Genomic DNA, 44,994 nt, shown 5'->3' with positions numbered 1-44,994 from the left:
AACAGTTATGCACCCAGCTGCTTAATCAGCTGAGCCGCCGTCGCCGCCGAGGACGTTGGGTTTTGCCCGGTGATCAGCAGGCCGTCGCTGACCACATAAGAACTCCAGTCCGCCCCTTTCGAGTAAATCCCGCCTTTGGCAATCAGCTCGTCTTCTACCAGAAAAGGCACAATCTGCGTCAGGCCCACGGCTTCCTCTTCGCTGTTGGTAAAACCTGTGACCTTACGGCCTTCTACCAGCGGTTTTCCCTCCGGGGTTTTGACGTGGCGCAGCACGCCGGGCGCATGGCAGACCAGCGCGACGTGCTTGTCTGCCGCCAGGAATGCTTCGATAAGGGCGATGGAGTTTTTATCTTCGGCCAGGTCCCACAGAGGTCCGTGACCACCCGGATAAAAAACGGCGTCGTAATCAGCTTGTGAAACGCTGTCGAGGCGAACCGTTGAAGCCAGGTGGGCTGTTGCTCCGGCGTCTGCCTCGAAGCGGTGGGTCTGCGCGGTCTGGAAGTCAGGCTCATTACTTTTTGGGTCTAACGGCGGGTTACCGCCTTTCGGTGAAGCCAGCGTAATTTCTGCGCCTGCATCTTTAAAGGCGTAGTAAGGTGCGGCCAGCTCTTCCAGCCAAAAGCCGGTCTGGCGGCCGGTGTCACCCAGTTTGTCGTGTGAGGTTAAGACCATAAGAATTTTCATCATTACTCTCCTGCATTTCAGATTGATAGTGGATTAGACCAGTCGTCTATTCATTGTGGACAATATTAGACCGGTCGTCTATAAAGTGGGTACAAAAAACGGCTCTATACTGATTACCCCCTTGCTAGGGGGTAATATGAATAATTTTTCTTGTCGTGATCAGCGCTGAATCAAACGGGCCAGTATTTCGAACAATCTTGACCATTACGCTTGCACCAACCCAAAGCTGGTAGAGGCTTTCTGCCACAGTACGAGGTGTATCTTCAATCGTGAGAGACCCCTCGGCTACGCCCGTTTCTAACGCTTCGGCCAGACGCGAGATTATCCCTGACGTGCCTGCCTCTAGCGTTAAGCGCATCGTGTCCGAAAGATCGGCAACTTCAGCACCTAGTTTCACGGCAAGACACTTACCCTGACACTCAGAGAACGACTGAGATTCTCGCCACTGCTGCCAGTAGTTCATCAGTCGCTGAGCCATATTGAGACCAGGCTGGCTCAGTGTCCTGTCGATATCGGCTAGATAATCATCAAAATAGTGTGCCAGCATATCTACACCAAAAGCTTCTTTCGAACTAAAGTAGTGATAGAAAGAGCCTTTAGGCACACCAGCATCTTTGAGTATTTCATTCAATCCGACCGCAGAAAATCCTTTACCAGCCATAATACGCTGACCTGTCGCAAGAATGTGCTCGCGGATTTCATTGTTATGTAGTTGAGATGTAGTATTCATATGTTTAATCTACCAAGAACTAGACCAGTCGTCTATAGGTAAGTTAAAAGCATTCCATTTTGCTAAAGCTTATTTGTAGATTTCAGCAGTACCGTACAGATGGTTATCGCCACCGGCTGAAATAATACGGTAAGACGTTGCACCATGTTCAGTCGCTTTCGCCGCCAGTTTGTCCTGCAGGTCGCTCAAATTAGTTCCGACAGCTGAAGCGTTGATCACCCCTATACTTTGCCCCTTCACAGGTACAGCGTTGACTTCGGTCGCGGCAACAGTGGCAAAAGAAGCGGCAGTTAGTACGATTACGGCAAAGGCTTTAGTTACGTTTTTCATGATTATATCCTCATTAAATTATTTTTAAGCACACTTTAAGTGTGGGTAAGTGGGTATATTTTTAGGTACTGAATTTTTTTTAAAAATTCGTTCAAGACCTGGAAAAACGGGTATAAATGGGGCCTTGTATGTCCCTTATCGCTTTACTCTTCAATGAATCGCAGCAGGTCTTCATTAATCGTCCCGGCTTGGGTGATTGTCATTCCGTGGCCAAATCCTGCATAGACCTTGAGCTGCGCATCTTTGACAAGTTGCGCGGACAGAATGGCCGAGTCGGCCAGCGGAACGATCTGATCGTCATCACCGTGCATGATCAGGGTTGGCACATCGATTTTCTTAAGGTCATCAGTGAAATCAACCTCAGAGAACTGTTTGATACAGTCATATTGACCTTTGATCCCACCCTGCATACCCTGGAGCCAGAAGCTTTCTCTCACACCATCAGAAGGCGTCTCTGACGAACGGTTATAGTTGAAAAACGGCGTGGTCAGATCCTTGTAGAACTGAGAACGGTCTTTTTCGACCGCAGCACGGATGCCATCAAACACTTCCATAGGCAGACCGCCAGGGTTTTTCTCACTCTGCAGCATAATCGGAGGTACTGCGCCGATAAGTACTGCTTTGCTGACGCGTGCCGAGCCATACGTACCGATATAGCGTGCGACTTCCCCACCGCCAGTAGAGTGTCCAATCAGAACAACATCGTTGAGATCTAACTGTTCGATGAGTGATGATAAATCTTCAGCGTAGGTATCCATATCATTGCCGTCCCACGTCTGACTCGAGTTGCCATGGCTGCGGCGATCGTGAGCTATTACACGGAACCCCTGCTGACCGAAGAACAACATTTGCGCATCCCATGCATCACTTGATAATGGCCAGCCGTGGGAGAAAATAATGGTTTGTCCCTTGCCAAAGTCTTTATATGCAATCTTAGAACCGTCTTTTACCTGAATAGTTTTCATCTCTTTATTCTCTTTTCTGTTGGCGACGCCTCATGGGCGGAGCATTTGATTTAGAAGTGTTTTTTTCTTATATTTGCTTTTACACTTGGCAATCATTCAAAGAATGACTGGCCAAGAAAGCATTTAACTGATGTTTACTGAGATAAACTTTGCGCCGCTTTTTCGATCAGGGTCGCAATTTTTTCCGGCTGCGATGCGTAGATGGCATGGTTGCCTTTCAATTCAGTGATGGTGCTGTGCGCGCGTTTAGCCATGAAGCGCTCTAATTCTGGATTAATAGCACGATCCTGCGTCGCCACTACGGCCCAGCTTGGCTTCGTTTTCCATGCCGGAACGCCTGCCGGGGCAGTGAATGCTGCTACTGCGGGCATGAGTTGAGATTGTGCCAACAGATTTGTTTCTTTGACTGGCAAGTCAGCTGCAAAGTCCGCGTGGAAATTTTCCGGTTTGATATAAAGGAAGTGATCTGGCGTTTCAGTAATTGACTGAGCAGCTGGCGGATATTTTTTGGCCAAACTTAGCAATGAGTCACCTTGCTCTGGCTGGAACGCTGCGATGTAAACCAGACCGGCAACAGAGGGATCATTTCCCGCGTCACTGATGATCATTCCGGCGTAGCTATGGCCAACCAGTAATGATTTACCACTTTGTAACGCGAGAGCGCGTCGAGTCGCAGCGACATCATCCGCCAGCGAGGTTTGAGGTTCCTGAACAATCGACACTTTGTAGCCTGCTTTATTCAGAATGCGAGCCACTGGATTCCAACCTGAGCCATCAACAAAAGCGCCATGTACCAGAACTATGTTTTTTACCGGCGCAGCCATTGAAGACTGAGCATAAACTGACAGAACCAGGCTTAAAGCCAGAGTAGTAAATGATTTTTTAAACATGATTAATTTCCTTCAGTTGTCATTTTTTTAAGTTAACACCCATGACATCTTGGCTCCCTGACTTACATGAAAGCGGACGGATATTCAGGTGTGTGATGTTGTCTAGATTTACTAAGTGGGAAGTGCTTAAAGAACTCCCTCCCCACGTGATTAACAGTTATGCACCCAGCTGCTTAATCAGCTGAGCCGCCGTCGCCGCCGAGGACGTTGGGTTTTGCCCGGTGATCAGCAGGCCGTCGCTGACCACATAAGAACTCCAGTCCGCCCCTTTCGAGTAAATCCCGCCTTTGGCAATCAGCTCGTCTTCTACCAGAAAAGGCACAATCTGCGTCAGGCCCACGGCTTCCTCTTCGCTGTTGGTAAAACCTGTGACCTTACGGCCTTCTACCAGCGGTTTTCCCTCCGGGGTTTTGACGTGGCGCAGCACGCCGGGCGCATGGCAGACCAGCGCGACGTGCTTGTCTGCCGCCAGGAATGCTTCGATAAGGGCGATGGAGTTTTTATCTTCGGCCAGGTCCCACAGAGGTCCGTGACCACCCGGATAAAAAACGGCGTCGTAATCAGCTTGTGAAACGCTGTCGAGGCGAACCGTTGAAGCCAGGTGGGCTGTTGCTCCGGCGTCTGCCTCGAAGCGGTGGGTCTGCGCGGTCTGGAAGTCAGGCTCATTACTTTTTGGGTCTAACGGCGGGTTACCGCCTTTCGGTGAAGCCAGCGTAATTTCTGCGCCTGCATCTTTAAAGGCGTAGTAAGGTGCGGCCAGCTCTTCCAGCCAAAAGCCGGTCTGGCGGCCGGTGTCACCCAGTTTGTCGTGTGAGGTTAAGACCATAAGAATTTTCATCATTACTCTCCTGCATTTCAGATTGATAGTGGATTAGACCGGTCGTCTACTAAGTTAGTAAATAAAAATGTTATTACCCGTGTCTCATATTCCGGCCAGCTCTGCGTGCTGTTTCGTTCTACCGGAACGGCTGTCGTGCTGTGTCACTCGGTCGCCGTTGGCATGTGTATAAGCTAGCAAATAATAGACCGGTCGTCTACAGATAATTAAAAAACTTTTTTCATCTTTTATGTGCCAAGCACCTTCTCATAGCGGGTGCCTGACACGATGAGATAACCCATTAATTTTAATGCTTATTCAACTGCGTTTTTTCATGTATCGATGATGCACTTAGTCAACTTTCTTTGCCCAAACTGCCTGAGCATTTGTGAATTCACGCAGGCCAAAGTGCGAGAGTTCGCGACCATATCCACTCTTTTTTACACCGCCAACCGGAATGCGTGCATTAGTGGCAGAAAATCCGTTGATGAATACGCCTCCTGTTTCTAAGCGCCGCGCGATTCGCTGGGCACGAGAAACATCGCTGGTCCAAAGGTTGCCCCCTAAGCCGTAATCGCTGGTATTTGCCAGCTCAATGGCATGCTCAACGTCATCTGCGATAGTGAGAGCGGCAACAGGGCCGAAGGTTTCCTCATCAAATGCAGCCATTCCCGGACCTACATCGCCCAATACGGTAGGCTCATAAAAGTTGCCACTGCCCGCGATTTTATTCCCCCCAAGAAGTAGTGTCACGCCTGCTGCGAGAGTTCGTTCCACTTGATTATGTAATTCATCACGCAAATCTTTTCGTGCCATTGGCCCGATTCTATTTTGCGGGTCCAGCGGATCGCCAACCTTCAACAGTCTGACGGCCGCGATGAATTTTTGTGTGAATTCCTCCGCGATGGGTTTTTCCAAAATAAACCGTTTCGCGGCTAAGCACACCTGGCCAGCATTTTGGAATCGCGCTTCAACAGCAGCTGTAACAGCCAAATCAATATTGGCATCAGCTAGCACAATAAATGCGTCTGAGCCACCTAGCTCAAGCAAGCTTTTTTTCAATGCTTTGCCTGCAATCGCCGATACGGCAGACCCCGCCCGCATACTCCCTGTCAATGTCACTGCTGCAATGCGATCATCCTCAATAACTTCTGCAACAGTTTCGTTATCAGCAATAAGATTGGCGAATAAACCTTTAGGGAAGCCTGCTCTCTCATAAGCATCCTGCAAAGCATAGGCAGAGCCCATAACATTGGGCGCGTGCTTGAGGATAAAACCGTTCCCCGACAGCATAATCGGGCCCGAAGCGCGAATGACCTGCCATAAAGGGAAGTTCCAGGGCATTACGGCCAAAATAGAGCCAATCGGCAGATATGAAACATGTACCTGATCGTCATTTTCGACAGAAACAGGTTCATCTGCGAGGATTGCTGGGCCATTGCTGGCAATCCAATCAATAGTAGCTGCACACTTCTCAACTTCTGCGCGGGCTGCTGCTAGTGTTTTCCCCATTTCAGCGGTGATGATCCCTGCCAAAATTTCTGAGCGCTCGCGCAGAATCGCTGATAAACGACGATAAGCTTCTACGCGTGTCGACATGGGAGTAGCACGCCACAGGCGAAAAGCCGCGTTATTATCTGCCAGCATGCCTTCTACTTGGTCTGCAGTTTGAAATTCATAAGTCGCGATCAACTCGTCCGTCGTAGGATTACGTGAAGTCGCGACATCAAGAGACAGCGTATTCTGTGTAACATGTTGAGATGACATAGTTTTTTCCTCATAAACGGTCTAAGAGAAGCTCGTTGTGTGCTTCGATAAAATCCAGTTTAGGCAGGTCTAATCATCCCTGGAAGGCATCTTGTTATCCTATGACTGGGAGTCATAGGTAACGTGTCGAGGAATATAAGTCACCAGAGAGAGGTCGGGTCTCCCCTCTGGCGTAAGTGCGACGTAGGTAAATTCAATATGTCCAGAAGTAGGATGCATAAGCCGCTTGCTCCCCTCTCCCATGCCTTTAACATCCGTATCCTGCCACCATGCTTTGAATTCCGGGCTTTTTTCAGAGAGTTCTTCAATGAGATAGTCAAAAGGCTTTTTGTCCTGAGCATGGGCGCGTGATGCACGGAAAACGGAGATCATCCCTCGTGCCATCTGCTCCCAATCCAGGATCTGCGTGCGATACGGACGATAAAGAAACAGCAGTCGCAACGTATTACGCTCATGAGGTTGCAGCGAACCATAATCGATAAACAAATCAGCAATAGCATCATTCCAGGCGAGAATATCAAGTCGGGCATTTCTCACATATGACGGAATGGGATCGATAGCGCGCACCAAACTTTTCAGGCCATCACTCACTCCTCCGCGAGGGGATGTGGTAACGGCTCTTCGCGCGGTGAAAGGGCAAAAAGATGGGATGATTCAATTCTGTTAAGTTTAAGAACTTTGGCTATACGTTGGAGCGCATCTGCCGAAGGTTTAATCTCTCTCCCCTGCTCAAGCCAGGTATACCAACTCACACTGACTCCAGCCAGCACAGCAACTTCCTCTCGACGTAAACCGGGTGTGCGGCGAGTGCCCTTATTCATGCCAAAGTCCTGAGGATTTAGCCGTGCGCGCCGGCTTACAAGGAAAGCACCGAGTTCACGACGCTGTTCTGAAGTGGTTTTTTTAACCATAATAGTTTGCCTATAAATGTGCCTGTTTGGCCAACGCTTCATCAAAATGCTGATGAATCTCTTCTTTTTTCATCTGAACCCTATGCTCAACAGCATAATTTATGCACAAAAATCCTTCACTTCCATGGCTAACGTTGATTGCCACGGGAGTAGAAAACTGTGTTCTACTGGAATTGCCTTTCTATCAACGAGGCAAGAATGCATCGGTTCTGCACCTTTATGTATTCATCTTTTTGAATCAACTTACTAAAGAACGTCCCAAAAGGGTCTCAACTCAGCAAATTATTTATATTTCATTGAGGAAGTAGCTGTTAATGCCGGTCGCCAGTGCGCGGGCCATATTCTTCTGAAAGACAGGTTCGCCAAGCATTTTCTCTTCGTGCTTGTTGGTAATAAACGATTTTTGCACCAGCACCGAGAGAACTCGCGGCGATTTCAACACCGCAAATCCCGCCTGCTCAGGAGTAGTAAGTGATAGCCTGCAGCATATCGATGTCCGCTATACCCGCTGCCTCGGCCAACGTATCAGAGATCCATTGATGCAGTAACAGCGCAGCGCCGTGGGCTTCGGCCTGTTCTGATTATTGGGATACCAATTCTCACCGCGATTGGCAGATGCCGGTGATGCTGTTTTCTGGCGAGCAGTGCGCTGCCGCCCTCTCCCCTACCTACCGCGCAAACCCCCACCATACCCTGCCAGACGCCGTTTAAGCAGCGGCCTGTCAGGCGCACAGAAACCTGACGGTCGCAGACGAAAGAAAGAACCCGCGACACCACTCACAGCAACACCGAAGCAATTAGTTACACCATTCATTAATCAGCAACTCCATTACCGGCCCTCCGGGCCGGGCGGCGGGGCTGTTTAGTGGGGGCAACCGGGCTGCAGGTCCGGCGCGGGTCTGGGTTGAGAGGGGAACGGTGTTTCAGAGACGTGTCAGGGAGGGGCTTTGAGGGTAAGGTGGAGTATTGGATGTTAGTCAGAGAGCTGCTGGATGATGTAACTACAGACGATAAGACAGCACTGCTGTGTTAAACGCTGACGTACAGTGGTATCTGTTGGGAAAGTGGCACTCGCTTTTTTTTGCCGGGCATTATTTCTGCCCAGTAAAGCGGCCTTTTATTTATAACAAAACGAGCATAAAGAGTATGGCAGATGTAAAGTTTAATTATGATGAACAGGCAATCATGGCTTCTGCCCGAAAGAAACGTTCAGTGTCCGTCCCGTAACCGCAATGGTCTGATAAATGGGGTCCGCTTGGAAAACGGAATCTATGGTCACTCCCGTTTTTGCAACACCGATTTTGACGATAAGTTGGCTTGCTTGAATCTATCCGGCGTCTGAATGGGACTTTATTCCCGCGCCTCGATGAGTTCCGCGCCTGATGAACCTTCAGAAAATATACGGCTTCAATGAGCCTTTCCGTTTTACAGGTTCCTCAACAGGCCGGTGGGCCGTTAATATCATCAATATCAGTATTCGCAAAACCAGATGAGTGATTCGTTAAACCGGTGTATTTCTGCCGTTATGCTTCATAAGTTTGCTGTCGTGCCGTCAGTACCCAGGCTATTCTGGCCAGCTTGTTTGCCAGAGCACAAGTGACGACAAAGTTGCTTTTCCTGCACAGTAAATCCCTGACCCAATCGGCCAATTTACCAGACTGGTGTTCCAGTTTTTGTATGAATACCCTGGCACATTGAACCAACAAAGTTCGGATCTTTTTGTTGCCTCGCTTACTAATTCCCAGCAATGTCGTCCGACCTCCCGTGCTGTACTGTCGAGGTACCAGCCCTGTTGCCGCCGCAAAGTCACGGCTGCTGGCGTACTGCTTCCCGTCGCCAATCTCAGTTGAAATAGTACTCGCTGTCAGTGTTCCGACGCAGGGGTTCCATGTCCGCTGCGGCAAAAGAGCTTCACGTCGACCATGCCACCGTAAGCCGGCGCATCGCCGCCCTCGAAATTTCGCCCGGTCTTCGTCTCACTGAACGTTTGCCCAGACGTACCGCTCTTACAGAACAGGGTAAAGTCATTGCCTCTGTGGCTGATGAAATGAACAGGATTGCAGACCGGGTTTATATACAGGCTAAGTCGCTGTCTGCTGCGCCAGCGGCTGCTGTCAGGATTAGCGCATCCCCGGCTGTCGCTGCGCTGTTGATTGCACCGGCCGTGGCTGACTTTACGCAAAGTCATCCGAACATCCCGCTCTCCTTATCAGGCGTATCCCATCATGTTCAACTGAACAAAGGCGAGGCTGATATTGCGGTCCGTCTGACAAGACCGGATGATCCCGATTTGCTGGTACGCCGGATCGGGACGATGCGTTTCGTCCTGTATGCTTCACCTTCCTGGCAGGATCGGCCGCCCGAAAGTTGGTCATTCATTGGCTACGAGAAGTCGCTGGATTATGTGACGCAGCAGAAATGGCTGGAATCCCTGCTGAACGGCAGGCGGATTATTTTCCGGGCAAGCGACCTGATGGCACAGCAGCAGGCCGCCAGGAGTGGGCTTGGCGTGGTTACGTTACCCTGTTTTATGGGGGACAATGACAGCTCTCTGATAAAACTGACTGTAAACTCTCCCCCTCCAGGCAGAAGTATGTGGCTGGTTGCCTATCCAGAGTACAGACGCGATCCCTCAGCTGTAATGGTCATGGAATTTCTGGCTGGCGTTGTTGGAAAGGCATGTCCGCCTGACAGTACCTCCTGAAACGTGAGGCCGGAGTAGGTTTGGTTATCAACATATCGTGATGTTGTCGATGTCTGCTGTTGACACAAAGCAGCCTTATGCGGGCGGTAAGTCCGCTATGAGCGATCAGCAGACGTTCGTAATTGAGTCGCCATAGTTCTTGCTAGCAATGCCGTGTGTCAATCAACCGGGAACAAGCCAGAGATCACTGTACACCTGACTACTCAATGACCGAGCTGATTTAGTCTTACCATAAAGTTATGTGAGCGTTAGAAACGCTTAAGGCGGTTAGAAACCGCATCAAACACTCGAACAAATTTGCTAAAAAAATATGGGATATCACTGGCGCCAAATGGCTAACCCAAAATGTGTTTTGCCTGCTGTGGGAGTAACCGATATATGGGAAACAAAACCTTAGTGATATTGAGTGTCATTCTCGTTTATCATTGCAGCGGCTGATATGATTCAACAAAACTGCAACAAGGGAGGCAGTCAGTGATACTTGCAATCAGGTACGTTTTTGCTTCATGTCCAATCCGCATCGTAGCACTCGTTGCAATTGTACTTCTTCAGGGCCTCATTCCAGCATTAAACGTCTTCATGACGGGACAAATAATTAACACCCTTCATATTCCGCAAATCAGTGACAATGCTCTAATTGTAAGCATTGCAATCTGGTGTATCTCACTGTTAGGCATTCAGTTGATGGAACCGCTGGTAAATCTTGTTCAGGGGGATGTAACGGAAATCTCAACACGATATTTCAGCACCAGTATTATGCGCCGGATGAATGAATCCTTTTCCCTGAGCCTGTTTGATAACAAGGACCGTTATGAACAACTGGAGTTTTTGAAAAAAGAGGCAGCCTACCGGCCTCTGAATTTTATCATCTGCATTATTTATTTGTTCAGGGCTGCTGTCATGGCCGGCAGTCTGCTGCTGGTACTTATTAGCTATTCCGGTGTTGGGGCGGCCATCTGTGCGTTATCGGCCATTCCTATGATCGTCACCAACATCCGTATCCAACAGAAATACGTGGAGGATCTGTTTAGAAACTCAAAAGATGCCATAGCCATGCGTTACGTCTATGGCGTGAGCATGGATAAGAGTTTTCTACAGGAAATCCGGCTTTATGGGTTGGGCGAATACCTTCTCAGCAAATATAACGAGTCGGCCCAAAACACGTATAACCGTATGCATAAGCAGCGTGTAAGGGCTATGGTTTCCCCCATCCCGGCAATGGTGATGAGTCTCCTCATACTCAGCCTTGGTATCTTTCTTTTCCTCGGCCATTTACGCACCAGCGAAATGGCAGTCGGTGCTCTGGTCATGGTTTTTCAGTCAATCGTCATGATGAAATCGCATCTGGATGAAATTGCGAATTACGGCGCGAATCTGACTATCATGAGCCGTTTTTTTGATAGCTACCATTCCTTTATGACCGACGAAATTGAGCCAGTGAAAAACGGTGACGGGGTCCTGCCAGATAACCAACCCTTTTCTCTGAGTATTAACAATCTCAGCTTCAACTATGAGGGGCGGGACGATAAGGCCCTTGACGGTGTAAACCTGGAAGTGTCGCCCGGTGAAAAGGTGGCTATCCTGGGCGATAACGGCAGTGGCAAAACTACCCTCATCAAGCTGATGTTACGGATGTACGCTTTCAACGAGGGAAATGTCTCCGTTTCAGGTATCCCTTTGCAAAATCTGGATATCGATGACTACCGCAATCAGATTGCGACTGTTTTTCAGGAATACGGTAAATATGAATTTTCAGTGGGTGAAAATATTGCACTCAGTAAATTTGAGCCAGAAGCAACATCTTCAGATATTGATGCATTGCTCAGGCAGGTGTCGTTTCCCTATGAGCAGCACAAGCGTCTAGGGAAACAGTTCGGTGGGGATGAACTTTCTGTCGGGCAGTGGCAGAGACTGGCTATAGCGAGGGCCCTGTTCAGAAAAGCAAACCTTTTCATATTTGATGAATTTTCATCTTCGCTGGATCCTGAAACCGAGCAACGACTTTTCAACGAGATCCTCTCACTCAACACGACTGTGATTGCTGTAACCCATCGACTGGGGAACATCAAAGAGTTCGACAGAATTGTCGTTATGGCGGATGGGAAAGTCATTGAAAATGGGAGTTTTGACTCCCTGCTTGTCCGACGAGGGAAGTTTTTCGATATGTGGCATGCGCAGTTTAAGTCGGTGATTGCTGAGTCTGCATAACATTCAGTATGAAATAATAGGTTGCACGAGCAGCCTTAACTTATATGGTCATTATGGAATTTTGTTGCTTGCTTGCGTAATGGTCTGAACTGCCCGCCAGTATTCGGAACAACGGTCAGCATTCAATATCATATAGCTGGACTTCATCCAGTTGACTAAGATAAGGCGCAGCATCAACATCCGCTTTAGTACTCAGGTGTCGCAGGCAAGGCAAAGAAGGCTGCTATGAGCGAAAAGCGGACAACGTTGTCATGTTATTTATGTTGGGCAGCTTTCAGAAATCATATTTTTAGCTATCGCCAGCAGGAAAGCGGTAACCGAAGTGGCGTCAGTGATTTCGCCGTCACGTATTAATTGAGCAAAGGCGCTTATTTTAATTTTTTTCACCGTCAGACCGTACTCTTCCTCCTCCAGTTGCTGGCCGGTAAATGTCAGCTGCGTAGCAAGGTAAATATGATAACCCTGGGCTGAATAGCCCTGCGCGAGCTTCTGATAACCGACATACAACATTTTTCCGGCGCTCAACCCGGTTTCTTCTTTAAGCTCGCCTCTGGCAACGTCTTCAGGTGTAGCATCGTGGGAACATTCCCAGCTTCCCTGTGGCAGTTCTGTGGTTCTCTGGCCCAGTGGGTAACGGTATTGCTCAACCAGGTAGACTTCATCATTCTCAACCGGAATGACCACCACAAAATCATCTTTTTCAATAACGGAATAGAGCCCCTCGCTGCCATCGGCTCTCAGAATCCGGTCCTCCTTAAGCGACATCCAGCGGTTACGGTAAATTTGTCTTGATTCCAGTGTTTCAATCTCTTTCTTCATGATAATTTCCTTATTTCTTTCCCTGTTGCTCTGCCACAATAACGTTAACGCCTTCGCCCATGAACAGCGCAATATAGTCAGCGGGCGCATCGTCGTCGGTGATGATGTCGCTGATTTCTCCTGGTGATGCATAAGAAAAGGGTGAATGTTTTCCCATTTTCTCTCCCGAAATAACGCACACGCTGCGCTCAGCAGCTTGTGCCAGGCCGCGCTTAACCTGCGTCTCTTCATAGTCGATACTGCTGAAGCCTGTTGTTATATTCGCCGCCGCCGCACCTATAAAGCAGATATCAAAAGCCATGGTGCGTAACTCTTCACACACTTTATGGCCCGTCATATCCATCGCGGGCTTAAATAATTTACCGCCCAGCACAATTACCTCCACATCCGGATGAACGGACAGCGCCATGGCGGCGGGCAGGTTGTTCGTTACGACGGTGCAACGCAATCCGGGTGGGATAGCCTGTGCGATGGCAAGCGTGGTGGTACCTCCGTCCAGTCCGACGACATCATCCTGCCGGATAAGCGAGACTGCCATCGAAGCGATAGCGTTTTTTGACGCGCCCGTTCTGCCCAGCCTTTCCTGATGATGAAGCGGTACTTGTGTGCGGGGAATCGCGCCGCCACGTACGCGACGAAGCATGCCTGTAGACTCAAGGCGTATCAAATCGCGGCGAACCGTGTCCTCTGATATACCCAGCTTTTCAGCCAGTATTGATGCCTGCAGTTCGCCATGATGGCTTAATAAATCGAGAATTTTCTGCCGCCTTGCATCAGGTAATTTCATCTTAGTGCGCCATTTTGCAATATATATTGCGTTAATATGCAGATATATGCAGAGTAATGCAATATTCTGACGGGATGCGAGGCGCAGAATGAGAGCAGAGTTATTACACCTGAAGCGAAGAACTGTTATCCCGGCATGCTGGCAACTTATGCCAGCCATAGCGTGGATAAAACGTATCTCTGATGAGACCGCAGACGGCGTACACAGGTACAACAGACAAGGGGCCAGAAAACATGATTAAGGCATTATCTGTCCTGGCCGCAGGCGCGTTTGTATCGCAGACAACTGAATATTTGCCCGTCGGGCTGTTAAATCAGATAGCAGAGCATCTGGGAATTAGCGGGGCAAAGGCCGGCATGCTGATTACCGTATATGCATGGGTAATAACCCTGTCCGTCATACCCGTCACGTTGCTCACGCAAACGATTGACAGAAAAAAGCTTTTCGTTTTTTTACTCGGCCTTATCGCACTATGTAACGGTTCAGTCATGCTGACAGACAATTTCGTTATGCTGCTATTGCTCCGGGTTATTGCAGCACTGGGACACGGTGTGTTCTGGGCAGGTATCGCATCTTATGCCATCAGCATGGCTGGCTCTATGCCTGCCAGCAGGGCGACAGCCATCGTCTTCTCAGGCATATCGCTGGCGATAGTTATAGGGGTGCCGCTGTCGACTGCAACGGGGAATTATTACGGATGGCAAAAGGGGTTTGGTCTGTTCGGCCTGTTTTCATTGATTATTATGTGCCTTGCTGTCAGATGGTTGCCTTGCGTTCATGGACCCACAGCAAAAGTGGGCCCATCTGGCCTGCCAAAACCTGCCTTCTCCGGATTGCTCTGTCTGCTGGCAGGCGTAACGCTTTTAATTATTACGGCACATTTCATGAGTTATACCTATGTCACTGTTTTCCTGAGGTCAATACCGGGGATTAATGCTGATGTTCTGACAATATTGCTTTTTGTTTTTGGCGTGGGAGGAGCCTGCGGTACGCTGCTGGTAAGTCGTTTTTCCCTCAAACCGTCGTTACTGACGCTGGCGGGCGGAGCAGGTATCGCGCTTGCACAGGCTCTTCTGCTGATAACGCTGCCGGGTCCTCTAAGTGCTGGCGGGGTGTTGTTTCTCTGGGGCTGCGCCATCTCAGTAGTTATCGTCGGTCTCCAGTCCTGGGTAATCGAAGCGTCACGGGATTATCCTGAATTCGCATCAGCGCTTTATGTTATGTCGTTCAATATTGGCATTGGGTCTGGAGCTGTTGCGGGAGGCTACTTTACCGGTACAAAAGACAGCAGTGATTTATTTCGGTGAAGTATCGTTCTGTGTATCACAGGATTATTACTGGCCGGGGTTATCGTTTTCAGAAAAGCAGGCAGATACCACCGGGAAGCGAGAGAGTGACAGGTCGAGGTTATCGTATCTGCGCCTGATAATGTCCGCTTCTGGCACAAAGCAGACATGCTTACGGGGCACAGTCCGCTGTAAGCGAGGAGCGGACTTTGACGGCTTCAAGATGAACATTGATGTCGTCAGAATTCAATGCTTCCCTTAGTGACATATGTGTAAAATAAGATTATTCTCATTGGGTTTTTTTACTTAACCCCATGAGAATTCAATGAATAAAATAATATTCTTAGCTATCCTTCTTTCCTCAATGCTTCTGGGTGGTTGTGCGTCGGTTCCTCTGGCCAGTAATGCTGAAACAACGGCGGCTAAGTCATTCCCGGTTCCGGAAAATGGCAAAGCCGGTCTTTATGTATACAGGGACAGCTTTGTGGGGAAAGCGTTAAAAAAGGATGTGTATCTTGACGGACGCTGCCTTGGTGAAACGGCCGACAGAGTCTTTTTCTATCAGCAAATATCAACCAGCCAACCACATACGCTGGGAACTGAATCCGAGTTTTCACCTAATAATCTGACACTCAGTTTAACATCCGGGAAAAACTACTTTGTTCGCCAGTACATCAAAATGGGCGTTTTTGTTGGTGGTGCTGGACTTGAGCAGGTTTCCGAAAATGAAGGGATGCGCGTCGTTTCTAAATCTGAAGTTAAGTTAGCAGTGCCAGGTCATTGCGATAACTGACCGGCGGAAAAGCTGATATCCAGCCCGCATCTGGGCTGAATATCATTCTCTGGCCGGTTTGACTATATGTTTAAGGCATTGCAGACACATCTTCTACTTTGTCCTTTTGGTTTTCGAAGTATCAGTGGCCTTCTATTTCTGATTGGATCAGGATGTTGGGGTCGTGCCCGATTCGCTCATAACGATCCGGTCCATTGCTGGCATTCCTCCCGCTACGTAATTCCCCCGTCACCCGGATACTCAGTTTTATTTATCCAAAACTAAGTTCGTCTCTTCCATCCGCAGTTTCAGTCAAACCTAGTCGCAGTTATGCTTACACAACTTACGCTTTTGGCACAAAGCGGATATTGAGTGAATGTCATCATTCGATTGTAACTGACTTAAAGGTCAACCTAAATATAAGGGGGTACTTTCAACAAGATGATATAGCCGGAATTTTATATGCATTACAGCGCTACTTTCTTATTGTCATCAGTTTAATAGCAGTTATGCGGCATAACCTAAAAGTCACTTTCAGCAAAACCAGTAATGGTCTAAAAGGCATAACATTAATGTCAGCGACAGTCGGGCATACCCTAATGTCACATGCGGGTGCGTAAAAAGAATGTTCTAACTTTCAGAATCCAAGGAAATTAAAATTTGCGGGTAAAATTCCTAATTTGAAGATATTCGCTACACGCCTGATTTTACTGAAGACCACTGCGGGAAAGCCTGAACGTTTTGCCCTGGTGTTGGCCGTCCGGCTTCCCCGCAACCGCTATACATAGTATCGGCAGCAGATGATAAAGCTATACCTGAAGCATCCTTTCTTTTGCTTTGTAAACAAAGTTGCTTATGCTAACTGGCGTCGGCGGCTGTGAGCGGAGAATTGGCCTGGCATTGTGAAATGTTAAGCAAACGACAGAACAACCGCGCAGTAAATTTTTCCGGTTATCCAAAAAAATTGCAGCTTCTAAATTACTGAAAGACTTTGCGTATCATTAAACTAAATATTCGATTTATATTATGCTGAGCGATCAAGGATATTAATGGATTTATCTTATTTTTACCGGAAACCAAATTAGTTAAATAATTCTTATCTTTCAGGCGGATGGGATCATTAATATATATAATACATCTGGGAGATCTGATGTAAAGTAAGATTTAAGCTTGTTATTCCATTAGTTAGCGGTAATCATTCCCTCAGGCATAGCAAACGGAATTGAAGAAAATGAAGACTGGCTTTAAAGCTGGCAATTATTAGCTGAATACCCTGGCATTTTAGGGATGCCTGAAATTTTATTAAAATAAAAAGTGCGTAAAAAATAACCATCTTTTCTGACGTACTGGAAAATGTAAAGTTGCAGTTATAACATTTGACAAGCATTTTCTACAAAGTGTGTTTCTGGTTTTTTAAATTCCTAAGGAACTATCGACTCACTTTAAAGGATTCGTAAGCCAGCAAGAAATTACAGCTCCTGAAATATTGTGTCTTTTACGATCACAGGGCGTGGCACTACTAATTTTAGTGGGTTGGTTAATTGCCTGACTATGTGTAGTATGGAATGCGTCAAAAAATAAGATTTTATTGCTGCACCAGGGAAATCAACGCACTACCAAATTAATCTTTTTATATTCAAGGTTACACACAGAACTTAAAGGAAATAACGGTGATAAAGTCGTATTATTACTATGCCTGTATTGATCCTTTTTTAGGGATAACCGTGCATTGCAAGGGTTGTAAAAAGCTGCGGCAAGAAGGACAAATATTCCTGGGCTCGTTTTATGAATATCATCAGGCTGCGGCCGCGGCTAAACGCCGTTACAGTGATATCAGCCAATGCCCTGACTGCTTAAAAGGGAAGCACAGCATCCCTGGACCGGTAGTTATGGTTGAAGCTGTTAAACCGAAAGCCAGACAGGAAGCCATTACCGTTAAGCCGCGTATCTGTGCTGCACCACCTTTAACGGTTAAACCTGAGAGCGAGCCTGTCAGGATGCGTCAAAAACCTGAGGCGCGTCTCTCCCCTGTGCCTGTTCCTGAGTTGAGGGCTAAAAGTAACGTTCACCGCGTACCCAGAAAGCACTCGCCGGGCAACTACTGACAACTTAACTCCTCTCAGGCTCTGCTCTCATATTAAAATTGCTCTTGCCGTTCTGCCAGGTGCAGATTCGCTGGCGTTTGAAGTTAAGCGCTTTCTTCGGCCTGACGCTAACACCAGGCTCTGCCGGCGTGATGAACCACGCCATGAGTGAACTGGTTCTGACCTGTTCCCGTGCGCTACGTACAGGCGAGGTGATAAGGATTGCCGATCATGAGGGTGTGGTCAGCGGGTGGGTATGCTGGCAACCAAAATCCTGCCCGAGAGAACTATGAGGTGACGGTTCCCAATGCCGTGGTGGTCAGTGGCCGAGTGGTAACGCACATGAAGAAACGGCCGTCAGCTTAACGGTAACATTGCGGCATTAGTCCCTTTCCCCGTTGTGACGCAAGCTGTTCGAACAGCAAATCAAAGAAAAACAGGTCAGCCTCCTGTTTAGCTTCTGACGGCAGGGGTGGTCAGCCGGCGAGCACAACCATTTCAAATATGCATTGTGGTGAAGTCCCGTTACCGGACACCTGCCGTGCTGCTCCAGACGACGCCTTTAAGCCCAGGAAGAACCTTCGCAGAAGTACAGAAAGTTTTGTATGTTCAGAAAGCAACGCTGCAAACGGGACTTCTGGCCTGAGTCCGGATGACGGAGGAGCAGCAAAGCCAGCAAAACAGCTGCTGGCTTCGGGTTCTGTACGTTTAACGAAAAGCTGTTACAGAAAGCTAAAGTAAATACGGAAAAGGACTTTAAATACCGTCATAAAGACGCACCTACAGATGCAGCCCGCCAGTCCCGAAAGCTTCACTGAATATCTTCTCCTCCGGCACGCCCAGACTGATTAAAGAGCGATATTGTTCCTGCATAAACGGAACCGGTCCGCATAAATAGTAATCAGCCTCTGCGGGCAGATATGCCGCCGGAAGAGCGTTTAAATCGAGCCTTCCCTTCACCTGATAATCTTTACCGGGGACCTCATCTTCTTTTACATTTTCATAGGCAATAAAAACGTGAAGGTTATCATTCTGGCTGGCTAAGTTTTTCAGCTCCTTACGCAATGCATGCACTTCAGAACTGCGCGCCGCATGAATAAAGTATATTTCTTTTTTCAGCGCCCGGTATTCTCTGGTTCCGGCATTTATGCCGTCACGTAATGCCGGTTTAAAGTTTGGATCGGCATGCTCTGCAAGCAAATGATTAACCATAGAAATCATCGGCGTCAGCCCGACGCCTGCGCTGATGAGTACGTTGTTCGTATCCGGGTTCAGCAGATAAAAATTTCCTGCCGGGGCGCTGAGTTCAACAACGCTGCCCTTATCAACGCTATTATGCAACGTGGAGGAGACATAGCCCGGATCCTGCCCTTCCGTGCGGGCATCCTCTCGTTTAACAGATATCCGCAGGTAATTATCCGCCGGGCTGCTGGATAAGCTGTACTGGCGCGGTTGCTTAATGCCCAGCGCCGGAACCAGCACCCGTAAGGTTATATACTGCCCGGGTTTATAAGCCGGAAGCGGCTGTGCGTCCTGTGGAACCAGATAAAAAGAAGTGATTTCTTCACTTTCTTTTACTTTTTTGTCCACGATAAAGTTTCGCCATCCCGTCCAGCTGCCCGGAGACTGTTTACGCTCATCGTAAAGCTGATTTTCTGTTGAAATAAAAATGTCAGCGAGCTGTTTATATGCCGCACCCCAGGCTGTTATCAGTTCATCATCCATGGGGATGCTGAGTACTTCACTTATTGAATGCAGTAAATTTTCGCCAACAATGTCATAGTCCGGCGACTGGATATTCAGGCTGACGTGTTTATTGCAAATGAGCTCAATAACCGGTAACAGCACCGCCGGATTGTCTATATTTTCGGCGTAGGCCAGCACGGCTCCCGCCAGAGCTTTTGCCTGCGCACCGCTGCGCTGATGGCCCATATTGAAGGTTTCTTTCAGCCCGGGATTATTTTTTAACATACGCTTATAAAAATAGTCCGTTAAAGCCTCACCGTTTTCTTTCAGCACCGGTACCGTTGCCTTAACCAGGTCTTTCTGTTTTTCATTTAACATGCCTGCCTCACATTTTTATCAGCCGCTTATAAAGACTCAAAGAAAACCAGACCCCCCTCCCGGGTCAGTTTTCAATACCAATCTAAATATAGACCCTGTAAATACCCCCGGGTCTTTAGCGGCTTTACAGACCGGCTTACCGGCAGAAAACCAGCCCCTGAGGCTGGTCTGAGTCATTGCGGACCGGATACCGAAAACCAGGCGAAGCCGTTGATAAAAAGTTAACGGCAGATAAGGCTCGCATTAACCTGCTCTGGACTGCCTTTTCACACAGGTCAGCCTCCGCCATAACAGGAGCCAGTAATCTGTCGGAGCAAAACAGGTTGTGTTTGCATCTTTCAAACTGAAACGGTGAAAGAATATCCGGGTGGGTCAGTGAGAGATTACCGGATCCGCGCTCAGACGTGTAAGCGGAGGCACCCTACGGAGCGGAGTCAGCTTTTAATAAAAAGCGGTGCAGAGAATAAGCCTGCGCGACATCACGGGTTAAGCCACAGGGATAACAGCCGAAATCAGGCAGGGCCGCTTTCCCTGTACGGGACTGACAGGATTTCCATCGTTACTTTCTGTCGCAATGCATTAAAGCGTAACGTGGCATTCACGCTGGTTAAGGCATTTTTAGCATGAGCAGAAAGAAAGATAAATAATCCTTCAGATTAACTGATGTAATCCGTTTTTTTATTTCAGTGAGTTTGAAAAACGAGTCAGTTACAGGCTGGATAAGTGCGCTTTGCTATTACTGATATCATATAAGCCTCTGATAAAAAGTCTTAATCCGGACAATAACAAAAGAGAATAAAATCACGGCGGGTTTATATAAATTAAACCAATGATTTTTATTTGCTTGTGTCATTATAAAGCTCAGCTTATAAGCTCTGGGACTATAATAATGAAAAATATGTACTATATAAGCATTTCAAAAGTAGCAAACAACCATGTTGTCCATAACGGTACGTGTATACATGTCAGAAATCATGCAGAGGACATGATTTTGCTGGGAGAATTTGGTCAGTTATTTCTGGCTCTGGGCATCGCCCGAAATAACTTTAAATCAGTAACGCCCTGCGAAGAGTGCCTGATCCCCAAACGTGCGGCCACTTGTCTCGCGAAAAAGCCATCAGCACCTGCCCGGCTTTTTCCTCTGGAAAAGCCTTAACTACCGGAGAGGAAATTTTCCTGGAAATGCTTTCGCTGTTTTTTATTACAGGCCATCAACAGAGATTAATAAAAGTAGCGAAGCCATGGGGCCTGCAAATGCTCTGTAAAAGTTACCGGATTTTTTTACAGGTGAAAGCCCGCGCTGACTGTATAATTTTCCGGTAATCTGGAGCGATTCAGGCCGGAAAACTTCATTTATATCCTCAGGCAAAAGCAGAGCTGACAAATAATCACTGTGACCAGTTTCAGGCACTTTCAGGTTTGTAATATCCGCTTCTGCCATAAAGCCGCCATTGAGCAGGTTTTCAGGGGCTACTGTGAGCGGAAAGCACGCACAATAGCCGGCAGTTAACAGGTGAAAAAAGCCCGCATTCCGGGATGCGGGCCTGAGCGGTGGTTATCGCCAGGGAAATAAATTAGGGTTTTTTGAACTTGTCTTCGACTTTCTCTTTGGCTTCCGCAATTTTGTCACCTGCCTTGTCGGCTAAGCTTTCTTTGTGCTCCGGGTGATCCGTGCGATTATTATCTGACGTGACGTCATACTCTCTGGCATTACCTGAACGGGATGCTTCCGGCAATATCCCGGCATTATGAGCTGTGTCTGAGGCCTGCACGGTATCTGCATGATCGATATCCACTTCCTGACGGCGCACTGAGTCACTGACCGTCTCCACCCGATCGCTTTCATCTTTGCGTACCACCACTTCTTCTTTGATGTGCGCCGTTTTGTTAATGACGGGTTGTTCATGGGTTTCAGCAACTTCTACCGTTTTTTCTGACCAGTCAACGCTGTCCGGCGAGCCGGTTTCACTGAGCGGGCGACGGAAAATTTCGGCGTGCTGTTCGCGCAAGGAGATATTTTCCGAAACGCGATCGGTAACGGTATAGCGGCGGACACGGGTAGAGCCCTCACTGACCAGTCGCTTACCGACTTCCAGTCGTTCTTCAGCCAGGCGAAGCACGTCTTCCTCGCTTTCATCACCGGTCAGTGATGTCCGCACTGCATCCGTGCCGGTCTGGTTACTTTTGCCAACCGGAGGCGAAGTAAGCTCTTCATCAGTCGTGTAATCAGCCGGGGCCGCTGCGCTGCGCCCTGTAAGCTCCTCATGCGCATCCAGAATACCCAGCGCGCGCGGGGCCTCATCCTCATCGGCACGAAGCGACAGAACCACCCCGCCGGTTCGCAGCGCATCTTCGTAAACTTCTTCCTGGTCTTCCTCAAGGGTGTTGCCAAACAGGCGTTGCCAGAAACCGGGATGACGCGCTTCATGCCCCTCAGAACGGAGGCGTTCGCCTGAGATAATATCAATATCATCATCGCTGAAGCCGGCCTTAATCAGGTTACGCTTCGCACCTTCCGCCAGAGTTAAGGTACTGAACATCGTTACGATTGTTTCATGAGCCATGGGTCTCTCCTGGGTGACAGTTCAGATATGTTATATCCTGCAACGGTTGTACATACGTACCTTTTACCGGGTCCCGCGGGCATAACCCTTTAAGCGGGCTGCGGGCCGGCGTGCTTAAAGGGTTATGCCCGACCCGGTCGACAGAAAATATATTCCCCTGCAAATTTTCCGGCGAAATCACTGGCACGTACACAAACAAGCCTGGCATAACCTGAAGAAACTGACAGAAAGTGCCCGGTGAAGAGGCCGTAATGAGAAAAATGACGCAAACCCATGCGGCTCGTCATAAATTCGTAAGCAAAAGCTGGCGGTTTCTGAGAAATGACAGCGTTTTAAACAGACGGGGTAACAACACAAGATGAATCTGCCCGCGCCTGGTTTCGCGTAGTCCTACTGAATACTGCTGCAGGAAAAGGAATAATGGCCTTTTTTAAAAAGGAGTTTCATCAGCACCTCGCAGACTTCTTCTGGCTCGCCGGCAAGGCAGGGAACCAGCCCTGCAGCGCTTACCGGCCGGAAACTGATGGCGAAGGGCTGAAACTGCGCAGCCGGAATACGCCTCGCCTGCAAACAAGAAATCTTTAGCCAGAATCTACAGCTGCACAGAAAGCATGAAATGTGCACCTGCGAGAAATCCTTGTCACTTTTGCCCGCTGCTTATTTGCGGGCTTTTTTCGTCTTCACTCACAAGGACAAAGAGCGGCCGGACAGATAACGGAGCATTCATGACAGTGAAATCAGCAGACTATGTAAATAACGGCGGTAAGCATTATGCGAATGATGACACGCAGTTCAGCGTCTCAGGCCATCAGCAGGCGAAACCGGAGCTGGAAGAAAAAATCTGGTCGCTGTTTGGTGAACCTGAAGCCGCGGCGGATAAAAAAGAGCAGGAAGCCATTCGTGAAAAAATCTGGCAGCTGACTGAAGTTAACAGTGAGAAATAATCTGGCTGGCGCGGAATAAAACCATAGTCAGGTTAAATCTATATTAAACAAAGAATTAATGAACCTAACGCAGACATTACGGTCTACAGTTAATGCGGAGGTCTCCTCTGTAACGAATTTTAACCCGCCCTGTGCGGGTATTTTTTTGCCCGCAATCCGCAACAAAAGAATAAACAGCCAACGCATCGCACCTGCCGATTCCCGGGCAGCGCCGGGACGTGAGCGCTGTTGCGCTTACCGGCTGGGGTCTGATGGCAACGACGGTTGTCAGCCTGAATCTGGTCCGGTGGGCGATGCTGTAGCCTCAAATGAGGGAGAGATAAGCGAAAATGAGCGGATGTCTGAAGTTTTTACAAGCTAATTAATACAGGGAAGGTCCGCTATGAGCGAAAAGCGGACATTGCGACATACAATTGTTCTGATGTTTAGATCAGTCAGAAGCGCCGGAATCTTTTAAAGCTCTTTTTTCAGAAAAACACGGCTGGCTCCTTCTGGAAGGCAAGGTATTTCACCAAAACGCTGCCAACCGTTTTTTTCATAAAAGACAGGAGTTTGGAAAGTTATAGTATAAAGAACAGCTGCCTTGCAGCCTCGCTTTCTACCTTCATCCTCAACGCATTTAAGTATCTGGCTCCCTAATCCTTTTCCTCTGATGTCTGGAGGCAGGTAAACCAAATCTATGAACAGGAGGCCCAGATACGATCGGCCAAGCATTCCCCCTAATACGTTGCCATTCTCATCTCGAGCAACTACTGCGAGTGGTTCCCTTTCACTAAATCCTACTGTTTCATCATTGTACTGATTTAAACCTGCTTCGATTGGCAATGTGAACTCAGGTGTAATGCAGTTAGATACTTCAATGCTTAATCTGCTCATAATTAATCTTTCCTGCTTAAGCTCATCATTTACCTTACGAAAGATAAACACAGACCGTCATTTGTTTTGGTGAGAAACTATAACCTAATTACTCGAATGTTCGCTTTTGGCACAAAGCGGACACAAGGAACAACGTCCTTCTGTCCATTTTCTGCTTGCCAGGCCGTGTGTCAGGGTGAGCTAACCGACAAAGCCAGCTAGATTTACCCGGCCGTGTGGGCACGGTCTGGTCAGGAAGGGACATATCCTATTACTGGCAGACTACGCCCGGAGGATAATTTATTCGCTGGCGCCCTAAAACCATCAGTTGAAAAAATGCTCAGTAAATGGTTTTATCATTCATTAATAATTATTCACTATTACTGCATAAGGTCAGATACGTTGTCACTAGAATCTGCAGAGTGGTTTAGCCGGAATGGCATAGAGTGTTCACGGGTCAGAGCCCGTAATTCGGGCTTTCCGAAACATCTTCACGATGAATATGTCATCAGTGCAAACCTGACGGGGGTAGAGGAAATCTGGCTGGCAGGGAAAACCGCGTATGTTAAAAGTGGTCAGGTTACCTTATATAATCCGGGTACCATTCAGGCTTCGCGTTTTGATACTCAAGCCGTGGAATTCATCAGTGTGCATATACCCCAGACAGTGATAAAAATGCTTGCAGATGAGGACAATCTCAATAGCGATCATGAAGCCCCTGTTCTGCAAGAAGGCATAATCAATAACACTCGCCTGTTTGACGCGCTGTACCGTTTTGCAACATCAGCCCGGCTGGAGCGGGGCATGGATGAGGAGCAGGAACTGATTTTACTTTGTGGTGAGCTGCTTGAGACGCCAGCTCTACTTCAGAGAGGTGATGAACAGAAAATCAATGTTGTTATCGGGTACTTGCGGGAGCACCTCAGCGTAAAACCGCAGCTGGAGATGCTCGCGCAGCTGGCGGGGATGAGCAAATATCATCTTGTTCGCTTCTTCACCCGGCATACGGGTATGCCGCCTCTGCAGTATCATATGCAGCTTCGTCTGCACCATGCCCGCGACTTGCTTCGCAGAAACGTGCATCCGCTCGATGCGGCGATAATGCTGGGATTTTACGATCAGAGTCATTTCATTAATGCATTTCGCAAAGTGATGGGAACAACGCCCCATCACTATGCTTCGCAGGTCAGATCAGGTCACCATAAACTCCCGGTACCCTGACACAATCACGTATAGCGCAAAATAGCTGAATATGAGCGCTGAGGCTATGTAGGAATATTTAAGCAGGCGTTGACCAAGCAGTTTGCCTCCAAAACTTCCAACCAGGCACAAGACACAGGTCCAGAACATTCCCGCGATGAAAAAGCCACTCAGAAACCAGGACGTTGCCGTAACGCTGTGCTGACCCATCCGGGATATCAGCGCACCGCCCACTGTCGCAAACCACAGAATGGCCGTGGGGGAAGACATGGCAAGCACCACGCCCCGGCCAAATTCACGCAGCAGCGGGCGATACTGATGGGTTTCGCTCACGTTAAGCTCCGAAACCTTCCTGAAAGCGGCCATCAGCATTTTGCCGGCGAACCACAGAAGCATCGCGCCACCGCCAATCCACAGTATCCAGCGTACGGCTTCATACTGAAGCAGTACGGCCATTCCCGCCAGCGCCAGTAATGCATATGCCAGGTCACCCACACAAGTCCCCATTCCCAGCCAGAAACCATGAAAATATCCGCGTTGCATGGCAAGGGTAATCATGGCGATATTGGCAATCCCGATATCAAGACACAGCGAAAGGCTCAGTAAGAAACCATTTGAAAACTCGATCATAACGTAAAGCCTTTGATCTTCTGGTCGTACTCGATCATGTCGACAGTTTTACCCAACCGGTTCAGCAGCAGATCCGCCTCTTCACGCTGATGATGAGGTGAATAACGTTGCAGGAACGCCAGGGCTGCCTCTGTATCACCCTGCAATACAGAATGTGTCATTGCTGTTGCCAGTGCCGTCAGAGCAGGCTGCACCGTGCTGAGATCCACCACATAATACGTCCCACTCCAGTTCAGACACCGGTGTTCAGTTAGCCACTTGAGCTGTATATAGGCCGCCCCTGCATCAGGATAATCACATGGGCCGCGGCGCAAATATCTCAGCATTTCCAGCAGGAAAATTTTTAACTGCAACGTTTCATTCAGCTGTAGGGCCTGCCGGGAAGGCTCTGTCAGGCACATCAACAGCCCAAACACATCGGCCAGTGCTTCCTGCACAACCATTGATCCCCATCTGTCCTGTTTACTTAATTTGCCAAACATCATCTTTTCAAGAACAACTGAATGCCCCAGATCATGACCGCGGAACCAGGCGATCAAGTGGCGGGCACAGAGAGCGCTGTCCGGGATAGCGTCATGCTGCCAGCCAAGCAGGGGAGCCTGGGACCGGGCAAAGCGTTCAAACAGGTTTAGATAGGTATTTGCAAACACAATGGTGCGCTTCTGTGAGGCGTATTTCACCCCTTCATCTTCAGGAAAGAAATAGGCGAAATGCTTGGGATAGCTGTTAGCTTCGCCAGCAATAGCAAACAGGTCGACAATTTTGTAGCGGCATCCAGGAAGCGCAACCAGTCGCTGGTCGATATGATTTTGCAGCCAGCACAGGTTATCCGGAAAGAGCTCATCCACCACATCCGAAACTTCCTGCAGCCCGCGATCAGGTAACCCAAACCAGGCGGAATAATGCTGCGTGCGAGACTTACCTACCCATGTCGACATATAACCTATTCCCTGCACCAGCTCCTGTTCATCCAGTCCTGCTATCTGCGGGAGAAGTTCTTTTGCTGTGCTGGTGTCAGAGAGGATTTCTGCACGTAACTGCAACGCTTTGCAGCTATCCGGATCGTCAAATTCCTGCGCAAGCTTGAAACAGATAATGCTTAGCTTTTCTTCAACAGACTGAAGCAGCGTACTCCCGGTCCGTGTGGAAATCGGGTGAATATGACTGGCCGCCTCTGCAAGACGCGTAGCCTGGTGGATAAGGTCCAGCGCCGCGGGCGAAAGTGAGTCAGGCAGAGGGATATCCATCATGTGGATATGGTATGAGTCAGCAGCGGGCCAGAACGGCGTCGTAAACATGAAATTCCCTTCCATTATCAGTAACGAGAAGCTTACTTAATCATTGCATCTGTAATCGGTATTGGAAGGAATTGCGCGATGGAGGTCGGAAAGAACGGTTCACTTCAGAACCATAACCGACTACTTCGCTTCGCAGTAAATTAAAGGGCGTGTAGAAAAGCATGATCAAGCGGGGCCAGGCAGTCTAACGCAGTGACAGAGCGTCAAGGGACGTTATACCCGAGAGAATTGCCCTGCACCGCATAAATCAACAGAGTTCGGTTAGAGCAATGTCCGCTTTTGGCACAAAGCAGACATCAGTATCACTATCCTGATAAACCCTCTCCAGCTCCCCGACGTTGCCGGGTCATCAGCACCACTTCGCTAACCGGCAGGACCAGTAAGCTCCGCCGAACCGCGAAAAGATGTGTTCCGGGCCTGGCGGCTGGGGTCTGATGGCAACGGTAAGGCACGTTCCTTCTGCTGACTGCGCAGGCTGGCCTCAAATGAGGCCGAAAAAAGGGGAAATGGTCAATGTCCTGAGACCAAATTAGGTGGTGTTCTCAGTTGCGGTCGAGGCGAGAGGGCACAGTCGTCTATGAGCGAAAAGCGGACGTTCGTAATTGAGTCGCCATGGTTCTTGCTAGCAATGCCGTGTGTCAATCAACCGGGAACAAGCCAGAGATCACTGTACACCTGACTACTCAATGACCGAGCTGATTTAGTCTTACCATAAAGTTATGTGAGCCTTAGAAACGCTTAAGGCGGTTAGAAACCGCATCAAAAACTCGAACAAATTTGCTAAAAAAATATGGGATATCACTGGCGCCAAATGGCTAACCCAAAATGTGTTTTGCCAGCTGTGGGAGTAACCGATATATGGGAAACAAAACCTTAGTGATATTGAGTGTCATTCTCGTTTATCATTGCAGCGGCTGATATGATTCAACAAAACTGCAACAAGGGAGGCAGTCAGTGATACTTGCAATCAGGTACGTTTTTGCTTCATGTCCAATCCGCATCGTAGCACTCGTTGCAATTGTACTTCTTCAGGGCCTCATTCCAGCATTAAACGTCTTCATGACGGGACAAATAATTAACACCCTTCATATTCCGCAAATCAGTGACAATGCTCTAATTGTAAGCATTGCAATCTGGTGTATCTCACTGTTAGGCATTCAGTTGATGGAACCGCTGGTAAATCTTGTTCAGGGGGATGTAACGGAAATCTCAACACGATATTTCAGCACCAGTATTATGCGCCGGATGAATGAATCCTTTTCCCTGAGCCTGTTTGATAACAAGGACCGTTATGAACAACTGGAGTTTTTGAAAAAAGAGGCAGCCTACCGGCCTCTGAATTTTATCATCTGCATTATTTATTTGTTCAGGGCTGCTGTCATGGCCGGCAGTCTGCTGCTGGTACTTATTAGCTATTCCGGTGTTGGGGCGGCCATCTGTGCGTTATCGGCCATTCCTATGATCGTCACCAACATCCGTATCCAACAGAAATACGTGGAGGATCTGTTTAGAAACTCAAAAGATGCCATAGCCATGCGTTACGTCTATGGCGTGAGCATGGATAAGAGTTTTCTACAGGAAATCCGGCTTTATGGGTTGGGCGAATACCTTCTCAGCAAATATAACGAGTCGGCCCAAAACACGTATAACCGTATGCATAAGCAGCGTGTAAGGGCTATGGTTTCCCCCATCCCGGCAATGGTGATGAGTCTCCTCATACTCAGCCTTGGTATCTTTCTTTTCCTCGGCCATTTACGCACCAGCGAAATGGCAGTCGGTGCTCTGGTCATGGTTTTTCAGTCAATCGTCATGATGAAATCGCATCTGGATGAAATTGCGAATTACGGCGCGAATCTGACTATCATGAGCCGTTTTTTTGATAGCTACCATTCCTTTATGACCGACGAAATTGAGCCAGTGAAAAACGGTGACGGGGTCCTGCCAGATAACCAACCCTTTTCTCTGAGTATTAACAATCTCAGCTTCAACTATGAGGGGCGGGACGATACCCGGTGTCGCCTGCACCGAGAAGGCAAAGCCTGACGCGGTCTGAACAAACATGGTGAACGGCTTGTCGGTCAGAGTGGAAAACACAACCGCGCCTTCCGGCGTCGGGGATTTGGCGCTCAGTACGCCCTGCGCCGCCTGCACGCTGAGGATGCGGTCATCGTTCACGCGCAGGTAGTTCGGGTTGGTGTTACTCACCGCCGCGTTGACGCGGGCGCCGGGGTTAAGCGTCAGCTGTTCAGCGCGCGCGCCGAACGCCGTCAGCAGCGCCAGGGCGCTGATTAGCAGGGATTTACGCATCAGGAACCTCCAGGAAAGCGCTCCAGCAGAGCCGGTTATTACGGGTGTCGGTGCGCAGGCGGTAGTGCTTCTTCACCGGCCTGGCGTCGTGCAGCCCGTAGCTCAGCTGCAGGTCGCCGGTCACGTCCACGATGCCCTTGTCCGGCCAGACGCTGACGTCTCTGGGGTAGAACACCGACCCGCCGCTGTTGCCTTTAACGCGCGAGGCTTCGTCAGCCAGCACGCCTTTAAGTGATTTCTCCGCGCCGTCGCAGGCGCCCGCCAGCAGCATTTCGTGGCTGGCCTCTGCGTTTTTGTCGGAGATGTTAAGACGCAGGTTCAGCCACGCCAGCGCCATCAGGCGCAGGTAGCGGGCGTCGCCGCGCTCGCCGGTGAAGCTGAACGGCGTGTCCGCGCCGTAGGGAACGATGATGGTCTGTTTGTTATTAAGGAGCTGATTCATCAGCGCCCGGTTATCGCCGTAGATGCGCCAGCAGAGAAGGAGCGCAAGGATCGTGATAACGAGCAGCACCAGAATAGCCACGGCCATATTGCGGTTTCCCGCCGAACGCAGCTTTAATTCCATGTTGTCTCCGGGGGGGGTCAGGCGACCCAGTGCCGTTTGTAGCTGTCAGGCAGGATGCTGATAAAGAAGCGCATCACTGAGGTGGGCAGGCACCAGTACGCAAGGTTGAGAAGATACTGAGAACCGCGGCCTTTCTTGAGGTGACGTATTCCAACCACGGCGGCTAAAAGCGTGGGGCCAAAAATCCACATGTTGAGGAAAACTGCCAGCAGTGCCAGTGGCACATACAGGCAGAACTCATCAGGTGGCAGCCCCACGAACCGCTTCTGCTCGGAAAACGTAGCCGCATAGGTATACCGGTCACGTTTATCCATAAGCAGACGTTAAGCCGGGATAACGTTGAAGGCGACGTTCACGAAAACCAGCAGCGCGGCGATGCTGCCGAACAGCGCGAGGTTTTTGGTCTTGATGTAGGTGAAGGCGATGAAGGCAATCTCAATCACATAGAGGATATATACAACGACTGAGTTTCCGCCGAAGGTATCCGTAACATCAGTTTTTGCCCCTGCGAAGTAGTCCTGAGCGTGGGCTGGCATCACGGAAACAGCCAGGATCGCCAGTGCTGAGAGCAGCGCAGACTTGTTCAGTTTCTTCCACGCTACCGCCCCTGCCTTGCGGCAGTAGTTTAAAGACGAAGAGAGAGAGCCCTTCATAGGTTTTTTCCTCAGTTAGGGATATAATGATCAGTCGGTTGAACTATCGTTTGTTTTTGCCTGTATGGCCTTAAGTCAAATTTCTGGCTTGCCGGTTACTCCTCCTTTACAAATCTGTGGGATTGCTACAGATGCTTACGGTTTCTTAACCGGCTGACGTTTTTTTACGCTTCCGGATCGCACACTTCAATATAAGTTATTGATCTTGCTGATCAATTTCACTTATCGTTATGGTGAGAAATTTCACTTAAGTTCCTAACCGATTGAATGAGAATGAAAAATCATGCCTGAAACTGCCGATTTGGTTGTTCTTGTCGCCGATCCGGCGGGCTTTGCGGCTGAGATTTTTAGGACAAATCATGAGGAAGCCTTAAGTGAACTACTCAATGATGCCCTTCTGCATTACATGCGTGACCCGGGCTGGTATGAGGTCACCTTCAGAGAAAACCGCTATTATGCCTGCCAGCTGGTCACCATTCCGCTGCTCGCCTTTATTAAAAATCGCGTCCCGGCCAGACTGTTGCAGGCAACGGCCGAACGTTCACTCGCGCAGATAAAAGATTATTCAGACGTGGCCGATCCGGCCGCCTGGATAATGATTAATGCAGATTTTTTTTCTCCCCTTCCCCGCCCCGGCGTAAATCTTTGGCAGGCCCGTAAATTAAAGAACAGCCTTAATAAGGCGGTATTTACTGATCCGGGTGATATAACGGAGCCTCAAAAAAAACCTGCACTGCCTGGTGTGAAATCATCGGCTGATGGTAAAAAAGACGCCGTGCCTGAGAGTTTTGCCGGAAATAAACGCGGCCCCAGTGCGGATAAAATAATGGAGCGGGTCATGCTCGGCTGGCGCGTAAAAGATATATGCGAAGAACAGGGCTGTTCTGAATCTTACGTTTACAAGCTGATTAAAAAACGTAAGGGAAATTCCGCAATGGAATACCGCTGGAAGCAGTGGGAGCTGATTGCGGGCATGTATCACGCCGAGCCAAAAATGACGCTGGAAGAAATTGAAAAAGCCTGCGGTGTATCACGCGCGGCCATCTATCAGGCCGTCAAAAAAATAGCTGAACGTGACGGAAAAGAAATTACCCCCCGAGAAAGAGAAAGAAAACTGACGCCTGATGACGTAGAGGCGATAAAGAAAAAATTAAGCGATGGCGTGCTCAGAAAGCATATCCTTGCCGAATACGACATCACTACAGAAACATTGATAAAATACGTCGGCACAAGCGAAGACTATCGACCTGTTCCGGAAGAATTAAAAGAGTATGCGGTTCGCCTGCGCGTTCAGGGAAAAACGCTGCAGCAGACGGCCGATATTATCGGGGTAACCATCTCTACCGTAAAAGATGCGTGGCGGGAAAAGAAAGACTCACCCGATATTCAGGAAAAACGCGTCAAGTATGATAATCGAAACGTACTGTCTAAACGCGACCGCGATCAGGCAGTCAATGCCGTTCTGCGGGACGGAATTACCCGTAAGCAGGTTTACACCCAGTATGGGATTAACGCGCTTACGCTGCGTCGCTATATCCGTGAAGCGCAGAAGAGAGAGCTGGAAGCACTTCGGGAGAAAGAGGCCGATTCAGAAAGTAAGGACGAATGATAAACCGATGTGCCTGATGCACCAGTGGGATGCATCAGGCCCTGAATAATTATTTAAAGTATTCCTGCAATTTTCCTGCAACACGCTCATTGACTGCTTTCACCCATTCCGGGTCCAGAACCATTTCATTTTTGATGACCTTACCGGCATCAACTGTTTCTTTCTGAATGCCAAAGATAGCGTCAGTGATAAAGCCACTGACGAGCACATTCTTAGCGATAAATTCCAGCTTCTGGTCAAGGGTCTTTTCAGAGGCGTCTTTGTTTATTTTGTTTTCATAAACGCGCAGGCCGAGCTTGAACATTTCCATCACAAACGCAGAGCGGTTAGCAGTATCGCGAGACTCACCGTCTTCCAGCTTTTTTTCGACGTGTGCATCAATCTTTTCCAGCAGTGAAAAAGGGATGGTAAGGTTGACCCTGTTACGCTTAGCCGAATTTTCATCATTCATATTTTTTTTCTCTCTCTCATTTTAATTCACGCAGACAAGCTTCACATCGGACCAGTCTGGATGCAAGGTTTCGGGCATAGATTTGCTGGTAACCATCAGGTAACAATCGGTTAAACTGGAGTAACCAACTGGAAACCAATGACTGAAATTTGATTTTAACTTACTGATAATATTAAAACAAACCCTTAAGTAACCTTAAAAAAACCTTCAGGATTCCATGAGGTTACCAGATGGTGAGTGAGATACTGTTTAAATATTCTACGATATTTAACTAACACACTGATTTGAAATGATTAAATCAGCAAAATTAAATTTGCGAGTGGTGTGTAAAAACCTGACTCTTATGATATTATTGAGCCTGACACCTCCCCCGAACTTTTCAAATCAGGAGCCGCAATGCGTTTATTTACTTACGCTGCAGCCCTGCTGGCGACAGGCATTTTCTCCGCCAGCGTGAATGCGGACTGTTTTATTAAAGCTGGTGAATGGTATTCCATCGATCCGGACTATCTGCGCGCTATCGCCTGGCAGGAGTCACGCTATAATCCGGCAGCTGTAAATACCAACCGGACCAAAGATGGAAAACCCGGCAGCAGTGATTACGGGCTCATGCAGATTAATTCGGTCACCATGCGCCGCTTACAGAAAGAGTACCCGGGTCTCAACAAAGAAAAGCTGCTCAGCGAGCCGTGTCTGAATATTTATATTGGTGCCATGCTGCTGCGCCGTAATTTCAATCAGTACGGCACAACGTGGCTGGCGGTGGGAATGTACAACGCGGGAATGAAAAACCTGCCGGTGACCGTAACGAACCGCTATAACTATGCGATGCTGATTGACAAACATTACAAGGCCATTAAGGCTGGTACAATCCCGCGTAAGGCATTCAACGGCTAATCAGGTTTTAGTACCGTTAAGGCCCGCACCTCCTTTTATTTTTTCTGTGCCAGACAATCTTACCGCCAGTAATGAACCCTGCGCACAGAATTACCCGATCCCGGATCAATACCGGGAACGGGTAACCTGAGTAATCCTCTTTTTTTCTTACGTGTCGCCCGTTCCCGACTTCGCGCCGGTTTTTATTTATCCGTCACCGGCTTAATACCGGCGGCGGATAACAGGCAAAAAAAAGGGAACCTTCAGGCTCCCCGGTGACTGTTATTTTATTTCCGCAAGCGTTCTGTTTATCTCACCCTGCACACCCTGACTGTGCCAGAAGTAATCGCGCCCGACCCGGTAAAGCTCGCCGGTATTAAAACGCGAAAGAGTTATTTCCTCACCTTCCAGACTCCCGCCATATTTTTTAGCGATAATGTCCACTGCCTTTTGCTTCATCCCGTCCGAATAATCCCGGTCGGTAAAAATGTAGCCCACGCCACCATAAATTCGGTTGAACGGAGAGGCACAGGAAATGGACATATCCTGCATGCCGTCAAAATAACTGTCCTTGTACTTATCCGTTACGGCTTTTACTTCTTCCTCTGTCGGCCCGTCCATCCAGTTAATACTTACGCTGTCATAGCTGCGCTTACGAACCGAGAATTTAACGCCCGGAAACCTGGCCTTCAGCTCCTTACGAATATTGGATGTTACCTGCACGGCCCCTTTTTTATCCTGAGAAAGTGCCGCATATTCCGGTGCTGTTTCTAAACGCTCGCATTCATTCGCGTAAAGGCGTTCTGCCTCCTCTTTTTCCTGCTGCTTACGGCGTTCTTCTGACTCGGCATGTTTTACAATTTGCGCCGTCTCTTCCCCGCTTTTTATTTCCTGGAATATGCTCCACTGTTTTCCGTGCAGGATACTTTCTGGCAGCCCGCGTGATATTCCGCCGCTCTCAAACGCAATATCAAACGTGGCATTTCTCCCGTAAGATACGCAGCCCGAAAGCGACCCGACTGATGCCGGTTTCTGCTCACCGTGAACGGCGAACACGACGCCCCGCCCGCGATTGTAAAGAACTGTACTGACAACCTGACCGATGACCACTGCCTGCGCATTGTGCATTTTCATTTCAGTTTCCCCTTAAATCAGTTCAGACGAAAAAGCGGCCCGCCCTTCCAGGACGCGCAACGTTTTCAGAACGGGATATCGTTCAGGGTGGTATCACCGGCACCGGCAGTTACCTGATTTTTTGGCGCCGGACTGAGAGCGTTTTCCAGCGAGATAATGCCGCGTGCGACGTCACTGGCCAGGTAATAATCCAGCCCTGCGTCAGACGCTTCGTGGAAGCGATCGAAAAACTTTTTCGCCTCTTCTGCGATTACCGCAGAGGCCCGGCGAATATATTCCCGACAGGCCTCCGGCCAGGAAGCTGAGCGGTAAAAGATCTGCCCACGGCTGGCAATGAGGTATCGCCCGTCAGCGTTTTCGCCCAGGTCGTAAAGCGCCGTCATGCCCCGTCCTGAACTCGCCAGTCGCGGCAACGAGGTATGTCCGGCAGCCATCAGCGCTATGACATCTGTTTCATCAAGTAGCAGCACGTCCGCGCCATAGCTGCCGTTTCGCGCCGGATAGTGCCTGCCTGCTGTGGGCGTGACCTTTTCGCCGTTTTCGCCTGTGACGTGCCAGCGCGCGCGCAGATCTTTTGCGCTGACGCAGATTTTTGAGCCGTTAACCCATGTTTTGGGAGATTCTGGAGCGGCGGTGTTGACGTTTTGTGTGTGCATGCTGGTTCTCCTGTCAGGTGGTTAATTCATGTTTCGGTTAGTTCCTTCGCGGCAAAGGGCTGAGAAGCAACGGCAGGCAGCAGACACAAGGGCGCCGCAGGCGTGCACTTCACCCTTGTGTCTGATGAATGACGGTGCTTTGATTCGCCCGCCGCGTGGGACGTACCGCAACATGACCACCGCGCCGGAGATGAGCATGCACACACCCGACCGCAACGCGGGCGTCCTCAGCGGTCACGTCCTTTTGTGGCCAGTGAACGCGCCGGCGCCAGCCGGCTGCAGGGGTTGACCTGGCCGTTGCCATCAGACCCTAGCCGCAAGGCCCGGAACGCTTCGCGGTCCGGCGGAGCTTACCGGCTTTGCCGGTTAGCGCAGTAGGGCTTGACGACCCGGCTACGCCGGGGAGCCGAAGGGGGCCATCAGGCTGTTAATGCCGTTGACCTTTAGGAACAGGAAACCGGAGAAGCAGCTGCAGCACAGCAGCAGAACAGAGAGCAGCAGGAAGCAGAGAGAAGACCGTGAGACAGCGTCCCGTAGAAAGAAAGCGCAGGCGTAGGGAGATGACCGGTGCGTCAGCACCGGTTTTTCCCGGCCCGCAGGGCCGCCAGGCTTTTCAGGCGCGCTCAAAGCGGGCAGGATTTCTCCTGCTCCACTCTGTAGCCTGCCGGTATGATTTGCGATGTCAGCAGTCGTGATAGTATTCAGTCAGGCGTGATTTAAGTGCGCCCTGTACGCCTGACCAGATTCCCTCACCGTTTTCGCCGAACAGCTCAAGCACCATTTCTTTTGTCAGCAGCCAGGCAGCGATCACCGCCGCAGGAATTTTCGGGCGTCGCGATGACCAGTCAGTGACGGCGCGGCTTACGTGATCGGCAATGCTCAGCGCCAGCCCGTGTACCAGCTCGTAACGCTCGTTTTTTGATGCCGGGCAGCAGCGCCAGACGTTCAGCACAGGGGCGCGCAGCGTGCATTTCACCCTTGTGCTGAACGAATGAGGTTGCTACTGAAAAGCCCTCCGCGCCGGACGGACCAGGACATCAATACCGGGAGCAGAGATGAGCAGGAACGCACCCGCACGCCGAGGCGTGCGGCTACAGAACGCCGGAGCTATCTGGCGTGGTCAAGGCGCTGGCGCAGGCCAGCTGCAGGGGTGGCAGTGCGCCATCAGACCCCAGCCGCAAGGGCCGGAACGCATCTTTTTGCGGTCCGGCGGAGCTTACCGAGTTTGCCGGTTAGCGTAGTCGGGCTGAGGACCCGGCAAGGCCGGGGAGCCAGAGGGGGCCATCAAGACTTATATGCCGTTAACGTAAATGGATAGGAACAGAAAAATCGCCATGCAGTACAGCACAGCAGAAAGATAAACAGCAGCAATACGTGAAAAGAGAAGACCCTGAGTCAGCGCCCCGGAGAGAGAAAGTGCAGGCGAAGGGAAAAAGCCAGCACGCCAGCACGGGCTCTTACCGGCCCGCAGGGCCGCCCGTTTGTGGCTGCAAAGGAGAAGGCTGCGTTTTCAGCCCGGTGCTCAATGCCTTCGTTGCGAAATATCCGCAGTCCCCTTTGTGTATACTTCAGACTTCTGTTGATCTGACCCAGACGTTATTCAGATAAGCCTCAGACCCGCCCTGCATACCCTGCGGCTGTAATTCAGTCAAAAGCTCATGTGTCCATCCGTTTTCTGGCTGTCAGATTTCGCTTATCAGAACGAAAAACCGGTGGCGCTGATCGAGTAAAAATTCCCGCGCCTGCTCGCTTATTCCCGGTAGCGCAACTTCAGCGTTATAGCGGTTACATGATGTGCATTCCGCCTCAGTCGAGAGTAGATCGTTGCCCCCTTTGAAAAACTTGCACTTAAAAATTTCTGTCAGCAGTTACGCCTTGAATCAGGCATACATGTGCAACCGGCTATAGCGCTTTATCGCAGACACTTCAAATATTTTCATACACAAAGGCATGAGAGTAACCCTATGAACAATCTTTGATTTTAACGACTATGATGAGGAAATTGCGAATCAGTTTATAGGCTACTCAGAGGTACTAAGCAGCCGTCTGGCGGATTCATTTGCCTTTCTTTTGAGCAAGCCCTCATCAGGGTTCTGCATATGTCCGTCTTGTTTAATGATGTGCCCATCGACAATAACCGTCGTGACATTTTCTGGTCGTGCGGAATATAAAATCAACGCTGCCGGATCACCTCCGCCAAAACCACTCATATTCAGCGCGTCCGGGTCAATAATCTGGATATCCGCCCGCTTGCCCTGCTCCAGAGAACCGGTTACAGCCGATAGCCCCAGCGTATCGGCACCGTGCCAGGTAGCCAGCTCCAGCAACTGGCGTGCATCTGGCTGCGTTTCATCTTTTGTCGCCCCGCTCAGCGTAAGCGCCGCCAGCCGTAGCGTGGCAAACATATCTCCGCTGCCTGCAAGCGCATTACCGTCAATACCCAGTCCCTTGCGTGTTAGCGTTGAAAAGTGATCGAGACGGGTTAATCCGTAGCCGACACGCTGTTCGCTGATCGGAGTGAGTGCCAGACTACCTCCCGATTTTTTAAGTGCGATTAGTTGTTGCTGTGTGGCATCCGTGGCGTGAACTACAGTTAACGATGAATTAAGAAAGTTACGTTTTATCAGGGCGTTGAACATCGCGTCCGCGTCGCCGCTGACATGAACCTGCACAGGAAGGTTGTGCTGTTTAGCGAGCCTGAACTCTTTTTGCCGCATTGCCCAGTTTTGTTCATCCTTTAACTCACGGGGCAAACGCCATCCCAGGCCAAGCTTAACCCTGTCATCAGGCTTTTGCTGCTGCGCCAGGCTTAGCAAATGATCCATATCAATAGGGCTTTTAGTGGTTTTATCCGGCCCGCCGTAATACATCACGGCCCGAATGCCAGAGTCCTTCAGCGCTTTCAGCCCGACATCACCCCACGCAGGCCCTTTGATGTTATCGAAAAAGTCCCCGCTACTGGTTATCCCGCCTGAAAGTAACTCCACGGCGCCACTATACATCGCGATATAGATATCATCAGGCTGCATACGCGCCCCAAGCTGGTTACTGACGGGAAAGAACTTGCCATCACGGTTGCGGAACTGTCCCCGCATGGTGGTTACCCACAGGTGGGAGTGGGTATCAACAAAGCCGGGTAACACAAATTTTCCGCGAGCATTAATTACCTTTCGCCCTGCCGCTGGCAGATGGGTACCTACTGCCGCTATCTGACCTTCATGTATTAAAATATCATGGTCCGGCAAATCTTTACTGCCCGGTTTAAGCGGCATGATATAACCATTTTTAATCAGGATATCTCCTGGCAGCTGCGCGGCGAAGGGCATATTTACCGCTGACATCATCAACGCAATGAGCAAAAAGGACGTTTTCATCGTTTCTCCCGAAGCGGTTGAGCGCAAAATGAAACAATAAATGAAAATTTATTTTCATTTTAGCTCACGCGACGGATTACGCATTTCATAAACCGGAAGGTACTTTTTGGGGATCGCCCGCTGACTTAAGCAATAATGCCTCACTGATAAGCACAAAATAGCGATGACGCCGGGCCAGAAAAGACATTCGCGCCTGTTCGCTTATACAAGGATGTGCTGCCTCAACTGCATGGAGCCTACCCGGGCGGATATCAACCAACATGACAAGCTTCTGGCACACAGGATCGGGCCAAATAAAAAGTTGCGTGTTGGCATTCACCGGGGAGATGGGCCGGATGTTACTGCGTTACTGCTGCATGCGTGCGCTGAATTCTGTCCGCATTTATTTCTCTCATTCCGGCTACGCCGGCAGGTCATGTATATGCATATACAAAAAGCCATTCCGGACTCGCCGGGAAATTCTGTTGTCAGCATGGAGCGTTAACCCTTTTCATGTCAGTGATATAAACCGGCGACAGGCTATAACCTGTAGACATCATGCGACGTATCCGGTAAGCCTTGTGATCGTCACCGGCTGCGATGTCTTTCATTTACTTAAAATCGGCGTGCTTTTGCTCCATTCTTCCTTTGTCATGGTCACAAAGCTCTGGCCTAGGTAGTTGGCACTCGGCAGCCGCTTTTGCCCCTTCAACACCGGGCGCTTTATATTCGGTATCAGGAAGAGAGAAGATCTTGAGACAGCGCCCTGGAGAAAGAAAGCGCAGGCGAAGGGGGCCCGGCGTCCACAGCTGATACCCAGCGGACTCCTGGGTAGACGGGAATATTCATGGCTGCGTGGTAAATACCGGAAATAAGATTTCCCTCACTGCTGTCAGTCGCCAGCAATCGCCGCCCGACGAAGCTGCCCAGTTGCATTTTTGCAGTAAAACATTCAGGGCATCTGTATTACCGCTGATTATGGCTTTGAGCGGATGTATCTGTCGCCCGTCATCATCAAAACAGCTTTCAAGAGCATTTCTGAGCAGGCAGATGGCGTTTACCATGGGATTAAGTCTGATTTCATTGCGTCCCTGCCATTCGCTGTCATTCGCTGTCATTCAGTAAACGGTACGCCCAGCCATTTTCTTTTGCCAGGTTCATTGCGTATGTCAGGCGGAACAGGTCATTTTGCTGTTTCAGGTTACCGCTGCCGGCGTGCCAGAGATAATCCAGCTTGCTGCGCAGTCCGGCACGTACGCTTTCTGTACGTCCCACCTTCAGTAACCAGTCTATATTCTGAGCCACTTCGCGGGAAAAACGTCGCTGCCGTTTAGCCTCGGCCAGCCAGCGGGTAATAAAAAGATTTTCCTGGGCTTCAGATATTACTGTGCCATCGTGGCGGGCAATGAGAACAGCAGTCAGGGCACACCAGGCGAGGTGGGCAGCCTTATCGTCTGGAGTGCTAATGAGGACTTCCTGTTTTTACGGTACAGAATTCTGGCATTAATCCACGCATTTTTCATGGGGCAGAGCTTTGCACACTGGTATCAGTTGTAATATCAGACATACACGACATTCCGGTTCAGGGCAGGAACCCGCGTAATATCCGCTGCGGTAAAGAATAAAAAAGGTAGTGCAGGTGCAGTCAGAGTACAACAGGATACGGGCAATCAGTATTGGTAGACAGACAGCGATTTGTGGTCAGGCCGCATCCAGCCAGAAAAAGAGCATACATTGTGCCCGTTACCACGGGTCATACATAAGGGACACTTTAAGCAGTTCCCTTCAATGACGTAAATCTGACAGGCTGGTTATTTTTCGCATAAGAGATACGGGAGAAGGAACCTCTCCCGCAGGACATTTACGCGATATATTTAATGATGACAGCCGTAACGGCCCCCACAAGACCGCTCGCCATGGCAAGCGGATACCACAGGGACTCGCGGTTGAATTTGTTCGCCTCAGCATTCAGCTTCTGCGTTTCCGCCATCAGCCTGGCAATTTTAGCGTTAATATTCACGGTATCAGGTTCGTTCATATCGGTTGCAGACACCAGTCTCTTCTTTTGCGGGGTCAGGACTCAGTCCCTGAGTTTCATGCGGTTATTATACCCCAGCGGCTCGGTTTAAAGCCGGCGCGCCGTATAAAATTTGTTCTCCCTGATGCGCCAGGTTATCCCACCGGACACGGATTAGCTTTTGCGGTTGTATATGACGTTCCAGTCCATAAACGTTAATACTCATTCCGTTGCGTTGATGAGACCAGAAACCACATTTTGTGCATCAGTACAGCCCCAGAGTAGCCAGAAAACGTTTTGTCAGCGGTCTTGTTTCCTCTTTCCGCCATACGGCAAAAAGGGTGATTTCAAGCGGAAGCCAGGGGAGTGATACCAGAGCCACATTATCCGGAACAATCCGCGCAAGGCTTTTCTGTATGAATATGAAACCCAACCCGGCCTCCACACAGGCCAGCGCAGCCAGTGGGCCGCTGACTTCCAGGCAAATATTGGGGCGAAAACCGCCCTTCTGACATGCGGCGAGCAGTCGCGCCCGCGCCGGAGGATTCCGGTTTTCCTGATCGACTATCCATGGCTGGCCATTAAGATCATCAGGGCCGGGAGCCAGTAGCATTCTTTCTTTTGGCATAGCCAGTATCACAGGCTCCGTCAGGATTTTCTCCTGTTTGAACATGTCATTAACTTCAGGTGGTGTATGCAACAGAGCCAGATCAATGGCTCTTTCCCTCAGATGTTCAATCTGTTACTTTAAACGCATAGCATGCAGGCGGATATCTGCTTCATGCCCCATGCCAAGCCGTGCAATTGCCTCAGGAAGAAGCCGGGAATGGAGTGCCGCTTCTACGTAGCCTATATCCAGTCGCCCAGCGTAATCATGCGAAAGATGCCGCCCGTAATCTTTCAGGCGATCGTGATGTTGTAAAAAAGGCGTTACCTCAATAAGAAACTTCTTTCCCTCTTCTGTCAGCCGTAATCGCTTTTTCTCACGATGAAAGAGCGTAATACCTAATTCACTTTCAAGCTGCTGGATCTGTCTGCTGAGTGGAGATTGAGAAATATGAAGCCTTTCTGCTGCCTGTCCGACATGTTCGAATAAGGCAACGGTGGCAAAAGAACGCAGTAATTTTATGTCCACAACAATTTTGGTCTCAACTGAGTCGAAAATTATCATAGTCTCATCAGGCATTTAACTTCAATATCTTTAGGCCGTGACCGTAACACTGACTTGCCAGCGACTGTTACTGGCTGGTTTAAACATCACGGACCGAATGAAACTGCAAATTATAATTTTATTTTCATTAAGCGAGGACAGTATGGATACGTCACCTTTTCTTTCGCAAAAAATTGGCCATTACTCTATAACCGCAATAAGCGACGGACGAATGAAAGCCAGCCTGGGTTTACTGTCAGGAATTGATTTAACCGAGGCAGGAAAAATTCAGGAGAAGTCAGGAGTAACAGCTCCCGATGATATTCATATTTACTGCTACCTCATACGCGGACAGGGACGGGTCATACTGGTGGATTCCGGGATGGGAGGACTGAATTATGCAGGTGGTGAATTTAAAAAAAACCTTTTCTCGGCAGGCGTTAATCCAGACGATATAGATACCGTTCTTCTGACTCACGGACATCCAGACCACATCGGCGGTCTGCTGAATGAGCATGGTCAGCCTGCATACAGAAACGCTGAACTTTTCCTGAGTCGTGATGAAGCAGCATTCTGGCAGGATGAAAATAAGCTGAAACTCATGAGTGAACGTATGCAGATGACCGGGTCGCTGGTTCGCCGCACGCTGGAAGCTTATGGCACTGTGCTGCGTTTTACTGATGAAGCAGAAATCAGTGAGGGGATCAAGGCTGTAAGTCTGCCGGGACATACGCCTGGACACACCGGGTTTCTGATAAATTCATGCGATGAAAGCCTGCTGATCTGGGGTGACGTTGTGCATTATCCGCATATTCAGTCAGCCCGGCCTGAAGTTTCAATTTCATTTGACTGAGATCCAGCCCAGGCAGAGAAAACAAGAAAAACCATTCTTGAACAGGCCGTTCGTCAAAATTTACGTATTGCCGGCATGCACTTCGGTGAACCCGGGTTCGCGTATGTTTCCGGTTCTCCTGAAAGGGGGTATTTTCTGACGTCATGTTCAGAGCAGCAGAACGTCGTCCGCGGTATAACGGTATAACAACCCGCAAGCGAAAGCCGGCTACGTAAATTAATAAGGTCGTTGACATCACATCCCAGCCATAAGGCCCGAAACGCATCTTTTCACGGTCCGCCGGAGCTTACCGGCTGAGCCAGAGAGCCGGTGCGTCAGCACGGGGTTTTTCCGGCGCGCAGGGCCGCCCAGCTTTTGGGTATGCGATGCCAGCAAGACACATGGTAAAGCGGACCCAGCCCCGCACGCATTTACACGCCGCTGATGAGCACAAAAAATTTGTGTCGCTGATCAAGTAAAAATTCCCGCGCCCGCTTGTTATCCTCGGGCGCGCTGCTCCGGCTGTATAGCGATTGTAGGATGCACATTCCGTCTCAGCCATAACCTGGACGGTGTGTATCCGATGAACGGTTCTGTAAATAGCGCATGTGGATCGTCCGTCATCTCAGTTACCCCTGTGTCACTCAGATCGAACCGGCGAATACGGCGCCACGGATACAGGCATGTCGAACCTGGTTGCCAAATCGCTGCAGACTACGCACCGCGTCGACCCACCGAAGCATGGGTCTGGAAACGCTGGTGGGCTAATCCCCTAGGAAATAAAAAACCGATGACACAGATTATCGGCTTCTTTTACTCACGCGGACTATGCCTATTTCTTACCGAACAGCTCCGGGGCCCACAGGCTGGGATCGACCTCTTTAAACTGCGCGCGCACAAAATGCTCTTTCAGGTGATAGGGTACGGTGCAGTCAAAGATGGTTTTGCTGGTGGTGCCCTTCGCCGTCACGCGCGGATCGTAGAAAGGCTGCTGCGACGGGTCCAGCACGTGACCGGCGATGCCTGGCACGAACAAGGTATCAAGGTCGCCAACGTAGCGCGTTTGCATCGCCCACAGCACATCATCGGTATCGAACAGATCGACATCCTCATCCACCAGAATCACGTTCTTCAGCTCGCGGTAGACCGCCAGCGCAATCAGCGCCGCCTGGCGTGTCATGCCATCATCCCCGGCGTTGCGCTTCTGTACCTGTAATACTGCTAGGAACTTGCCGCCGCCAGCGCTGTGGGCATAAACATTTTTGACCAGTCCCGGCAGCGCGTCCTCGCACTCAATATGTATACTGGCTTCGGTGGGAATGCCCGCCAGACTGACATGCTCCTCGCCCGGCCCAACCAGGGTTTGCAGGATCGGATTTTTTCGCGTGGTGATCGCCTTGACTTTAATGACAGGGAGTGACGGATTAGCCTCACCGGTGTATCCGGGAAACTCCGGCATCGCCTTACCGGTATGGGTGTTCTGATCTTCCTCAACACGTACGTTAGGCATGATCTCTCCTTCGATCACAATCTCTGCACGGGCGATGGCGCGCTGCCTGATGCTGAGGCACTCCACCAGTTCGACCGGTTGACCGCGCAGGCCGCCCGCAACACATAACTCGTTGAAGCCAAACGGCGTGGTCGGCGCCTCAAATTCCGCGCCGATATAGATGGCAGGATCCAGCCCCATATTGATTGACACGGGCAGCGGTTTGCCTGCTGCCTCCGCTTTCTGCCGGAAAGCGTCGATATGGCGGCCCGGCGCGAAGAAAATGGAGAGTTCGTCTTTGCTCTGTACGCAGAGCCGGTGGATAGTGACGTCAACGTTGTCGCGGTCATCGGGATCGCTGCCGAGCACCAGCCCGAGGCAGAAGTAAGGGCCGGCGTCTTCGCTGGTATTGGTTGGCGCAGGCAGGATTTTACGCAGGTCAAATCCCTCATCTTCGGCGCGGTAAACCACCTCCTGACAGGGTGCCTGCGCCTGCCCTACAATCACCGGCGGCGTGACGTTTCTCCGTGCTTCCGCCATCTGGATCCCCAGTTCGCGCACCGGCGCGCCCAGCAACGCGCTGACACGCTC

Annotated in this window: 41 protein-coding genes and 5 pseudogenes (1 of these 46 only partly in view); 14 read left to right on the top strand and 32 right to left on the bottom strand. The window is 49.7% G+C overall.

Annotation, left to right across the window (positions count from 1 at the left end):
* Positions 1 to 5: 5 nt before the first annotated feature.
* The 10 genes and pseudogenes from ACF2G4_RS23425 to ACF2G4_RS23380 all read right to left on the bottom strand — a co-directional run.
* Positions 6 to 686: a type 1 glutamine amidotransferase domain-containing protein gene (locus ACF2G4_RS23425; protein ID WP_409076625.1), complete on the bottom strand. Its 681-nt coding sequence runs from the start codon at positions 684 to 686 to the stop codon at positions 6 to 8.
* Positions 687 to 810: 124 nt separating this feature from the next.
* The gene (locus tag ACF2G4_RS23420; protein WP_215845057.1) at positions 811 to 1,416 is read right to left on the bottom strand and encodes a TetR/AcrR family transcriptional regulator; all 606 of its coding nucleotides are present in this window, start codon (positions 1,414 to 1,416) and stop codon (positions 811 to 813) included.
* A 69-nt stretch (positions 1,417 to 1,485) separates the two neighbouring features.
* Positions 1,486 to 1,746 carry a multiple stress resistance protein BhsA gene (gene bhsA / locus ACF2G4_RS23415; protein ID WP_215845056.1) on the bottom strand — a complete coding sequence of 87 codons (261 nt, stop codon included), beginning with the start codon at positions 1,744 to 1,746 and terminating at the stop codon, positions 1,486 to 1,488.
* Positions 1,747 to 1,889: 143 nt separating this feature from the next.
* The gene (locus tag ACF2G4_RS23410) at positions 1,890 to 2,711 is read right to left on the bottom strand and encodes an alpha/beta fold hydrolase (RefSeq protein WP_243080069.1); all 822 of its coding nucleotides are present in this window, start codon (positions 2,709 to 2,711) and stop codon (positions 1,890 to 1,892) included.
* Between the two features lie 134 nt (positions 2,712 to 2,845).
* Positions 2,846 to 3,601: an alpha/beta hydrolase gene (locus ACF2G4_RS23405; protein ID WP_243080068.1), complete on the bottom strand. Its 756-nt coding sequence runs from the start codon at positions 3,599 to 3,601 to the stop codon at positions 2,846 to 2,848.
* 157 nt (positions 3,602 to 3,758) lie between these two features.
* Positions 3,759 to 4,439 carry a type 1 glutamine amidotransferase domain-containing protein gene (locus tag ACF2G4_RS23400; protein ID WP_409076625.1) on the bottom strand — a complete coding sequence of 227 codons (681 nt, stop codon included), beginning with the start codon at positions 4,437 to 4,439 and terminating at the stop codon, positions 3,759 to 3,761.
* A gap of 330 nt (positions 4,440 to 4,769) precedes the next feature.
* The gene (locus tag ACF2G4_RS23395; protein WP_409076528.1) at positions 4,770 to 6,185 is read right to left on the bottom strand and encodes an NAD-dependent succinate-semialdehyde dehydrogenase; all 1,416 of its coding nucleotides are present in this window, start codon (positions 6,183 to 6,185) and stop codon (positions 4,770 to 4,772) included.
* Positions 6,186 to 6,284: 99 nt separating this feature from the next.
* Positions 6,285 to 7,096, bottom strand: a pseudogene (locus tag ACF2G4_RS23390) (helix-turn-helix transcriptional regulator).
* Positions 7,097 to 7,382: 286 nt separating this feature from the next.
* Positions 7,383 to 7,586, bottom strand: a complete 204-nt coding sequence (locus ACF2G4_RS23385) for an N-acetylmuramoyl-L-alanine amidase (RefSeq protein WP_409076624.1) — start codon at positions 7,584 to 7,586, stop codon at positions 7,383 to 7,385.
* Positions 7,587 to 8,619: 1,033 nt separating this feature from the next.
* Positions 8,620 to 8,979, bottom strand: a pseudogene (locus ACF2G4_RS23380) (transposase); the annotation flags it as partial.
* A gap of 5 nt (positions 8,980 to 8,984) precedes the next feature.
* Between ACF2G4_RS23380 and ACF2G4_RS23375 the strand changes: the two are divergent.
* Both ACF2G4_RS23375 and ACF2G4_RS23370 read left to right on the top strand, forming a co-directional pair.
* Positions 8,985 to 9,800 (top strand): LysR family transcriptional regulator, encoded by an 816-nt coding sequence (locus ACF2G4_RS23375; protein ID WP_409076326.1) that lies wholly within the window; start codon positions 8,985 to 8,987, stop codon positions 9,798 to 9,800.
* A 474-nt stretch (positions 9,801 to 10,274) separates the two neighbouring features.
* The gene (locus ACF2G4_RS23370) at positions 10,275 to 12,008 is read left to right on the top strand and encodes an ABC transporter ATP-binding protein (RefSeq protein WP_409076527.1); all 1,734 of its coding nucleotides are present in this window, start codon (positions 10,275 to 10,277) and stop codon (positions 12,006 to 12,008) included.
* A gap of 258 nt (positions 12,009 to 12,266) precedes the next feature.
* Here ACF2G4_RS23370 and ACF2G4_RS23365 read toward each other — a convergent pair whose 3' ends face one another.
* On the bottom strand, positions 12,267 to 12,827 hold the full coding sequence (locus ACF2G4_RS23365; protein ID WP_409076526.1) for an NUDIX domain-containing protein: 561 nt from the start codon (positions 12,825 to 12,827) through the stop codon (positions 12,267 to 12,269).
* A 10-nt stretch (positions 12,828 to 12,837) separates the two neighbouring features.
* Entirely contained in the window at positions 12,838 to 13,614 is a 777-nt protein-coding gene (locus tag ACF2G4_RS23360) for a DeoR/GlpR family DNA-binding transcription regulator (RefSeq protein ID WP_409076525.1), read from the bottom strand.
* 233 nt (positions 13,615 to 13,847) lie between these two features.
* On the opposite strand from ACF2G4_RS23360, the gene ACF2G4_RS23355 reads away from it, so the two are divergent.
* The 4 genes and pseudogenes from ACF2G4_RS23355 to ACF2G4_RS23340 form a co-directional block, all read left to right on the top strand.
* On the top strand, positions 13,848 to 14,921 hold the full coding sequence (locus ACF2G4_RS23355; RefSeq protein ID WP_409076524.1) for an MFS transporter: 1,074 nt from the start codon (positions 13,848 to 13,850) through the stop codon (positions 14,919 to 14,921).
* Between the two features lie 304 nt (positions 14,922 to 15,225).
* Positions 15,226 to 15,693, top strand: coding sequence for a DUF2846 domain-containing protein (locus ACF2G4_RS23350; RefSeq protein ID WP_409076523.1), 468 nt, complete (start codon positions 15,226 to 15,228; stop codon positions 15,691 to 15,693).
* A gap of 1,649 nt (positions 15,694 to 17,342) precedes the next feature.
* Positions 17,343 to 17,777 (top strand): hypothetical protein, encoded by a 435-nt coding sequence (locus ACF2G4_RS23345; RefSeq protein WP_128088316.1) that lies wholly within the window; start codon positions 17,343 to 17,345, stop codon positions 17,775 to 17,777.
* Between the two features lie 46 nt (positions 17,778 to 17,823).
* Positions 17,824 to 18,113, top strand: a pseudogene (locus tag ACF2G4_RS23340) (mechanosensitive ion channel domain-containing protein); the annotation flags it as partial.
* Positions 18,114 to 18,536: 423 nt separating this feature from the next.
* Here the strand turns inward: ACF2G4_RS23340 and ACF2G4_RS23335 are convergent.
* On the bottom strand, positions 18,537 to 19,820 hold the full coding sequence (locus tag ACF2G4_RS23335; protein WP_279811523.1) for a globin domain-containing protein: 1,284 nt from the start codon (positions 19,818 to 19,820) through the stop codon (positions 18,537 to 18,539).
* A gap of 889 nt (positions 19,821 to 20,709) precedes the next feature.
* Here ACF2G4_RS23335 and ACF2G4_RS23330 point away from each other — a divergent pair.
* Positions 20,710 to 20,976: a hypothetical protein gene (locus tag ACF2G4_RS23330; protein ID WP_176035893.1), complete on the top strand. Its 267-nt coding sequence runs from the start codon at positions 20,710 to 20,712 to the stop codon at positions 20,974 to 20,976.
* A gap of 45 nt (positions 20,977 to 21,021) precedes the next feature.
* Here the strand turns inward: ACF2G4_RS23330 and ACF2G4_RS23325 are convergent, their stop codons facing one another.
* Complete coding sequence (locus tag ACF2G4_RS23325) at positions 21,022 to 21,261, bottom strand: hypothetical protein (RefSeq protein WP_159222892.1); 240 nt, start codon at positions 21,259 to 21,261, stop codon at positions 21,022 to 21,024.
* 133 nt (positions 21,262 to 21,394) lie between these two features.
* Positions 21,395 to 22,384 carry a YsnF/AvaK domain-containing protein gene (locus tag ACF2G4_RS23320; protein WP_409076522.1) on the bottom strand — a complete coding sequence of 330 codons (990 nt, stop codon included), beginning with the start codon at positions 22,382 to 22,384 and terminating at the stop codon, positions 21,395 to 21,397.
* A gap of 420 nt (positions 22,385 to 22,804) precedes the next feature.
* On the opposite strand from ACF2G4_RS23320, the gene ACF2G4_RS23315 reads away from it, so the two are divergent.
* Both ACF2G4_RS23315 and ACF2G4_RS23310 read left to right on the top strand, forming a co-directional pair.
* Positions 22,805 to 22,969, top strand: a complete 165-nt coding sequence (locus ACF2G4_RS23315; RefSeq protein WP_409076521.1) for a hypothetical protein — start codon at positions 22,805 to 22,807, stop codon at positions 22,967 to 22,969.
* 140 nt (positions 22,970 to 23,109) lie between these two features.
* Positions 23,110 to 23,328 carry a hypothetical protein gene (locus ACF2G4_RS23310; protein WP_409076520.1) on the top strand — a complete coding sequence of 73 codons (219 nt, stop codon included), beginning with the start codon at positions 23,110 to 23,112 and terminating at the stop codon, positions 23,326 to 23,328.
* 453 nt (positions 23,329 to 23,781) lie between these two features.
* On the opposite strand, the gene ACF2G4_RS23305 is transcribed toward ACF2G4_RS23310, so the two are convergent.
* The gene (locus ACF2G4_RS23305; protein WP_069729345.1) at positions 23,782 to 24,204 is read right to left on the bottom strand and encodes a GNAT family N-acetyltransferase; all 423 of its coding nucleotides are present in this window, start codon (positions 24,202 to 24,204) and stop codon (positions 23,782 to 23,784) included.
* A 381-nt stretch (positions 24,205 to 24,585) separates the two neighbouring features.
* On the opposite strand from ACF2G4_RS23305, the gene ACF2G4_RS23300 reads away from it, so the two are divergent.
* A complete protein-coding gene (locus ACF2G4_RS23300) occupies positions 24,586 to 25,404 on the top strand; it encodes an AraC family transcriptional regulator (RefSeq protein WP_069729396.1) in 819 nt (272 codons plus the stop codon).
* On the opposite strand, the gene ACF2G4_RS23295 is transcribed toward ACF2G4_RS23300, so the two are convergent.
* Positions 25,375 to 26,013 carry a LysE family transporter gene (locus ACF2G4_RS23295; RefSeq protein WP_069729346.1) on the bottom strand — a complete coding sequence of 213 codons (639 nt, stop codon included), beginning with the start codon at positions 26,011 to 26,013 and terminating at the stop codon, positions 25,375 to 25,377. The genes ACF2G4_RS23300 and ACF2G4_RS23295 overlap by 30 nt on opposite strands.
* Positions 26,010 to 27,311, bottom strand: coding sequence for a hypothetical protein (locus tag ACF2G4_RS23290; protein ID WP_409076519.1), 1,302 nt, complete (start codon positions 27,309 to 27,311; stop codon positions 26,010 to 26,012). The genes ACF2G4_RS23295 and ACF2G4_RS23290 overlap by 4 nt, the downstream gene beginning before the upstream one ends.
* Positions 27,312 to 28,265: 954 nt before the next feature.
* Here ACF2G4_RS23290 and ACF2G4_RS23285 point away from each other — a divergent pair.
* On the top strand, positions 28,266 to 29,354 hold the full coding sequence (locus ACF2G4_RS23285; protein WP_409076626.1) for a hypothetical protein: 1,089 nt from the start codon (positions 28,266 to 28,268) through the stop codon (positions 29,352 to 29,354).
* Between the two features lie 12 nt (positions 29,355 to 29,366).
* Here ACF2G4_RS23285 and ACF2G4_RS23280 read toward each other — a convergent pair.
* The 4 genes and pseudogenes from ACF2G4_RS23280 to ACF2G4_RS23265 all read right to left on the bottom strand — a co-directional run.
* A pseudogene (locus ACF2G4_RS23280) lies at positions 29,367 to 29,618 on the bottom strand (type-F conjugative transfer system secretin TraK); the annotation flags it as partial.
* The gene (locus ACF2G4_RS23275; protein ID WP_409076518.1) at positions 29,611 to 30,183 is read right to left on the bottom strand and encodes a TraE/TraK family type IV conjugative transfer system protein; all 573 of its coding nucleotides are present in this window, start codon (positions 30,181 to 30,183) and stop codon (positions 29,611 to 29,613) included. The pseudogene ACF2G4_RS23280 and the gene ACF2G4_RS23275, both read right to left, overlap by 8 nt.
* Before the next feature lie 17 nt (positions 30,184 to 30,200).
* On the bottom strand, positions 30,201 to 30,497 hold the full coding sequence (traL, locus tag ACF2G4_RS23270; protein ID WP_039390120.1) for a type IV conjugative transfer system protein TraL: 297 nt from the start codon (positions 30,495 to 30,497) through the stop codon (positions 30,201 to 30,203).
* Between the two features lie 9 nt (positions 30,498 to 30,506).
* Positions 30,507 to 30,836 carry a type IV conjugative transfer system pilin TraA gene (locus ACF2G4_RS23265; protein WP_409076517.1) on the bottom strand — a complete coding sequence of 110 codons (330 nt, stop codon included), beginning with the start codon at positions 30,834 to 30,836 and terminating at the stop codon, positions 30,507 to 30,509.
* 283 nt (positions 30,837 to 31,119) lie between these two features.
* Here ACF2G4_RS23265 and ACF2G4_RS23260 point away from each other — a divergent pair, with 283 nt between their 5' ends.
* Positions 31,120 to 32,445 (top strand): hypothetical protein, encoded by a 1,326-nt coding sequence (locus ACF2G4_RS23260; RefSeq protein WP_409076516.1) that lies wholly within the window; start codon positions 31,120 to 31,122, stop codon positions 32,443 to 32,445.
* Positions 32,446 to 32,494: 49 nt separating this feature from the next.
* Here the strand turns inward: ACF2G4_RS23260 and ACF2G4_RS23255 are convergent, their stop codons facing one another.
* Complete coding sequence (locus ACF2G4_RS23255) at positions 32,495 to 32,896, bottom strand: relaxosome protein TraM (protein ID WP_409076515.1); 402 nt, start codon at positions 32,894 to 32,896, stop codon at positions 32,495 to 32,497.
* A 396-nt stretch (positions 32,897 to 33,292) separates the two neighbouring features.
* Here ACF2G4_RS23255 and ACF2G4_RS23250 point away from each other — a divergent pair, with 396 nt between their 5' ends.
* The gene (locus ACF2G4_RS23250) at positions 33,293 to 33,793 is read left to right on the top strand and encodes a lytic transglycosylase domain-containing protein (protein WP_409076514.1); all 501 of its coding nucleotides are present in this window, start codon (positions 33,293 to 33,295) and stop codon (positions 33,791 to 33,793) included.
* A 261-nt stretch (positions 33,794 to 34,054) separates the two neighbouring features.
* On the opposite strand, the gene ACF2G4_RS23245 is transcribed toward ACF2G4_RS23250, so the two are convergent.
* From ACF2G4_RS23245 to ACF2G4_RS23210, 8 genes are all read right to left on the bottom strand, one after another.
* The gene (locus ACF2G4_RS23245) at positions 34,055 to 34,906 is read right to left on the bottom strand and encodes an LPD29 domain-containing protein (protein ID WP_409076513.1); all 852 of its coding nucleotides are present in this window, start codon (positions 34,904 to 34,906) and stop codon (positions 34,055 to 34,057) included.
* Positions 34,907 to 34,971: 65 nt separating this feature from the next.
* Positions 34,972 to 35,562 carry a hypothetical protein gene (locus tag ACF2G4_RS23240; protein WP_409076512.1) on the bottom strand — a complete coding sequence of 197 codons (591 nt, stop codon included), beginning with the start codon at positions 35,560 to 35,562 and terminating at the stop codon, positions 34,972 to 34,974.
* Positions 35,563 to 36,244: 682 nt separating this feature from the next.
* A complete protein-coding gene (locus tag ACF2G4_RS23235; RefSeq protein WP_409076511.1) occupies positions 36,245 to 36,514 on the bottom strand; it encodes a hypothetical protein in 270 nt (89 codons plus the stop codon).
* A gap of 1,069 nt (positions 36,515 to 37,583) precedes the next feature.
* Positions 37,584 to 38,936, bottom strand: coding sequence for an amidohydrolase family protein (locus ACF2G4_RS23230; protein WP_409076510.1), 1,353 nt, complete (start codon positions 38,934 to 38,936; stop codon positions 37,584 to 37,586).
* A gap of 1,083 nt (positions 38,937 to 40,019) precedes the next feature.
* The gene (locus tag ACF2G4_RS23225; protein WP_409076623.1) at positions 40,020 to 40,298 is read right to left on the bottom strand and encodes a DUF2913 family protein; all 279 of its coding nucleotides are present in this window, start codon (positions 40,296 to 40,298) and stop codon (positions 40,020 to 40,022) included.
* Between the two features lie 478 nt (positions 40,299 to 40,776).
* Entirely contained in the window at positions 40,777 to 40,968 is a 192-nt protein-coding gene (locus ACF2G4_RS23220; protein WP_409076509.1) for a hypothetical protein, read from the bottom strand.
* Positions 40,969 to 41,197: 229 nt separating this feature from the next.
* Positions 41,198 to 41,662, bottom strand: a complete 465-nt coding sequence (locus ACF2G4_RS23215; RefSeq protein WP_409076622.1) for a LysR family substrate-binding domain-containing protein — start codon at positions 41,660 to 41,662, stop codon at positions 41,198 to 41,200.
* 12 nt (positions 41,663 to 41,674) lie between these two features.
* Positions 41,675 to 42,118, bottom strand: coding sequence for a LysR family transcriptional regulator (locus tag ACF2G4_RS23210; RefSeq protein WP_409076508.1), 444 nt, complete (start codon positions 42,116 to 42,118; stop codon positions 41,675 to 41,677).
* A gap of 127 nt (positions 42,119 to 42,245) precedes the next feature.
* Between ACF2G4_RS23210 and ACF2G4_RS23205 the strand changes: the two are divergent.
* A pseudogene (locus ACF2G4_RS23205) lies at positions 42,246 to 43,121 on the top strand (MBL fold metallo-hydrolase).
* Between the two features lie 625 nt (positions 43,122 to 43,746).
* Here the strand turns inward: ACF2G4_RS23205 and ACF2G4_RS23200 are convergent.
* Positions 43,747 to 44,994, bottom strand: partial view of a UbiD family decarboxylase gene (locus tag ACF2G4_RS23200; RefSeq protein ID WP_409076507.1) — the 3' portion only. It continues 306 nt past the right edge of the window; the window shows 1,248 of its 1,554 coding nt (coding positions 307-1,554); its start codon lies off the right edge, out of view — the gene reads right to left on this strand; it ends in the stop codon at positions 43,747 to 43,749.

Source organism: Pantoea phytostimulans (assembly GCF_046118715.1).
GTDB lineage: Bacteria > Pseudomonadota > Gammaproteobacteria > Enterobacterales > Enterobacteriaceae > Pantoea > Pantoea phytostimulans.
The sequence above is the reverse complement of the archived record's forward strand: the minus strand, read 5'-3'. Positions and strand labels throughout refer to the sequence as shown.

Excerpts from the sequence above, each read along its gene's own strand:
- ACF2G4_RS23425 (WP_409076625.1), bottom strand. The coding sequence starts at position 686 with ATGAAAATTCTTATGGTCTTAACCTCACACGACAAACTGGGTGACACC.
- ACF2G4_RS23420 (WP_215845057.1), bottom strand. The coding sequence starts at position 1,416 with ATGAATACTACATCTCAACTACATAACAATGAAATCCGCGAGCACATT.
- bhsA (WP_215845056.1), bottom strand. The coding sequence starts at position 1,746 with ATGAAAAACGTAACTAAAGCCTTTGCCGTAATCGTACTAACTGCCGCT.
- ACF2G4_RS23410 (WP_243080069.1), bottom strand. The coding sequence starts at position 2,711 with ATGAAAACTATTCAGGTAAAAGACGGTTCTAAGATTGCATATAAAGAC.
- ACF2G4_RS23405 (WP_243080068.1), bottom strand. The coding sequence starts at position 3,601 with ATGTTTAAAAAATCATTTACTACTCTGGCTTTAAGCCTGGTTCTGTCA.
- ACF2G4_RS23400 (WP_409076625.1), bottom strand. The coding sequence starts at position 4,439 with ATGAAAATTCTTATGGTCTTAACCTCACACGACAAACTGGGTGACACC.
- ACF2G4_RS23395 (WP_409076528.1), bottom strand. The coding sequence starts at position 6,185 with ATGTCATCTCAACATGTTACACAGAATACGCTGTCTCTTGATGTCGCG.
- ACF2G4_RS23375 (WP_409076326.1), top strand. The coding sequence starts at position 8,985 with ATGTCCGCTGCGGCAAAAGAGCTTCACGTCGACCATGCCACCGTAAGC.
- ACF2G4_RS23365 (WP_409076526.1), bottom strand. The coding sequence starts at position 12,827 with ATGAAGAAAGAGATTGAAACACTGGAATCAAGACAAATTTACCGTAAC.
- ACF2G4_RS23360 (WP_409076525.1), bottom strand. The coding sequence starts at position 13,614 with ATGAAATTACCTGATGCAAGGCGGCAGAAAATTCTCGATTTATTAAGC.
- ACF2G4_RS23355 (WP_409076524.1), top strand. The coding sequence starts at position 13,848 with ATGATTAAGGCATTATCTGTCCTGGCCGCAGGCGCGTTTGTATCGCAG.
- ACF2G4_RS23350 (WP_409076523.1), top strand. The coding sequence starts at position 15,226 with ATGAATAAAATAATATTCTTAGCTATCCTTCTTTCCTCAATGCTTCTG.
- ACF2G4_RS23335 (WP_279811523.1), bottom strand. The coding sequence starts at position 19,820 with ATGTTAAATGAAAAACAGAAAGACCTGGTTAAGGCAACGGTACCGGTG.
- ACF2G4_RS23330 (WP_176035893.1), top strand. The coding sequence starts at position 20,710 with ATGAAAAATATGTACTATATAAGCATTTCAAAAGTAGCAAACAACCAT.
- ACF2G4_RS23325 (WP_159222892.1), bottom strand. The coding sequence starts at position 21,261 with ATGGCAGAAGCGGATATTACAAACCTGAAAGTGCCTGAAACTGGTCAC.
- ACF2G4_RS23320 (WP_409076522.1), bottom strand. The coding sequence starts at position 22,384 with ATGGCTCATGAAACAATCGTAACGATGTTCAGTACCTTAACTCTGGCG.
- ACF2G4_RS23315 (WP_409076521.1), top strand. The coding sequence starts at position 22,805 with ATGGCCTTTTTTAAAAAGGAGTTTCATCAGCACCTCGCAGACTTCTTC.
- ACF2G4_RS23310 (WP_409076520.1), top strand. The coding sequence starts at position 23,110 with ATGACAGTGAAATCAGCAGACTATGTAAATAACGGCGGTAAGCATTAT.
- ACF2G4_RS23305 (WP_069729345.1), bottom strand. The coding sequence starts at position 24,204 with ATGAGCAGATTAAGCATTGAAGTATCTAACTGCATTACACCTGAGTTC.
- ACF2G4_RS23295 (WP_069729346.1), bottom strand. The coding sequence starts at position 26,013 with ATGATCGAGTTTTCAAATGGTTTCTTACTGAGCCTTTCGCTGTGTCTT.
- ACF2G4_RS23290 (WP_409076519.1), bottom strand. The coding sequence starts at position 27,311 with ATGTTTACGACGCCGTTCTGGCCCGCTGCTGACTCATACCATATCCAC.
- ACF2G4_RS23275 (WP_409076518.1), bottom strand. The coding sequence starts at position 30,183 with ATGGAATTAAAGCTGCGTTCGGCGGGAAACCGCAATATGGCCGTGGCT.
- traL (WP_039390120.1), bottom strand. The coding sequence starts at position 30,497 with ATGGATAAACGTGACCGGTATACCTATGCGGCTACGTTTTCCGAGCAG.
- ACF2G4_RS23265 (WP_409076517.1), bottom strand. The coding sequence starts at position 30,836 with ATGAAGGGCTCTCTCTCTTCGTCTTTAAACTACTGCCGCAAGGCAGGG.
- ACF2G4_RS23260 (WP_409076516.1), top strand. The coding sequence starts at position 31,120 with ATGCCTGAAACTGCCGATTTGGTTGTTCTTGTCGCCGATCCGGCGGGC.
- ACF2G4_RS23255 (WP_409076515.1), bottom strand. The coding sequence starts at position 32,896 with ATGAATGATGAAAATTCGGCTAAGCGTAACAGGGTCAACCTTACCATC.
- ACF2G4_RS23250 (WP_409076514.1), top strand. The coding sequence starts at position 33,293 with ATGCGTTTATTTACTTACGCTGCAGCCCTGCTGGCGACAGGCATTTTC.
- ACF2G4_RS23245 (WP_409076513.1), bottom strand. The coding sequence starts at position 34,906 with ATGAAAATGCACAATGCGCAGGCAGTGGTCATCGGTCAGGTTGTCAGT.
- ACF2G4_RS23240 (WP_409076512.1), bottom strand. The coding sequence starts at position 35,562 with ATGCACACACAAAACGTCAACACCGCCGCTCCAGAATCTCCCAAAACA.
- ACF2G4_RS23230 (WP_409076510.1), bottom strand. The coding sequence starts at position 38,936 with ATGAAAACGTCCTTTTTGCTCATTGCGTTGATGATGTCAGCGGTAAAT.
- ACF2G4_RS23210 (WP_409076508.1), bottom strand. The coding sequence starts at position 42,118 with ATGCCTGATGAGACTATGATAATTTTCGACTCAGTTGAGACCAAAATT.